This is a genomic window from Wenzhouxiangella indolica (assembly GCF_042310355.1).
In the GTDB taxonomy this organism is placed as follows: Bacteria; Pseudomonadota; Gammaproteobacteria; order Xanthomonadales; family Wenzhouxiangellaceae; genus Wenzhouxiangella.
Window position 1 is genome coordinate 1 of the sequence record NZ_JBHJMR010000017.1, and the last position, 56,952, is coordinate 56,952.

At 66.2% G+C, this 56,952-nt stretch carries 48 protein-coding genes (1 of these 48 only partly in view); 24 read left to right on the top strand and 24 right to left on the bottom strand.

Annotated elements, in window-relative coordinates; all coding sequences use genetic code 11:
- Window positions 1-594 precede the first annotated feature (594 nt).
- From ACDC67_RS13970 to ACDC67_RS13980, 3 genes are all read right to left on the bottom strand, one after another.
- Window positions 595-2,562 (bottom strand): type I restriction-modification system subunit M, encoded by a 1,968-nt coding sequence (locus ACDC67_RS13970; RefSeq protein WP_376694184.1) that lies wholly within the window; start codon window positions 2,560-2,562, stop codon window positions 595-597.
- A gap of 203 nt (window positions 2,563-2,765) precedes the next feature.
- The gene (locus ACDC67_RS13975) at window positions 2,766-4,076 is read right to left on the bottom strand and encodes a protein NO VEIN domain-containing protein (protein WP_376694108.1); all 1,311 of its coding nucleotides are present in this window, start codon (window positions 4,074-4,076) and stop codon (window positions 2,766-2,768) included.
- Between the two features lie 6 nt (window positions 4,077-4,082).
- The gene (locus ACDC67_RS13980; RefSeq protein WP_376694110.1) at window positions 4,083-4,469 is read right to left on the bottom strand and encodes an HIT family protein; all 387 of its coding nucleotides are present in this window, start codon (window positions 4,467-4,469) and stop codon (window positions 4,083-4,085) included.
- Window positions 4,470-4,600: 131 nt separating this feature from the next.
- Here ACDC67_RS13980 and ACDC67_RS13985 point away from each other — a divergent pair, with 131 nt between their 5' ends.
- A complete protein-coding gene (locus ACDC67_RS13985; RefSeq protein ID WP_376694112.1) occupies window positions 4,601-5,518 on the top strand; it encodes an alpha/beta hydrolase fold domain-containing protein in 918 nt (305 codons plus the stop codon).
- A gap of 326 nt (window positions 5,519-5,844) precedes the next feature.
- Here the strand turns inward: ACDC67_RS13985 and ACDC67_RS13990 are convergent, their stop codons facing one another.
- The 5 genes from ACDC67_RS13990 to ACDC67_RS14010 form a co-directional block, all read right to left on the bottom strand.
- Window positions 5,845-6,228, bottom strand: coding sequence for a nucleotide pyrophosphohydrolase (locus ACDC67_RS13990; RefSeq protein WP_376694114.1), 384 nt, complete (start codon window positions 6,226-6,228; stop codon window positions 5,845-5,847).
- A gap of 28 nt (window positions 6,229-6,256) precedes the next feature.
- The gene (locus tag ACDC67_RS13995; protein WP_376694116.1) at window positions 6,257-6,520 is read right to left on the bottom strand and encodes a hypothetical protein; all 264 of its coding nucleotides are present in this window, start codon (window positions 6,518-6,520) and stop codon (window positions 6,257-6,259) included.
- 2 nt (window positions 6,521-6,522) lie between these two features.
- Window positions 6,523-6,975, bottom strand: coding sequence for a helix-turn-helix domain-containing protein (locus ACDC67_RS14000; RefSeq protein WP_376694117.1), 453 nt, complete (start codon window positions 6,973-6,975; stop codon window positions 6,523-6,525).
- Between the two features lie 112 nt (window positions 6,976-7,087).
- Window positions 7,088-7,924, bottom strand: coding sequence for a nuclease-related domain-containing protein (locus ACDC67_RS14005; protein WP_376694119.1), 837 nt, complete (start codon window positions 7,922-7,924; stop codon window positions 7,088-7,090).
- A gap of 118 nt (window positions 7,925-8,042) precedes the next feature.
- Entirely contained in the window at window positions 8,043-9,389 is a 1,347-nt protein-coding gene (locus ACDC67_RS14010; RefSeq protein WP_376694120.1) for a Fic family protein, read from the bottom strand.
- Window positions 9,390-9,728: 339 nt separating this feature from the next.
- Here ACDC67_RS14010 and ACDC67_RS14015 point away from each other — a divergent pair, with 339 nt between their 5' ends.
- Together ACDC67_RS14015 and ACDC67_RS14020 are read left to right on the top strand one after the other, a co-directional pair.
- On the top strand, window positions 9,729-9,980 hold the full coding sequence (locus ACDC67_RS14015; RefSeq protein WP_376694122.1) for a helix-turn-helix domain-containing protein: 252 nt from the start codon (window positions 9,729-9,731) through the stop codon (window positions 9,978-9,980).
- Window positions 9,980-11,293, top strand: coding sequence for a type II toxin-antitoxin system HipA family toxin (locus ACDC67_RS14020; protein WP_376694123.1), 1,314 nt, complete (start codon window positions 9,980-9,982; stop codon window positions 11,291-11,293). Before ACDC67_RS14015 ends, ACDC67_RS14020 begins: the two co-directional genes overlap by 1 nt.
- Window positions 11,294-11,420: 127 nt before the next feature.
- Here ACDC67_RS14020 and ACDC67_RS14025 read toward each other — a convergent pair whose 3' ends face one another.
- Window positions 11,421-13,583: a S46 family peptidase gene (locus ACDC67_RS14025; protein ID WP_376694125.1), complete on the bottom strand. Its 2,163-nt coding sequence runs from the start codon at window positions 13,581-13,583 to the stop codon at window positions 11,421-11,423.
- 164 nt (window positions 13,584-13,747) lie between these two features.
- Between ACDC67_RS14025 and ACDC67_RS14030 the strand changes: the two genes are divergently transcribed.
- From ACDC67_RS14030 to ACDC67_RS14065, 8 genes are all read left to right on the top strand, one after another.
- The gene (locus ACDC67_RS14030; RefSeq protein WP_376694127.1) at window positions 13,748-14,452 is read left to right on the top strand and encodes an SDR family oxidoreductase; all 705 of its coding nucleotides are present in this window, start codon (window positions 13,748-13,750) and stop codon (window positions 14,450-14,452) included.
- 91 nt (window positions 14,453-14,543) lie between these two features.
- A complete protein-coding gene (locus ACDC67_RS14035) occupies window positions 14,544-15,560 on the top strand; it encodes a hypothetical protein (protein ID WP_376694129.1) in 1,017 nt (338 codons plus the stop codon).
- Window positions 15,561-15,705: 145 nt separating this feature from the next.
- Window positions 15,706-17,787 (top strand): S9 family peptidase, encoded by a 2,082-nt coding sequence (locus ACDC67_RS14040; protein WP_376694130.1) that lies wholly within the window; start codon window positions 15,706-15,708, stop codon window positions 17,785-17,787.
- A gap of 503 nt (window positions 17,788-18,290) precedes the next feature.
- Window positions 18,291-18,884 carry a hypothetical protein gene (locus ACDC67_RS14045; protein WP_376694132.1) on the top strand — a complete coding sequence of 198 codons (594 nt, stop codon included), beginning with the start codon at window positions 18,291-18,293 and terminating at the stop codon, window positions 18,882-18,884.
- 158 nt (window positions 18,885-19,042) lie between these two features.
- Window positions 19,043-19,624 carry a hypothetical protein gene (locus ACDC67_RS14050; protein WP_376694134.1) on the top strand — a complete coding sequence of 194 codons (582 nt, stop codon included), beginning with the start codon at window positions 19,043-19,045 and terminating at the stop codon, window positions 19,622-19,624.
- Between the two features lie 115 nt (window positions 19,625-19,739).
- Window positions 19,740-20,981, top strand: coding sequence for an FAD-binding domain-containing protein (locus tag ACDC67_RS14055; RefSeq protein WP_376694136.1), 1,242 nt, complete (start codon window positions 19,740-19,742; stop codon window positions 20,979-20,981).
- A complete protein-coding gene (locus ACDC67_RS14060; RefSeq protein ID WP_376694137.1) occupies window positions 20,978-21,367 on the top strand; it encodes a thiol-disulfide oxidoreductase DCC family protein in 390 nt (129 codons plus the stop codon). The genes ACDC67_RS14055 and ACDC67_RS14060 overlap by 4 nt, the downstream gene beginning before the upstream one ends.
- A 722-nt stretch (window positions 21,368-22,089) precedes the next feature.
- Window positions 22,090-24,561: a DUF305 domain-containing protein gene (locus tag ACDC67_RS14065; protein WP_376694139.1), complete on the top strand. Its 2,472-nt coding sequence runs from the start codon at window positions 22,090-22,092 to the stop codon at window positions 24,559-24,561.
- Window positions 24,562-24,685: 124 nt separating this feature from the next.
- Here the strand turns inward: ACDC67_RS14065 and ACDC67_RS14070 are convergent, their stop codons facing one another.
- The 4 genes from ACDC67_RS14070 to ACDC67_RS14085 form a co-directional block, all read right to left on the bottom strand.
- Window positions 24,686-25,120 (bottom strand): DUF2784 domain-containing protein, encoded by a 435-nt coding sequence (locus tag ACDC67_RS14070; RefSeq protein ID WP_376694140.1) that lies wholly within the window; start codon window positions 25,118-25,120, stop codon window positions 24,686-24,688.
- 25 nt (window positions 25,121-25,145) lie between these two features.
- On the bottom strand, window positions 25,146-25,406 hold the full coding sequence (locus ACDC67_RS14075; protein WP_376694141.1) for a type II toxin-antitoxin system RelE family toxin: 261 nt from the start codon (window positions 25,404-25,406) through the stop codon (window positions 25,146-25,148).
- Window positions 25,393-25,626, bottom strand: a complete 234-nt coding sequence (locus ACDC67_RS14080) for a CopG family transcriptional regulator (protein ID WP_376694143.1) — start codon at window positions 25,624-25,626, stop codon at window positions 25,393-25,395. Before ACDC67_RS14080 ends, ACDC67_RS14075 begins: the two co-directional genes overlap by 14 nt.
- 78 nt (window positions 25,627-25,704) lie before the next feature.
- Entirely contained in the window at window positions 25,705-28,959 is a 3,255-nt protein-coding gene (locus tag ACDC67_RS14085; RefSeq protein ID WP_376694145.1) for an SNF2-related protein, read from the bottom strand.
- Between the two features lie 309 nt (window positions 28,960-29,268).
- Here ACDC67_RS14085 and ACDC67_RS14090 point away from each other — a divergent pair, with 309 nt between their 5' ends.
- Window positions 29,269-29,478, top strand: a complete 210-nt coding sequence (locus tag ACDC67_RS14090) for a hypothetical protein (protein ID WP_376694146.1) — start codon at window positions 29,269-29,271, stop codon at window positions 29,476-29,478.
- On the opposite strand, the gene ACDC67_RS14095 is transcribed toward ACDC67_RS14090, so the two are convergent.
- From ACDC67_RS14095 to ACDC67_RS14105, 3 genes are read right to left on the bottom strand one after another with little or no spacing between them, the layout of a single operon-like run.
- Entirely contained in the window at window positions 29,459-31,024 is a 1,566-nt protein-coding gene (locus ACDC67_RS14095; RefSeq protein WP_376694148.1) for an FGGY-family carbohydrate kinase, read from the bottom strand. The two genes, ACDC67_RS14090 and ACDC67_RS14095, sit on opposite strands and share 20 nt — an antisense overlap.
- 2 nt (window positions 31,025-31,026) lie before the next feature.
- Window positions 31,027-32,655 carry a glycerol-3-phosphate dehydrogenase/oxidase gene (locus ACDC67_RS14100; RefSeq protein ID WP_376694150.1) on the bottom strand — a complete coding sequence of 543 codons (1,629 nt, stop codon included), beginning with the start codon at window positions 32,653-32,655 and terminating at the stop codon, window positions 31,027-31,029.
- The gene (locus ACDC67_RS14105; protein ID WP_376694152.1) at window positions 32,652-34,289 is read right to left on the bottom strand and encodes an FAD-binding oxidoreductase; all 1,638 of its coding nucleotides are present in this window, start codon (window positions 34,287-34,289) and stop codon (window positions 32,652-32,654) included. The genes ACDC67_RS14100 and ACDC67_RS14105 overlap by 4 nt, the downstream gene beginning before the upstream one ends.
- 1,031 nt (window positions 34,290-35,320) lie before the next feature.
- Between ACDC67_RS14105 and ACDC67_RS14110 the strand changes: the two genes are divergently transcribed.
- Window positions 35,321-36,211 (top strand): NAD-dependent protein deacetylase, encoded by an 891-nt coding sequence (locus ACDC67_RS14110; RefSeq protein WP_376694154.1) that lies wholly within the window; start codon window positions 35,321-35,323, stop codon window positions 36,209-36,211.
- Here the strand turns inward: ACDC67_RS14110 and ACDC67_RS14115 are convergent.
- Both ACDC67_RS14115 and dusB read right to left on the bottom strand, forming a co-directional pair.
- Window positions 36,183-37,511, bottom strand: a complete 1,329-nt coding sequence (locus ACDC67_RS14115; RefSeq protein ID WP_376694156.1) for an amidohydrolase family protein — start codon at window positions 37,509-37,511, stop codon at window positions 36,183-36,185. The genes ACDC67_RS14110 and ACDC67_RS14115 overlap by 29 nt on opposite strands.
- A 72-nt stretch (window positions 37,512-37,583) precedes the next feature.
- Window positions 37,584-38,621 (bottom strand): tRNA dihydrouridine synthase DusB, encoded by a 1,038-nt coding sequence (dusB, locus tag ACDC67_RS14120; protein WP_376694158.1) that lies wholly within the window; start codon window positions 38,619-38,621, stop codon window positions 37,584-37,586.
- A 65-nt stretch (window positions 38,622-38,686) separates the two neighbouring features.
- Between dusB and ACDC67_RS14125 the strand changes: the two genes are divergently transcribed.
- Window positions 38,687-39,100, top strand: a complete 414-nt coding sequence (locus tag ACDC67_RS14125) for a PilZ domain-containing protein (RefSeq protein WP_376694160.1) — start codon at window positions 38,687-38,689, stop codon at window positions 39,098-39,100.
- Here the strand turns inward: ACDC67_RS14125 and yihA are convergent.
- Window positions 39,061-39,702, bottom strand: a complete 642-nt coding sequence (gene yihA, locus ACDC67_RS14130) for a ribosome biogenesis GTP-binding protein YihA/YsxC (RefSeq protein ID WP_459117376.1) — start codon at window positions 39,700-39,702, stop codon at window positions 39,061-39,063. The two genes, ACDC67_RS14125 and yihA, sit on opposite strands and share 40 nt — an antisense overlap.
- 79 nt (window positions 39,703-39,781) lie before the next feature.
- Between yihA and ACDC67_RS14135 the strand changes: the two genes are divergently transcribed.
- From ACDC67_RS14135 to ACDC67_RS14145, 3 genes are all read left to right on the top strand, one after another.
- The gene (locus ACDC67_RS14135; RefSeq protein ID WP_376694161.1) at window positions 39,782-40,405 is read left to right on the top strand and encodes a c-type cytochrome; all 624 of its coding nucleotides are present in this window, start codon (window positions 39,782-39,784) and stop codon (window positions 40,403-40,405) included.
- 86 nt (window positions 40,406-40,491) lie between these two features.
- Window positions 40,492-41,190 (top strand): thiol:disulfide interchange protein DsbA/DsbL, encoded by a 699-nt coding sequence (locus ACDC67_RS14140; protein ID WP_376694162.1) that lies wholly within the window; start codon window positions 40,492-40,494, stop codon window positions 41,188-41,190.
- A gap of 5 nt (window positions 41,191-41,195) precedes the next feature.
- Window positions 41,196-42,011: an endonuclease/exonuclease/phosphatase family protein gene (locus ACDC67_RS14145; RefSeq protein WP_376694163.1), complete on the top strand. Its 816-nt coding sequence runs from the start codon at window positions 41,196-41,198 to the stop codon at window positions 42,009-42,011.
- Here the strand turns inward: ACDC67_RS14145 and ACDC67_RS14150 are convergent.
- Entirely contained in the window at window positions 41,955-42,743 is a 789-nt protein-coding gene (locus tag ACDC67_RS14150) for a sulfite exporter TauE/SafE family protein (protein ID WP_376694164.1), read from the bottom strand. The two genes, ACDC67_RS14145 and ACDC67_RS14150, sit on opposite strands and share 57 nt — an antisense overlap.
- Here ACDC67_RS14150 and ACDC67_RS14155 point away from each other — a divergent pair.
- The 5 genes from ACDC67_RS14155 (at window position 42,736) to ACDC67_RS14175 (ending at window position 51,193) form a co-directional block, all read left to right on the top strand.
- On the top strand, window positions 42,736-44,733 hold the full coding sequence (locus ACDC67_RS14155) for a transglycosylase SLT domain-containing protein (RefSeq protein WP_376694165.1): 1,998 nt from the start codon (window positions 42,736-42,738) through the stop codon (window positions 44,731-44,733). The genes ACDC67_RS14150 and ACDC67_RS14155 overlap by 8 nt on opposite strands.
- Before the next feature lie 39 nt (window positions 44,734-44,772).
- Complete coding sequence (locus tag ACDC67_RS14160) at window positions 44,773-45,729, top strand: complex I NDUFA9 subunit family protein (RefSeq protein ID WP_376694166.1); 957 nt, start codon at window positions 44,773-44,775, stop codon at window positions 45,727-45,729.
- Window positions 45,730-45,754: 25 nt separating this feature from the next.
- A complete protein-coding gene (locus ACDC67_RS14165) occupies window positions 45,755-46,969 on the top strand; it encodes a multifunctional CCA addition/repair protein (RefSeq protein WP_376694187.1) in 1,215 nt (404 codons plus the stop codon).
- A 109-nt stretch (window positions 46,970-47,078) separates the two neighbouring features.
- A complete protein-coding gene (locus ACDC67_RS14170) occupies window positions 47,079-50,147 on the top strand; it encodes an efflux RND transporter permease subunit (RefSeq protein ID WP_376694167.1) in 3,069 nt (1,022 codons plus the stop codon).
- Between the two features lie 14 nt (window positions 50,148-50,161).
- Window positions 50,162-51,193 (top strand): efflux RND transporter periplasmic adaptor subunit, encoded by a 1,032-nt coding sequence (locus ACDC67_RS14175; RefSeq protein WP_376694168.1) that lies wholly within the window; start codon window positions 50,162-50,164, stop codon window positions 51,191-51,193.
- 86 nt (window positions 51,194-51,279) lie between these two features.
- Here ACDC67_RS14175 and ACDC67_RS14180 read toward each other — a convergent pair whose 3' ends face one another.
- Window positions 51,280-52,089, bottom strand: a complete 810-nt coding sequence (locus ACDC67_RS14180; protein WP_376694169.1) for an ABC transporter ATP-binding protein — start codon at window positions 52,087-52,089, stop codon at window positions 51,280-51,282.
- 2 nt (window positions 52,090-52,091) lie between these two features.
- On the bottom strand, window positions 52,092-53,033 hold the full coding sequence (locus ACDC67_RS14185) for a FecCD family ABC transporter permease (protein ID WP_376694170.1): 942 nt from the start codon (window positions 53,031-53,033) through the stop codon (window positions 52,092-52,094).
- 103 nt (window positions 53,034-53,136) lie between these two features.
- Between ACDC67_RS14185 and ACDC67_RS14190 the strand changes: the two genes are divergently transcribed.
- Together ACDC67_RS14190 and ACDC67_RS14195 are read left to right on the top strand one after the other, a co-directional pair.
- The gene (locus tag ACDC67_RS14190; RefSeq protein ID WP_376694172.1) at window positions 53,137-53,649 is read left to right on the top strand and encodes an RNA pyrophosphohydrolase; all 513 of its coding nucleotides are present in this window, start codon (window positions 53,137-53,139) and stop codon (window positions 53,647-53,649) included.
- 125 nt (window positions 53,650-53,774) lie between these two features.
- Entirely contained in the window at window positions 53,775-55,190 is a 1,416-nt protein-coding gene (locus ACDC67_RS14195; protein ID WP_376694174.1) for a M20/M25/M40 family metallo-hydrolase, read from the top strand.
- Window positions 55,191-55,504: 314 nt separating this feature from the next.
- Here ACDC67_RS14195 and ACDC67_RS14200 read toward each other — a convergent pair whose 3' ends face one another.
- Both ACDC67_RS14200 and ACDC67_RS14205 read right to left on the bottom strand, forming a co-directional pair.
- Window positions 55,505-56,296, bottom strand: a complete 792-nt coding sequence (locus ACDC67_RS14200; protein WP_376694175.1) for an SAM-dependent methyltransferase — start codon at window positions 56,294-56,296, stop codon at window positions 55,505-55,507.
- Between the two features lie 19 nt (window positions 56,297-56,315).
- Window positions 56,316-56,952, bottom strand: partial view of a diguanylate cyclase gene (locus ACDC67_RS14205; protein WP_376694177.1) — the end only. Its footprint extends 1,118 nt past the window's final position; the window shows 637 of its 1,755 coding nt (coding positions 1,119-1,755); its start codon lies beyond the right edge, outside the window; it ends in the stop codon at window positions 56,316-56,318.

Consider the following 56,952-nt stretch of genomic DNA (forward strand, 5'->3'; position numbering starts at 1 on the left):
GCGTCAGGCCAAGGGCGGCTTCGAAAATCTGTGCGCTCATCACTCCGGCTCCAATCAGGGTCCCGAGGCGATGATACCCACTCAAAATTCAACAGAGGCTAATTTCTAGTTGTCGCAGATAATCTGGATCAAGGTCCCACTGATTTACTCTGATTCCTTTTGAGCGGCGAAGGTACTGGGTCGCATACTCCTTACACCGAAGCAGGTAGTGGACATAGCTGGGCTCCAAGTCTGTTTGGTAAAGGTGCGGCTTGGCCGTGTATACGAAGTAAGCCGGGCTTACGATGCCTCGAAGATCGGACACCGCAATTGAACCCTGCCAAGCCTTCATCTTGTTGAGGACCACATCCCCGTTGCAAACCAACTGGTAGGGAGAAAGGTCTTCAGAAGGCTTGTTGAAGTTGTCATCTCTGGATGATTTCGGGATAACTCCGTAGTCGCGATAGACAGACAGGAGCTCTTCTTGCGAGTGTCCTGTGCGCTTTACTCGCCTATACATGCGGCCGAAACGCTTCCAAGCCCAGTGTGAAGGCAAGGGAGGAAGCCAATCGGATCCTTCCGCTTCAGCGTAATTGGAATAGGAGCGCATGGCAGTCAAACGTGCACCTCCCGCAGCAGCGCCATGATTTCCGCACTCACTCGATCCAGATCCGCATCAATCTCGTCCAACGGCCTCGGCGGCTGGTACTCGTAGAAGTGCCGATTGAACGGAATCTCGTAGCCGACGATGCCGACTTTCCCGTCCTGTTCGTCGGTCTTGGACTCGTCGATCCAGGCATTGGGTACATGCGGCAGCACTTCGCGCTCGAAGTAGACCTGGATACTCTCGCTGAGCGGCACATTCTCGTAGTCGCGTAGGTCGCTATCGGGTTCCGGTTCGCCCTTCTTCACGCAGATCTCGGCGTCTTCGTTGTGCTCGCCAAGATTCCTTTCCAGTGGCTTGAACATGGCGGCGGACAACTTGATATCGCCCAGCGCGTTCTTGAGGGCTTTTTGGAAGGCGCTTCGGCTCAGGTACTTTTCTTGCGGCAGTGATCCCAGCGCGGCGAGCAGGGCCTGCTGGTCGTCGGCATCCAGCTTTTCCCAGGTCTTCTCGGCCTGCAGGGCGGCCAGGCGATCCTCATCCTTGGGGTAAAAGGCGAGTTGCAATGGGCGTTCGACGGTAATGCGGCGAAAGCCGAAGGCTTCAGTCGGGAATATCTTGCAGCGCTCGCCTTCCTCGAACTCGCCGTAGAGGCGGACGATGTCGTCGATGGTGTGTTCGTCAAGGTATTTGCGCTTAGAGCCCAGAGACTTGCGCATCTTCTCGCTCAGGTCGGTGGCGTTGATGAGCTGGACCTGCTTCTTGCGCTCGTCGGCCTTGGTGTTCGAGAGCACCCAGACGTAGGTGGCGATGCCCGTGTTGTAGAACATGTCAGTGGGCAGCGCGACGATAGCTTCTAGCAGGTCGTGCTCCAGGATATAGCGCCGGATCTCGGACTCGCCCGAGCCGGCGCCGCCGGTAAACAGCGGCGAGCCGTTAAGGATGATGCCGATGCGCGAGCCGCCCTCATCCTTGGGCCGCATTTTCGAGATCAGGTGCAGCAGGAACAGCAACGAGCCATCGGAGACGCGTGGCGTTCCGGGGCCAAAGCGCCCGGTGAAGCCTTTTTGCTTGTGCTCGTCCTCGACATCTTTCTTGACCTTCTTCCAGTCCACACCGAAGGGTGGATTGGCGAGCATGAAGTCGAACTTCTGGTCCGGCAGCTGATCGTCTGAGAGCGTGTTGCCGTGCTTGATATTGCTGATCTCGTGGCCTTTGACCAGCATGTCGGCCATGCAGATGGCGTAGGACTCGGGGTTGAGTTCCTGACCAAAAACGCGCACCCGCGCTCCTGAGGAGATGGAGGTGATGTACTCCTCCCCGGCCGACAGGAAGCCGCCGGTGCCGGCGGTGGGGTCGTAGACGGTGATGATCTTGCCGGGCGCGATCTTCTCCTGCTGGTCGGTGAAGATCAGCGCGGTGGTCAGGCGCACGATGTCGCGCGGCGTGAAGTGCTCCCCGGCGGTCTCGTTGGAGGACTCGGCGAAGCGCCGGATTAGCTCCTCGAAGATCAGCCCCATGGTGTAGTTGTCATGGGTTTCCGGGCTGAGGTCGGTGGTCGCGAAGCGCTGGACGACCTTGTAGAGCAGATTGGCGTCGTCCAGGCGCTCGAGAAATTCATGGAATTTGAACTTGTCGAAAATCTCGCGGGCTTCGGGACTAAAGCTCTGGATGTAGGTGTCCAGGTTGTCCAGGATCTGCGTCTCACCCAGCTTGCTCAGGTCCATCGGCGAGGTGTTGTAGAACGGCAGATCGGCGGCCTTGCGCAGGAAGGGGCCCTGCGGCAGATCTTCGCCCTCCAGGCGCTTGGCCTCGTCGAGGACGGCCTGCTTGGTCGGCGCCAGCACACACTCGAGCCGGCGAAGCAGCGTGAACGGCAGGATGATGCGGCCGTACTGGGACTGTTTGAAATCGCCACGAAGCAGGTCGGCGACGGACCAGAGGAAACTGGCGGTTTGGCTGAAGTTTTCGGTCATTATTCCGTGTTTTCTTCCGCTTAGGTTAGAGAGGCTAGCGGCCTCGGAGCATCAGCGGTGGCGCCGTTGTAAAATAGGGTCGGGCTCTGGAAAATCGTGAAATCAATCACTTACCGCCCCTTTCGCGCCCGCGAACCAACGCTGGGAGTATGACGATCTGAGGGGAATCTCGCAACGCCGTCGCCTGGACCAACCGTGAGCGGGGGCTAGTCACCGAATACTGCGCGGTATTGCTGGGGCAGCAGGTGCACATGGCCCTCGACGGCGCCGGGGAGCACGAAGAGCCTGGGTCGGCGACGGAACTCGTAGATCCGGTAGAGGCGGTAGCTCGAAGCCCGCTCGTTGGAGAATGCGCGCTCGTTTTCGCTGATCAGGAAGGGCTGGTATTTGCCGGAGTTGGTGGTTTTGACCTCGACGAACAGCTCCTTTTCGTAGTCCGGGTCGAATGAGCGGATGTCGAAGCCGAGTCCATCGCCTTCTTCCCGGCTGGACCACTTCACTTCTTCGGCAAGGTCCGGGCGGCCGCTCTGAGTGAGCCGATAACGCTCGAATTCCAGCGCAAACCGTTCGCCGCTTTCGCCCAGGGCGCGATTCAGGCGCTCGCGCGTGGCGAAATCGATCTTGCGGCCAAGATAACGACGATCCGGCCGCTTGTAGTCCGTCAGACGCTCGGGCGGGTCGGGATCAAACACGCTCGACCAGTCGACCTTCTCCGGATTGGGTGGCGCGGGTTCAGCTTCTGCGCCCTGGGTGAGTTCGTCGAATTCCGCGGGATCACGAGCGATGTGGGCGAGCACGGCCTGCTTGAGCTGCTGCTGGTAGTTGAATGCCGGCTTGTAGCCTGGAATGTAGGGCAGACCCAGCTCTAGAAGGACAGCGCTGATGTTCTGGTGCTTGTACTCTATCGAGCCTTCACTGCGATTGTTGAGCCTGGTCCGCAGCCGCTTTCGGTGCTCTGCCTTTTTGTACGGCTCGCCTCGAATATCCTGGTTGAGCATTGCCAGGTAGTCCTGGACGATGAGTTCGCACTCGAGCCAGTCCCAGCCCCTGGCCGAGCGCAGGATTTCCTCGCGCCCGGCGTCATCAAGATTGGTGAGCAGGGCTTGCCGGAGTAGTTCGGCGGCGAGGGAGTTGCCGAGCAGCTCGAACAGCTCGTCATCGAGGTGGGCGTACTGAATGCATCGTTCGATCACGCCGGGGCCGCTTGCATTGCTGAGTGTGGCGTACTCGGCGCGACCACCCGGCTTGATCTGGTGATGCCAGAAGCCCTCACTGCGGAGATGGAAGAAGGGGAGATGCGGGTTATTGCGATCCGATTCCTCGGCGAACTGGTCGAGATACCCCTTGAACCGGTCTCGCAGCGCCTTGCTGAAAAAGATGCGGTTGTCGGTGATCTCGCCGGACTGAATGCCGTTGATCACCGCCAGCAGCATGGCTACCTTATGCGGGCTCTTTCGCCCACCGGCCGCATTCATATTCAGCTTTGAGAAGCGACGCTCGTAGTCCAGCAGGCCCATAGCCGATCATTTCCCCCAGTAGTTGGCCTTCTTAGGAATCACGTGGCGCACCCCGCCCCTAGGATCGTCGTGATCGCCCTTGTAACGCGGGATCAGGTGGACGTGCAAATGGAAGATCGTTTGACCAGCGGCCTCGCCCGAGTTGATGCCGATGTTCCAGCCATCGGGCTGGTGCGCGCGCTCGATCTTCTCTCGCACCACGGGGAGCGCCGCAACCACGGCCAGCTGCTCGGTCGGCGATGCCTCGAACCAGCCAGCGACGTGTCGGCGGGGAACGATCAGTGCGTGGCCCGGGCTGACGGGATAGCGGTCCCAAAGGGCGAGCACGTGCTCGTCCTCGTGGAACACCTGGTCAGGATCGGGCTCGCAGAAGGGGCAGTCTCCGTTAGCCATGGGGTCAGTATCCATGGTTGAACGGTTGCCAACAAGCCGGCGGCCCACTTGCTGGTTGAGTTCGGATTCTGGGCATTCTTCGCCGGACCCCTTGATTGCGCCGTCACCAGGGTGTGGCCATGATGTCCCTCATGACCAACTCGATTGCTTTCACGATCGCGCTGCTGGCCTGTCTGGTGCTGGTCGGCTGTGCGCGGCATCTCACCGACCCCGGGCGTGACATTTCGTTGCCGAACAAGGGCCATGTGGTGCTGGCCGATCAGCGTTTCTCGCCGCCGGACTGGCCGCAGGCGCTGTATGCCGATGTCTATATTCCGGACGGCGATAGTCCCGATGGCAGTCCGGCGGCGTGGCCGGCGGTGTTGGTGGTCCACGGTGGGGGCTGGGAGCGGCGTAGTCGGGAGGATATGACGAGCATTTCCCGCCGGCTGGCGGATCATGGGTTCGTGGCGGTCAATATCGACTATCGATTTGCGCCCGAGTATCGCTTTCCGGCCCAGCTTCACGATGTGCAGGTCGCGCATCGGTGGATGCGGGAGGAGGCCTCGCGGCTGCGGATCGATCCTGACCGGATTGCCGGGTTGGGGTTTTCGTCCGGGGCGCACCTGGTGGCGCTGGCCGGGCTGGTCGCGGGTACGGACTCATCGCTGAATGCCGAGTACGGGCCGGAGGACGACGGGTATTTTGCGGTGGTGGTCGGCGGGATTCCGTCGGATTTCGACCTGTTCTCGGGCGGCAAGCTGCTGCGGCAGCTCATGGGTGCCACGCAGGACGAGGCGCCGGAAGCCTACCGGGCGGCCTCGCCGATCACGCACGTGCATGCCGATGCGCCGCCGTTTTTCCTCTTTCACGGGACGCTGGATCAAACGGTGCCCTACGAGCACGCCCGGGTGTTGTACGAGGCGCTGCTCGAACACGGCGTACACGCCGAGCTGTACCGGATGCGTCTGCGCGGGCATGTCACTTCTTTTCTCACCCGTGGTGGGGCGATGCGGAGCGCTGTTGCCTTTTTGCATGACATGGCGGGGCGACAGACGGACGGGGAGTGAGTGCTGGCTGTCCCACCTGCTAATATGGTTATTCAGTCTTAGCCGACCAAAGCCGATGGCCTCGCTTCCCCATCGAAAATCTCGCGTCAAGGCAACTCGCTCTGAGATTCGTCGAGCCGTGGCCAGCTCTACGGCCATAGAGACGGGTCAGAGCGTGAAGGCGCTCGAGTGCAAGCTCAAGAACGGCCAGCTCCGTGGGCGTCACGTGACGCTGGCTGCTGCCAAGACTCGGTAGATTCCAAGCACCTTCCCTTCCGATCCAGGCTGGAATTCGGACTGGCTGCCTGAAGCGTCGTAGCGGTTAGTCACAATCCGCCCCCAACTGCTTAGCCCTTCTTCAATCGACTGTACTTCAGGGCCGTTCCCCGCGCCAGGTCGGCCGGGTACTTCTCGGCATTGAGCTTCATCTTCTCGGCCACCGCCGGGCCGATGTCGATGCCTAAGCGGTCGGAGATGGCGGCCAGGTAAATCTGGATGTCGGCGATTTCATGGGCGACGGCCTGTTTGGCGTCGTCGGGCAGGTTGCGGCTTTCTTCCTGGGTCAGCCACTGGAACAGTTCGAGGAGTTCGCCGGCTTCTCCGGCCAGCGCCATGGCCAGGTTCTTGGGCGAGTGGAACTGGGCCCAGTCGCGGTCGGCGACGAATTGGCGGAACTGGTGTTTGAATTCGGCCAGGTCGGGCCATTCGGGGGATCTTTTGGGGGGCTTCACTCTGGTGATCCTGTGGCTTCTGTGTTCGTCAGATGAGCCGCTCGAATTCTCGGAGCCTATCGGCGGTTGCCGGTAGGCAATCCGGTATTGCCATATCCATCAGCGCCCGCGTTCGCTGCAACTGCTCCTCTGACAGGTCAGTACGCTCGGCCAGCAAATTGCGCATCCACTCTTCATGGATTTGTCGGGTCCAGCGGGCGGCAAAGAGTCCGGTGGTCGCCAACCGAATGAGGAAGTCACGCAATGGCGCAGGATAGAGAACGCAGACGTCGTAGACGACGACAAAGCGCACTCTCAGTATCCCATATCCAGATCCTGAGCCTGGTCAGCGAGTTTCTGTAGCGCATCTTCCGAACTCCGCTCGCGCTGTTGCTTGTAATCGAGCAGATCCTTCAAGCGCACCCGCCGATGGGTACCCACCCTGCTGTACGGTATTTCTTCATTTTCGAGTAGCTTCACCAGGAAGGGACGCGAAACATTCAGCATGTCTGCCGCTTGCTGGGTGGTCAGTTCGGCATGCACGGGAATAGTGGTGACAGCATGGCCCTGAGCCATCTCGGCCAGCAGGTCTCGCAGTAGCGCCATGGCGCTGCGGGGCAGGATCAACTCTTCCCCGTCCAGCTGAACTCTGGCGCGATCGCTCTCCGGGCGTTCTCGCAGCAGCCGACTGAGAGCCGCTGCGCTCTGCCGCGCCAGGCTGACGGTTTCCGGGCTCGGGAGATCATTGTTGTGCTCGGCGTGACTCATCTCATCCTTCCCCTGCGGGTTCCTACCCTTTCTGACCCTCAATTTATTCGAAATATCCGAAACAAGCAAGGTCGATTAGCGTCGACAACAAGGACCTGAAGCTCCACAGCGCTCAAGCATGGGTGCCCCGCTCGGCCTCGCGGACTCTCACGATGCGCGAAAGGTGGTAGCTGTACAGCTTGATATCCGACTGAGACAGGGTTTTCTCAGAAGCGTCGAGAAACTTGGGCAGGGCCTTGGGGTTGAGCACCCAAATACCTCGGGAGGCGCCCTGCTCGGATTCGATGTACCAGCCGGGAAAGACAATCACCGGCCGGACGTCGATGCGCTTGCCGGTGGTTTCTTCAAGAAGGGTTGATAGCCAGGACGACTGGGCGCGCGCCTGAATGACGGGATTGCGCTCGGGCTCGAAGCCAGCCTTTGTGATTTTCTGTCCGTCGAAACGGAGTTTGGCTTCGCCTTTCGCGGGTTTGCTCCAGGTCTTGGTTTCGACGGTAAAGACGCCGGCCGGGCCGATCAGGACGTGGTCGACGTTGAAGCCCTCTCCCACCACGTCATGGAAGACCTGGTAGCCCTGTTCGCGCAGGCGCTCCAGGTACTGGCCCACAGCGCGTTCGCCGGCTTCGGCCTGTCTCAGGCGCTTGACCAGGGGGACGTACTTCGCCAGGCGATAGACCAGGAAGATCAAGGCGGCCCCGGCAATAATCGTCCAGGCCCAGGGGCTTGGCTCTGAGATGCCGAGTTCGTAGAACCAGGCTTGAGCCGCGAGCGCCGCGAACAGAAAGGTCCACATCAATGGAACCGACACTTTGTCCAGCGCAATCGTAATGCGCTGCTCGCGCAGCGACTGCCCGGCGTCGCGCACCGGGCGATCCTTGAGCGGAGACTTGGTGGGCTGGCGCTTCGGCATGGGTCTGCCTTTTGGTATCGAGAACACGCAGGGGATCATAGCGTTTTACGTCGGGGATGCGGCTCCGGGTCAAGTTCAGTTCTATACGCGCGTGGATGGGTGTGATCTGAGCTGGGACGTCGTCCTGATGCGTTCCGGCCTTTGGCCTCCACGCATCCTACGTTTGGGCCGCATCGGCTTCGATTCTGCGAGTCAGGTCGTCGGGGGCAAAGAAGCGGATTGGTTTGCGGCCGGGGGCGGATTGATCCAGGAACCCCAGTTCGGCGAGCTCGAGGAGGTCGCTTCTTGCCGTCGCGTAGGCGACATCGTGGCTGCGCTGGTGCGAGCCGAAGGTGTACTCCGCGCGCGGGTTGCGCAGGGCGTGGCTGAGCAACGCGAGCTGGCGGTGGTTCAGGGGCACGCGCGTCTTCAGTTTGCGCTCAACGGCCTGTACTTCTTCGGTTTTGCGCCGCAGGTAGGCATCGAGCGCTTCCATGGCCCGGCTGACGACTTCGAGCTGGTGGAGCAGGAAGTAGGTCAGGTCGTTGTCGTCGGTTTCGGTTCGCAGGAAGGCGCGTTTGTACCTGGCCGGGGCCTGCCGGAGGATGGTCGAGATCGAGATGAACTCGAACAGCCAGTAGTCGGACTGCAGCATCTTCCAGTAGAACAGCGCCCGGGCGGTGCGACCGTTGCCGTCGACGAAGGGATGATCCCAGGCCAGCCAGAAATGGAGAACCATGGCGTGGATGACCGGGTGCAGGAATTCCTGGCCGGTCAGGGTCCGGTTGGCGAACTCGCACAGTTCCTCCAGGCGCTCGGGCAGTACGTTTGCCGGCGGCGGTCGGTGCAGGAGTTCCCGGGTGCGGTTGTCCCGCACTTCCACGCGCTCTTCGTCTTCGGTCTGCAGCCGTCCCGCGCTGTCCGGATCGTCGAGCGTTTCCTCGGTCACCTGGCGGTGCAGCTGCAGGACGAGTTCGGGGCTGAACGGGCGATCGCGCCACTCGCGAATGGTCGCCATAGCCTGGTAGTTGTTGAAGATCATGCGCTCGTCGTGGTCGCGTGGTCGCCGACCGCTGCGCAGCATGTCGACGGCCACCCTGCGGGTCGTGGCCGCGCCTTCGAGCTGGCTGGAGGTGATGGCTTCTTCGATCAGCGACGACACCAGGTAGCGATCGCGCTGGGCGCCGGTGGCAATCAAATCGAATGTGCCGATTCGGCCGGCCAGGCTGCTGTCGATGCGGTGGAGTTGTTCCTGGATCGGCTCGACCGGGCAGTAGTGAAAAGCCGTTCCCCGAAGGTCGTGCAGCGGCACCGATTTACGCAACGGCCAGCGCGCCGCCTTGACGGCAGCCCACCAGTCTTCCGGCGACAGGCCGCCTGGAGGCGTGCGGTGGCGCAGCTTGTCCCAGTGGAAATACTGCCCGTCCGGCAGCGGCCCGACGCTGCCCTCGGCAAGAAGCTCGAGCAGCCGGTCCCTGTGTGCCGTAAACCGCCGTCGCCAGTTGGGAGGGGGAGGGAAGGCCATGATTATCAATTTCTTGAAAAGTGATAATCATTGTAAAGCCAATACCCAAAGATTATCAACATCGCTGGAATTGATAATGTTTGTGAGATGACTGTACGGTTGTCCGTCGGGGATGCGACCCCGATCGACGCTCCAGCGGACAATTGCGGGCGTGTTCGGGCGCGGGTATGTTGGCTTAACCATTCGTCCGTCTCGGGGAGTCACGGCCTATCTGAACGCCGACGCCTGACGCATAAACAATTTCTATACGCTGTAGCGCATATTGACAGTCTATGCGCTGTGGCGTATATTCCTGCTTTATGCGCTCCAGCGTATCAGCGGGATATCAGGAGGCGGGCCATGGTGGAAATCGTTCGATCACCAAAGTCCCTGGGCGTGGCATTGCGGCGCCGCAGGCGTGAGCTCGGACTCACGCAAAGAGACCTCGCCGCACGGGCGGGTCTTCGCCAGGGCACCATTTCGCAAGTAGAAAACGGGCTCGAGACGATGAAGCTCCGAACCGTGATGGACCTGCTTCGGGCCCTGGAGCTGGAGATCGCGATTCAGCCGCGCAGCAAGGGCTCACACGACGAGATTGCGGACCTGTTCTGATGCCTCGGCGACGAAAAGGCAGCAGACTCCAGGTGGCCCTGAACGGGCGGCGCGTCGGGGTATTGGATCGGGCCGCCACCGGCGCGATTACCTTCGCCTACGATTCCGATTGGCTCGCCGATGACCGGCGCTCGATTCCTGTCTCCCTGTCACTGCCGCTGCGGGAAGAACGCTACAGCGGTAGCGTGGTTTCGGCGTACTTCGACAACCTGCTGCCCGACAACGACGAAATCCGCAGGATCGTTGCCGAACGCGTCGGGGCGGATGGAACCGACGCATTCAGTCTTCTGGACAAGATCGGGCGTGATTGCGTGGGCGCGCTTCAGTTTTTACCCGAAAGCGACGAAATGGTCGCGCCGGGGGCGCCTCGCTGCGCTTCGCTCAGCGACGCCGATGTGGCCGAGACGATCCGCGACCTGCCCACCGCACCCCTGGGAATACGAGCGGACGGCGAGCGCGAGGTCCGCATTTCCATTGCCGGCGCACAAGAGAAAACGGCCCTGCTCTGGCATCGGGGCTGGTGCCGCCCCGAAGGTTCGACGCCAACCACTCATATCCTGAAGCCACAGCTCGGTGAGCTGGGGAATGGTCTCGACATGCGCAGGAGCGTCGAAAACGAGCACTTCTGTTTGACGCTGTGCAGAGAGTTGGGACTGGAGTCAGCCACGACTGAAGTGCTGGACTTCGAGGATGTCCGCGTTCTCTCCGTTGAACGATTCGACCGATTGAAGACCAGAGACGAGCGGCTCCTTCGAGTGCCACAGGAAGACTTCTGCCAGGCGCTTTCCGTACCGCCGACTCGAAAGTACAACCGCGACGGCGGACCAGGTCTCCGGGAGTGCCTGGATCTGCTCGGCGGCAGCGACGATCCGCAACGGGATCGCCAGCGATTCCTCAAAGCCCAGATCGTCTTCTGGTTGCTGGGCGCACCCGACGGCCATGCCAAGAACTTCAGTATCTTCCTGACGGCGGGTGGGCGGTACCGGATGACGCCCTTGTATGACGTCATGTCCGTTCAGCCAGCCTACGCGGCCGGAAAGCTTCGTCGGAATGACTTCAAGATGGCCATGGCGGTCGGGGACAACCGGCATTACGTCATGGACGAGATCCTGCCGCGGCATTTCCGTCAGAGCGCCCGAGCCACCAGCGTGCCGGAAAGTGATCTGGAAGAAGTCTTCGAATCCCTCGGCTCGGGATTCGACCCGGCTTTCGAGCGCGCCCTCGGCGCCATGCCGGCCGACTTTCCCGGAGACCTTGCCGACGCGATCGTGCAGGGTGCCCGCCAGAGGCTGCAGCGGATGGAGGGCGGCTGACAGGCAATGATGCGTTCCGGCCTTTGGCCTCCACGCATCCTACGAAGCTGCGGCCCAGGACGATCCGGGCAGGCCGACCGTAGGATGCGTGGAGCGCCAGCGCAACGCATCTTGATCCTTTTTCGCTTTACTCGACCAGCTCCATTTCCTCGATCAGGGCATCGGCACCGTCGACCTTGTCCATCACCCACAGCATGTAGCGGGTGTCGACGTGGATGGTGCGGGTGGTGGCCGGGTCGAAGTCCCAGTCGGAATTGACCGACTCGATGGTGCCGTCGAACAGCAGGCCGACGAGCTCGCCCCTGGCATTGAGGGTGGCCGAGCCGGAGTTGCCGCCGGTCGAATCCAGGTCGGAGAGGAAGTTGACCGGGACCGAGCCGATGGACTCCAGTTCGTAGGGCCCGTAGTCGCCTTCGCGGATCAGCTCGAGCTGGCGTTCGGGGGCGTTGAAGGGTTCTTCGCCGGTGTTCTTGGCCAGGATGCCTTCCAGGGTGGTGAAGGGCTCGTAGATCAGGCCGTCCTTGGGCGAGCCGCCCAGCACCGTGCCGTAGGTGATGCGCAGGGTGGAGTTGGCATCGGGGTAGGCGGCGTAACCCTGGTCTTCCTGCCAGGCGATGATCGCTTCCATGTAGTCCGGGCGCAGGATCTGCATGCGACCGGCGCGGTCCTCGGAATCGCGCTCGAGCTTCATCTGCTGGTCGTAGAGTGCCGCGGCGAGCTGGATGAAGGGGTCTTCGCTGTTGTCGAGGGTTTCCGGGTCGGCGTCCATCAGTTCCAGGCGCCGCTCGACATCGCCCAGCTCGGTTTCGGCGTAGAGGCGGTCGAGGGTCTTGCCGACCTGTTCGGCGTCCCAGTCCTCGGGCAGGTCGAGGGCCTCGTCCAGGGCGTCCACCCGGGCCGTCTCGGGCGCGCTCATGTACTGCTCGAGAAAATGCATCCACACGGCCTTGTCGACGGCCGGGTCGTAGCGGCGCTCGATCGCCTGCATGCTTTGCTTGAAAAAGGCCATGTCGCGTTCCTGGTAGCCGGACTCGCGTTCGGCGTCGGGCTTCTGGCGCTCCCTCGACAGGCGATACAGGCGCTGCGCGGCCGAGAGCAGGCTCGAGCGCGTGGCGTTGTCGTAGTACCAGTCGTCGCGCGCGGCCTGGGCCGATTCTTCGCTCAGGGCGTCGAGTTTTTCCAGCGTCTCGTCATAGCCCTCGTCGGGGGCTTCGGCCTCGATCCAGTCACTGAGCGCTTCCTCGCGCTGGCGGCGGCGCTCGACCAGGCCGACGCGGCGCGCGCCCTCGATCTGGCCGCCGTAGTTCTTGTGGTAGTTGTTGAGACCGGCAAGCAGGCTCTCGTACTTGATGCGCGCGTCCGATCCTTCCGGGGCGGCTTCCTCGATGGTCGAGATCCAGCCTTCGAACATCTCGATGGTCTTGGGGTAGCGCCATTCGAAGGTGTTGGTCACTTCCGGCAGGCGCGTGTAGCGCTGGGTGGAGCCGGGGTAGCCGGCGGCCATCACGAAATCGCCCTCGTCGAGGCCGGCGCTGGATACTTTCAGGTAGTGCTCGGGCTCGAAGGGCACGTTGTCTTCGGAATGCTCGGCGGGCTCGCCGTCGGGGCCGACGTAGGCGCGGTAGAAGGCGAAGTCGCCGGTATGGCGCGGCCACATCCAGTTGTCGACATCACCGCCGTACTTGCCGATGCTGTCGGCCGGGCCGTAGACCAGGCGCACGTCCTGGATTTCCAGGCGGTCGATCAGCTTGTACTCGAGTCCGCCGTGGAAGCTGGCGACCTGGCAGCGATGGCCGGGCTGCTGTTCGCACTCGGCGATGAGTTCCTTCTCGCGCGCGTCGATGGTCTCGTATATGGACCGGCCGCTCATGTCGGCGTTGATGCCCTGGCGGATGCGGTCGGTGACGTTCTTGACCGCCACGGTGACGTACACGCGCGTGCCCGGGGCGGCCGGCAGTTCGGCGTCCAGGCTCTCGGCCAGGAAGCCCTCTTCCAGGTAGTTCTTCTCGGACGTGGCGTTGTACTGGATGGAGCCGCGCGCGCAGTGGTGATTGGTCACGACCAGGCCATCGGGCGAGACGAAGCTGGCGGTGCAGCCGCCGAGCGAGATCACCGCGCCCATGGGAAAGTCGGTCAGCCGGGTGAGGCTGTTCGGGTCCAGTTCCAGCCCGGTCTCGCGCAGGTCCTCGGCGATCAGCGGCAGCTGGTCGGGGGTCCACATGCCTTCCTTGGCCCAGGCGGTATTGGCCAGCAACAGCGCGGCGGCGAGGGTGATCGATGCGTGTTTCATCGGTTTACTCCGGTTCGGGGGCGTTTCAAACGGGCAATGCTACCTGAAATCGCGAAAGCGCCGGACGCGCGGGTTCCGGGTTCCGGGTTCCGGGTTCCGGGTTCATGGCCGCCAGCCCGGGTGGGTGCTAGTGTTCCGGGACATTTCAAGCAAGGAGCTTTGCCATGAGCGAACGACACGACCGGGTTCTGCTGATCACCGGCGCCTCCAGCGGCATCGGCGCCGAGACCGCACGGCACGCGGCGAAGGCCGGCTATCGGCTGGCCCTGTGCGCGCGCTCCAAGGACAAGCTCGACGCCCTGGTCGACGAGCTGGGCGCCGATCGCGCCTTCGCCACGACCTGCGATGTCACCGATTTCGAGGACCAGAAACGCATGGTTGAGGCGGTGATGGACCACTACGGCCGCATCGACGCGGTCTTCGCCAACGCCGGTGTCGGCGGTCGGCCGGCCGGCTTTGCCAGCGGCTCGGTCGACGACTGGAAGCTGATGGTCGACGTCAACATCCTGGGCGCGGCCTACACGCTGCGCGCCACGCTCGAGGAGGTGAAAAAGAACAAGGGCCACGTGCTGCTGACCGGCTCGGTGGCCGGACGCCGCACGCTGGCCGGCTCGATGTACTCGGCCACCAAGTGGGCGGTATCGGCCATCGGCTACGGCCTGCGCGCCGAGCTCGAAGGAACGGGCTGCCGGGTCACGCTGATCGAACCGGGCATGGTGGACACGCCGTTCTTCGACGAACCCAAGCCGGATGTCCTCAAGGCCGAAGACGTGGCCCGCACGGTGATGTTTGCGCTCGGCCAGCCGAAACACGTGGATGTCCACGAACTGATGGTGTTGCCCACCCCGCCGGAAGACGAGCCGGGCTGAGGGCCGGGGTTGTGTCTCTCCCGGATGGCATGATTGTGAAAGGTTTCACGTTTATATGACCTCTACAGACGCTCTTCGGGAGGGATTTGCAATGGAACAACGGATTTCAACGGCTTCGATGGCACGCTGGGCCCTGGTCATGTTCGCCGTTTGCCTGCTCGGCAGCGGCAGCGCCCTGGCGCAGGGCAAGGGCGAGCCCCGAGAAAGCCGCGGTGGCGGCGGCATATTGATCGACAACGGTGTCAGCGGCGATGGCGCCTGGGCCGTGGAGGTCCTGGCCGGCGGCGACACGGAATTCGGCGAACTCGACGCGGTGGATTTTGCGCCGGAGGACCTGATCTACGAGTTCAACACCTACGTCGATGACGGCGACGACGGCAGCTTCGTGCCCTTGAGCGCAACGACCGTGACTTCGCCGCCCACGCTCACCGACACCGCCGAAGTGACCTCGTCGGGCAGCTTCACCGGCCCCAACGGTCAGATCGACTGGACGGCGGTGGCCGCGATTCCGGCCGGCGAGGCCACTTACCAGGTCACGCTGACCTTCGAGTCGGCCTCCGCCTTCGGCGACGTGCGGGTCATCAACTACTTTGACCAGGACATCCTCGGCGCGAGCGACGATGTGATGATCGTGCTGGGAACGCCTGGCGCCAGCAATTTCCAGATACTGACCCTCGACGATACCGATGACCTCGGCATCGGGCACTTCGCGGACTATGCCCCCGATTCGGCAACTTACGCGGGCTTCGCGGCGGATGAGTTCAGCGAACTGCGGTCCGCGATCTCGGGCGGCACGGCCACCTTCAGTGTTGGCGGCGACATCAACACCACGTTACTGCCGCCGCTCAACGACCCGCGCTACCCCGGCGAGGAAGCCTACGGCCCGGCCGATATCACCGACGCCTACGCCTTCGACCTCGACCCCGGCAGCACGCAGGCCACGCTTGCCTTCTCGCTGGGCGGTTCGATCTCGGGTGAGCCCATCGGCCCCGAACCCGGGGGCGAGAGCCTGTCGGTGAACACCCTGTCTCCCGTCGGCCTGGCCCTGCTGATGCTGGTCATGGCCGTCGCCGCGTTCACCACGCTGGTCGGCCGCCGCTGCTTCTGAGCGAGTGAGCCGCTGAACCCCGCCGGGCGCCGTGTCGACTGACGGCGCCCGGCCTTTCTTTCCTTGCCCGGGCCCACCCGCGTGGCCCTGCAGCGCGACTGCAATCCTGCCTACAATGGGCGGATCACCCGATCCGGAGCCCATGATGTTCAAGTCCCTTCTCGCAGGCGCCCTGACCCTGCTGCTGGCCACGCCGCTCGCGGCGCAGGACACCGACCTTCAAGCGATCACCCACGAGGACGTCTGGCTGATGAAGCGGCTGGGCGCGCCGGTGGTCAGCCCCGACGGGCGGCACGCGGTGGTGTCGGTGACCGAACCTTCCTACGAGGACGACGAAGAAGTCTCCGACCTGTGGCTGATCACCGTCGACGGTTCGGAGCCGCCGCGCCGGCTCACCACCACGCCCTCGGCCGAATCCGGCGTGGACTGGCGGCCCGACGGCGGTGCGATCGCCTTCTCGGCCAAGCGAAGCGATGAGGAAGACGCCCAGGCGCAGATCTTCGTGATGGACATGACCGGGCCCGGAGAGGCGCGGCGCATCACCGAGTTTTCCACCGGCGCGGCGAACCCGAAATGGAGCCCGGACGGCGAGCGTATCGCCTTCGAGAGCTCGGTCTGGCCGGATGCCGAGGGCAGCGAGGCCAACGCCGAGCGCAAGAAGGCCGAGGACGAAGACGGCATCAACGTCTCGCGCTACGAGCACTTCCCGGTGCGCGACTGGGACAAGTGGCGCGACAACAAACAAAAGCGCCTGTTCGTGCAGCAAGCCGAGCGCGGCGCCGAGCCGGCCGACCCGATGTTCGACACGGGGCTGGTCTCCGGCCCCGGCTACGAGGGCGGGCTCGATGCGGCCTGGACACCCGGCGGCGACGCCCTGGTCATCACCGCCACGGCCAACCTGCACCAGGCCGCGCATTCGATCGTGCGCCGCCACCTGTATCGCGTTCCCCTCGACGGTGGCGAGCCCGCGCGCATCACCGACGGCGACGACTTCAGCTGCACCGGCGCGCAGTTCTCGCCCGACGGCGAGTTCGTCTACTGCAACTACGAGCCGATCAACGACTGGGTCTACAACCACAACGAGATTGCCCGGGGCGAGTGGAACGGCGAGCGAATCGCCGGCGAGCTCGAGGTGCTGACCTCCGGCTTCGATCGCTCGGTGGGCGGCTTCGATATTGCCGCCGACGGTGAAACGATCTACTTCAATGCCGCCGACCAGGGCCGCGTGCGCCTGTTCGCCATGGCCGCCGACGGCAGCGAAATCACCGTACTCGACGCTGAAAGCCGCGGCGTCTACGGTGGCGTGCAGGCCGCGGACGATGCCATCGTCGCCAACTGGGAAAGCTCGGCCGTGCCGGTCGAGGTCGTTCGCGTGGCGCCGACGAGCGGGTCGAGAACGGCGCTGAGCGAGTTCAACGCCGATCGGCTCGAAGGCCTGGACCGCCCGGCCTTCCGCGAGTTCTGGTTCACCTCCTCGAAGGGCCGGGAGATCCACAACTGGCTGGCGCTGCCGCCCGACTTCGACGAGAGCAAACAGTACCCGCTGGTGCTGTTCATCCACGGCGGGCCGTTCAGTTCCTCGCTCGACGCCGACCACGTGCGCTGGAGCCCGCACCTGCTGGCTTCGGAAGGCTACGTGGTGCTGCTCACCGACTACACCGGCTCGGTCGGCTACGGTGCGGAGTTCTCGCGCAACATCGAGGGCGACCCGCTGGCCACCCCGGGCGAGGAGCTGGTCGAAGCCGCCGACGTCGCCACCGAGCGCTTCGACTTCATCGACCCCGACCGCCAGGCCGCCAGCGGCGCGAGCTACGGCGGCCACCTGGTCAACTGGCTGCTGGCCACCACCGAGCGCTTCGACGCGCTGGTCGGCCACGCCGGCCTGGTGGACCTGGAGGGCCAGTGGTCGACCAGCGACGTGATCTTCCATCGCGAACGCATGAACGACGGCCCGCCCTGGAGCGAGAGCACGGTTTGGGACGAGCAGAGCCCGTCGAGCTACGTCGAGAACTTCAACACCCCGACCATGCTCACCATCGGCGAGAAGGACTACCGCGTGCCGCTCAACCAGACGCTCGCGGCCTGGACCTACCTGCAGCGCATGCAGGTGCCCTCGCGACTGCTGGTCTTCCACGACGCCAATCACTGGATCATGAAAGGCAAGGAAGCGCGACACTTCTGGGACGAGGTGCACGACTGGCTGGCGGAGTACCTGAAAGCGGAATGACCTGGTCGCAGGATGCGTGGAGGCCGCAGGCCGCAGCGCCTCGGTTCCGGCGCCGTGCAACGATGCGTTGCGCTGCCGCTCCACGCATCCTACGAAAGCACCCCGGCACCCCGGCACCCCGGCACCCCGGCACCCCGGCACCCCGGCACCCCGGCACCCCGGCACCCCGGCACCCCGGCACCCCGGCACCCCGGCAACCCGGCAACCCGGCAACCCGGCAACCCGGCACCCGGAACCCGGAAACCGGAACCCGGAACCCGGAACCCGGAACCCGGCATTGTAGGATGCGTGGAGGCCGCAGGCCGTAACGCATCTGTGCCAGCGGCAGACACGAACGCCTCGCACCGGCACGCATTTCAAATTCCCCCGCGCTTGGGGTAGGCTTGCCGGCGGCGGATTGCGCAAGGGGCGGAAAGGGGTTTCTCCCGGTTGTATTCCCTGGATCGACGATCGGCTCTTTGCGGGCGGGCTGCCCCGTCCTGGCTTTCAACCTGGAGAAACGAATGAAGACGGGCAATATGATCTGGGGCGTCGCGGCGGCGGCGTTCATGGCGGGTTCGACGGCGGCGACCGCCGAAGAACCCACGTACAGCTACATCGAGGGCGGTGCCGGCTACGCGCAGGTGGACACGCCCGGCGGCAAGGGCGACGGCGGGTACTGGGCCGGCTTTTCGGCCCGCCTGGCCGACAAGCTCTACATCAACGGCCGGTACGGGCGCTACGACCTGGCGCGCTACTCGATCCACGCCGCGGGCGAGTTCGAGCTGGGGCAGCTCAACTTCGGCTACCGCCTGCCGATCGGCGAACACAGCGACTTCAACGCCGAGATCGGCTTCGACCAGTTCGACATCAGCGACTCGGCCGGCGCACGCGACGACGACGGCAGCGGCGCGCGCGCATCGGTCGGCGTGCGGCTGCGTTCAGGCTCGCGCGTGGACAGCCGCATCTACCTCGGGTACACCCAGGCGCAGCAGGACGTTTTCCTGGGCGTGGAAGGCAGCTTCCCGTTGACCCAACGGCTTGGTTTCACGCTGCAGTTCGAAAGCTACGAAGGAGATCGCAACCTCCTGCGCGGCGGCCTGCGCCTGGGATTCTGATCGCGGTACGTGCATGAACCCCATCGCTTGGGGTACGCTATTTCAAGCGGGTTGGCGCCCCGGGACGCAGAGGGGGAGATTCTTCCGGTGGTTTCCTATGGTCGGCAATCGGCTCCGAACGGGCGACTTCGCCCGCATTCATACACCTGGAGAAACAAATGAAGGCAACCAACATCCTGCGGGGCGTCGCGGCGGCGGCGTTCATTTCCGGTTCCATGCTGGCCGTGGCCGAGCAGCCGAACTACAACTACCTCGAGATCGGCTACGGGGTTATCGATATCGACGATTTCTCCCTTTCGGGAGACGACGGCTACTGGGGGGGCTTTTCGGCGCAAATCGCCGAACCGTTCTATCTCAACGGCAGCCATCAGCGCTACGACGTCGGCGGCTACTGGTCTTCCGTCGACCTGGACATCAGCAAACTGAATTTCGGCTACCGCACGGCGATCAGCAATGGCTCGGACTTCAACTTCGAGTTGGGTTATGACCGGATCGACGCCGGGTCGCTCGACTCCGACGGCTTCCGCGCTTCGGCGGGCATCCGCAGCATGTGGGCCAACTCGGCCCAGAGTCGCTTCTACGCCGGCTACACCACCGACTCGAGCGGCAACGACGGGGACTACTTCCTGGGGCTGGAAGGCACTTATGCGTTTTCCGAGCAGTTCGGCTTTACGCTGCAGGTCGAGACCTACGAATTCGACCTCAACATCGTTCGCGGCGGTATTCGCCTGATGTTCTGAGGGGCCTCGTTCGGGCAAGACGGTGGGGGTCCGCCGCTGATCCAGCCCCGATCTACACGTGGTGTTGGCAGACGGGGCGGTAGCGTACAGCCCTTGTTCGCGATACCGCACCGTCATGCCCGCTCTCGAGTTTCCCGCACCATTCGACCTGTTTCCGCCCGGCCGCGAGGCCGGGCTGGAACGGCTGCGTGATTTTGTCCCGCACGCCGGCCGGGAATACGCGGCCGGTCGCAACGCGGACTCGGGCCCGGGCCGCAAGAGAGGCGTGTCCATGCTCTCGCCCTGGATCCGCCACCGGCTGCTAAGCGAACACGAAGTGGTTCGGGCCGTGCTCGAACGCTGGGCGCCATCCACGGCCGAGAAATTCATCCAGGAAGTATTCTGGCGCAGCTACTGGAAGGGCTGGCTGCAGATGCGCCCGCAGGTCTGGGACGCGTTCGTCGAAGAAAGCCGGCGGGAGCTGGAAAGGGTTCGCGCCAATGCCGGCATGTCCCGGGCACTGACCGATGCCGAGCAAGGGCGTACCGGCATCGAGTGTTTCGACGACTGGGCGCGAGAGCTCGTCGCCACCGGCTACCTGCACAACCACGTGCGCATGTGGTTCGCCTCGATCTGGATATTCACGCTGAAGCTGCCCTGGGCGCTGGGCGCGGATTTCTTCCTGCGCCACCTGCTCGACGCCGACCCGGCCTCGAACACGCTGGGCTGGCGCTGGGTGGCGGGCATCCAGACGCCGGGAAAGACCTACCTGGCGCGTGCGGACAACATCGAGAAGTTCACGCACGGGCGCTACCGGCCGACCGGGCTGGCAAGGGAAGCCCCGGCCATCCGGGACGAGCGCCCACCGAGCGCCGGCGAGCTGGAAGCGCTGCCCGACCTGCCCGACGGCGGGAAAGCCTTGTTGCTGCTCCATGGCGACGACCTGGTCGGCCTCGACGCGCTGCCGAACGGTGTCGACACCACCGGTGCCGTTGTCTGCGCTGCCGGTCATCCGGACCACCCCTGGCCCTTTGGCGACAAGGCGGTAGCGTTCGTGGGCAAGGCCGCGGCGGATGCCGCAGTGCGGGCGCAATTATCCCTTTCGGCGAACGCCACCTCGATCGAATCCCTCGGCGCCGACGCGCTCATCGAACGGGCGCAGCAGGCCGGGGCCGACTGGGTGCTGGCGCCGGAAGCGCCGGTCGGCCCGCTGCGCGACGCGCTCTTTGCCGTGTCGGCCGAACTCGACGCGGCCGGCTTGCCGCTCTACCGCTTCCGCCGCGACTGGGACACCGCCGCCTGGCCCTTGGCGACGAAGGGGTTCTTTCCCTTCAAGAAGCACATTCCCCGACTCCTCGAACGCGCGGGCCTGACATGAGCGCGCGGGTGACGGTCTACTACGATTCGGTCTGCCCGCTGTGCCTGCACGAGATCGCGCTCATGCGCCGGCTCGACAAGCGCGGGCGGATCGAGTTCGTCGACGTCTTCGACGAGTCCAGCCAGTGCCCGCTCGACCGCGACGCGCTGCTGGCCCGTTTTCATGCCAGGGACGAGGGCGGAAAGCTGGTCTCGGGCGCCGAGGCCTTCGCCGCGATGTGGCGCCAGATTCCCGGGCTGCGGCCGCTGGGCCTGCTCGCCCGCTATCGCCCGGCATCGTGGCTGCTCGAGCGCCTCTACCGGCTGTTCCTGAAGCTCCGACCCATGCTCCAGCGACTCGTCGGCGGCAAGACGCCGGAAACCAGGGGAGATGATGCGTTGCGCTGACGCTCCACGCATCCTACGAATGAGCCGCCGTTGTGCCACCGGCGGGACACGGAATCGTAGGATGCGTGGAGGCCGAAGGCCGTAACGCATCATCCCACCGCCGGGCCATGATGCGTTGCGCTGACGCTCCACGCATCCTACGAATAAGCCGCCGTTGTACCACCGGCGGGGCACGGAAACGTAGGATGCGTGGAGGCCGAAGGCCGTAACGCATCATCCCACCGCCGGGCCATGATGCGTTGCGCTGACGCTCCACGCATCCTACGAATAAGCCGCCGTTGTACCACCGGCGGGGCACGGAAACGTAGGATGCGTGGAGGCCGAAGGCCGTAACGCATCATGCCGACGTCGGGCTGAAGCTCCGACCCATGCTCCAGCGACTCGTCGGCGGCATGACGCCGAAAACCAGGGGAGATGATGCGTTGCGCTAACGCTCCACGCATCCTACGAATGAGCCGCCGTTGTGCCTCCGACGGGGCACGGAATCGTAGGATGCGTGAAGGCCGAAGGCCGTAACGCATCATCCCACCGTCAGACCACGATGCGTTGCGCTGACGCTCCACGCATCCTACGAATGAGCCGCCGTTGTGCCACCGGCGGGGTACGGAATCGTAGGATGCGTGAAGGCCGAAGGCCGTAACGCATCATTCCGGCGTCTGCCCACACTCCGTCGCGTCGAATCTGCTAGATTCCCGGGTTCTGTCACGTACGGGAACATCCAGATGTCCGCAGTTTCAAGGTTTGTCCACGCCCTCGTCGCACTGACTTGCGCCGTCGGCCTGGCCCAGGTCGCCCTCGCCCAGGCGCCCATCGTCCAGCCCGGAAAACCCGGCGAGGCCAGTCGCACGATTTCCGCCGAGGACGCCATCGACCTGGCCAGCATCGGCTACTCGGAGGCGGACGTGACCTTCATGACGGACATGATTCCGCACCACCACCAGGCGCTGGTGATGTCGGCGCTGGTGGCCGATCGCACCGGGCGCAATCAAATGACCGACCTGGCCGAGCGCATCGCCGCCTCGCAGGAGGACGAGATCGCCTTCATGCAGGACTGGCTGCGCGAGCGCGGCGAGGACGTGCCCGACCCGACCAGGCACCACGCCATGCACACCCACCACGACATGGCCGGCATGGCCAGCCCCGAGGAAATCGCGCAGCTGGAGAACGCCAGCGGCCCGGACTTCGACCGCCTGTTCCTCGAGCTGATGATCGACCACCACCAGGGCGCGATCACGATGGTCGACGAGCTGCTCGATTCCGACGGTTCGGCCCAGGACCCGGTGCTGTACGAGTTCACGACCGACGTCGTCAACGACCAGGAAGCCGAGATCGAACGCATGACCGCCATGCTGGCCGGCTTCTCGCCGGACCCGCGCGTCGGCCTGGCCGCCGGCTTCCGCGATGCCGGCGAAGCGATTTCCAACCTCGAGCTGGTTGCCGCCCTGCCCAAGCCCGACGGCTTCTTCGACCCCGAGCATCCGGCGGGCCGACCGATCCCGAACGACGACGAGGACGAAGACGAACAGGAAGACGACGATCAGGCGGGCGATGATGAAGCGGCTGACGAGGACGGCGAAGCCGCAGGCGAAGAAGACGGCGGCCGCGAGAACGACGGCAAACCGCGCCCGTCGCTGCTGAGTTTCTCCAACACCGACATGGCCTTCACCGACGAGGTGCTGGTGGCCGGCAACTACCACGGCTTCAACGTCTACGACATCGGCGGCGCGGTGCCGGAACTGGTCAGCTCGGTGGTCTGCCCCGGCGGCCAGGGTGATGTCTCGATCGCCGGCGATTTGCTGATCATGTCGGTCGAGCAGACCCGCGGCCGGCTCGACTGCGGCCTGATGGGCACCGCCGGCAAGGTCAGCGAGGATCGCTTCCGCGGGCTTCGCATCTTCGACATCTCCGACCTGACCAACCCGGTGCAGGTCGGCGCGGTGCAGACCTGCCGCGGCTCGCACACCCACACCATCGTCTCCGGCGACGGCGAGTCGGGCTCGCTGATCGTCTACAACTCCGGCACCGCCCCGGTGCGCGACGAAGACGAGATGGCAGGCTGCCTCGACACCCGCCGCTACGGCGACGAGGGCACCGCGCTGTTTCGCATCGACATCATCGAGATCCCGGTCAAGCGCCCGCAGGACGCGCGCATCGTCGACAGCCCGGCGGTGTTCGCCGACCCCGAATCCGGCACCTTGGCCGGGCTGTGGGCCGGCGGCGACCACGGCGATGAAACGCAGGAAACCAACCAGACCGACCACTGCCACGACATCACCGTCTTCCCGGAGAAGAACCTGGCCGCCGGCGCCTGCTCGGGCAACGGCATCCTGTTCGACATCTCCGACCCGATGAACCCCGAGCGCATCGACGAAGTGGTCGACCCCGGCTTCGCCTACTGGCACTCGGCCACGTTCAACAACGACGGTACCAAGGTGCTGTTCACCGACGAGTGGGGCGGCGGCAGCCGGCCGCGCTGCCGGGCCTCGGATCCGCTCGACTGGGGCGCGGACGCCTTCTACGACATCGTCGACGGCGAGCTGGTGCGCGGCGGCTACTTCAAGATGCCCGCCCCGCAGTCGCCGGAAGAGAACTGCGTGGCCCACAACGGCTCGATCATTCCGGTGCCCGGGCGCGATATCTTCGCGCAGGCCTGGTACCAGGGTGGCTTGTCGGTGATCGATTTCACCGACTCGTCCAATCCGTATGAAATCGCCTTCTTCGACCGCGGGCCGGTCGACGGCGAGGACCTGACCATGGGCGGCTACTGGTCGACCTACTGGTACGACGGGCGCATCTACGGCACCGAGATCGCCCGCGGCCTGGACGTGTTCGAGCTGCTGCCGAGCGAACACCTCAGCGACAACGAGATCGCCGCCGCCAGGGCCGCGCTGGACGGCGACCTGTTCAATCCGCAGACGCAGACGCGCCTGAGCTGGCCGGCCACACCGGTGGTCGCGCGCGCCTACGCCGACCAGCTCGCAAGAAGCTCGACGCTCGGCGCCGCACACGGCGATGCGCTGAATGCCGCCCTCGACCGCGCCGAATCGGGCGATACCGACAGCGAACTGGTCGACACGCTCGATTCACTGGCCGGCGTCTTTGCCGAGCAGTCCAGACAGCACGAGGGCGCCACGCGCAAGCGGCTGAGCGCCCTGGCGGATACGCTCATGGGCATCGCTGACGGAATGGAGTAGGCCGCGATGCGAAAAAGACGGCGGTCCCGGCGCCGACGCAACCTGCTGGTGGTCATAGTCGTCGTCGCCGTGCTGTTCGCGGTCGGCCGGGCCATCCGGCCGCTGGTCGGTTGAACCGAGGTGTTTACCGGGTGGAACGCCCCGCCCGGCGCCTTCGCGGCGGGAAGTGAACCCAGCTCACGACTACCAGCGTCCCGAAGGCCGTGTAGATCACGAGGAACGTCGTCCAGGACAGGTCGAGAAACAACAGCTCGCCCAGCCAGTAGCCGATGAAACTCTGGTCGTGGTACGCCTGCCCGGCCGCCCGGCGCAGTTCCGCCTCCCAGACGGTCAGCGGGCACAGGCGACCGAGCCAGGTCTGGACGACGATGTAGGCGATGACCACCAGGTGGATTCCGCGAAACCAGGGATTGCGAACCCATTCCCAGCCGCGGATCCAGCCGGCCATCACGGCCAGTTGCCCGCCGATGACGAAGGCCACGAACAGGGCATGAACCACCAGCACCGCGTCGGCCAGCAGGCCGGGTTGGGGAAGTCTGTGGAGGAATTCCTGGCTCATGGCCTCATGGTAGCCGCCCCGGCGCTCAGCGGCGATAGACGCTCTTGCGGTGCGCGACCTTGACGACGGTGACGATCAGCCTGCCGCCAAGTACCTCGTAGAGAATCCGGGACGGCCCCTGGCGAATCCGGTAGCGTTCCTGCCCGGAGAGCTTCTCGCATCCACGCGGTCGCGGGTCTTCGCGCAGCGCTTCGATTTGCTCGAGTATCCGGGCAACGTCCGGATTGGGAATCCGTCTCAAGTCTTTCGCGACGGACCGTTTGACGACCAGCTCATATCTTGCCATGGGCCTTGAGGTCGTCCAGCAGGGCCTCGTAGTTCATGGACGGCTCGGCCACTCGATCGCTGAAGGCCGACAGGTCTTCCCGATCCTCTGCCAGTGCGGCGCGAACCGCGTCGTTGACGATCTCGGAAATCGAGCGGTCGCTGTTGGCGGCCTTCAGACGCAGGGCCGCGTGGATCTGCGGGTCGAAATAGATGGTCGAGCGCTTGGTGGCTTCGGACATGGGTGGCTCCCGCGCTGAGTATGGATCCAGATTCCAGACTGACACCAGGACGTTTTAACGTCAAGACGTTACAAAGCACTAGGCAGGCACTCCGACGATACCGGCAATGATGCGCTCGTCGATCGGCCGCTGGGCCGGAAACTCGCGGCTGAACTCCTCGAGCATGTGGTCGAGGAGCTGGTCCTCGGCCTCGATCACGGCCCGGCGAATGTCTTTCAGAAGCAGCGGTTTGTTGCGCCCACCCTCGGTGAGCTTTTCGTACCAGACCGGCCGTATCAGGTCGAGCCAGCGCGCGGCGACTTCTTCCCAGTCGGGCTGGTGGCTGGCGCGCGGCTCGTCGAGCATGGTCACCAGGGCGTGGAGAATATCGACCGCCGCCTGGTCCTGGCGGGTGCCGGCATTCTCCAGCCACACGCCGATCACGGCGCGCATTTCCTCCAGGGCACGCCGCTTGCGGCGCGAAAGCAGGCTGCGCTCACCAGCGGCAAGGCGGTCGAGAAAATGACCCAGCATGCGCTCGGCCGCGGGCGTGATCGTCTCCAGGTCGACGGTTTCCGGCCCCAGGCGTCGGCGCAGCAGCGCAGCGACCGATTCGAGGTCGCTGACCGGATCGCTGTCTTCGCCGTCGAAGGCGATCCAGCGCGGAATGCCGGTCGAGTCGGAGGTGCAGAAAAATGCCCAGGGTGTATCGGCCACGACCGCGCCGATGACCGAACGGGCTGATTCACTCATGTCTCGCCAGGCGTTGAGCCAATCGGCCTCGATCAGCGGCCGCTCGCCCTCGACCAGGGTGCGCACCGGTCCAAAGGCATCTTCGAGGCCGTCCCATTCGCCGGCCAGGGTCTCGAAGTCGGCAATGGCCTGCTCGGCACTGAGCGCGGGCGAACTGGCGCGCACTTCCTCGGGCAACGGCATGTTGGAACCGAGCAGGTTGTCGACGGTCTCGTAACGCTCGATGAAGCGCTCGTCGCTTTGCAGTGCGAACGCCGGGTCATCGGCCGGCCACCATGCCTCGATCCAGCGGTGCGGACTGTCGAGGCGGTCGACGCGCCCGACGCGCTGCTCGGCGATACGCACCACGCTGGGCATGTCGAGGTGGACGACGACCTGCGAGCGCTGCAGGTTCACCCCCTCGGAGACGCTGTCCGAGCACAGGCCGACCGCCCGGCCCGGCTCGTCGCTGGCCGGCGCGAAACGCTTGAGCAGGCCGCTGCGCTGGGACTGCGCATCGCCGGTGGCCACCATCACGTCCAGATCCGCATCGATCTCGTGCAGGTAGTGGCGGATCACCGCCAGCGTGATCGGCCGGGTGTCGAAGGCCAGTACGTGCTCGAAACGTCGACTGAGCTCGGCCAGGTGCGCGGCCTTGGTCCGCTCGCGCGCGTCCGAGATCTGCCCGGCCAGCTCGGCGATGCGCTCGAGCAAGGCCCGGTCTTGCTCGCAAGCCTGTCGGTGGGCGTCGGCATCGGCCAGCCACTCGGGGAGTTCGATCGACAGGCCGCTGTTCGGTGGCTGGCCGCCGATGCGGCCGACGCCGGCGATCAGATTGCCGCCGCCGGAGCGGCCCAGATTCTCGATATCGCAGACCTCGCCAGCCGCTTCACTGCCCTGCAGATGTTCGATCAGGGCCGCGCGCGAAGAGCGCAGCGACTGCATGATCATGTACTGCGACAGCTTGGTGGCCGCGCGCAGCCGCCCGGCCAGGAAACGCTCCTCGCTCACGCCGCGGCGGGCGAGGCTGTGCGGCAGCACGATCTTCTTGCGAAAGTGCAGCACCCCCTTGAGTTGCCCGGACAGCTCGCGAATCTCCTCGGCGACACGGCAATCGGACTTCGGCTCGTGCAAACGATAGATGCGGGCACGATGCTCGGGAAAGCGGCACGGGCGGCCGGCGGCGTCGCGATAGGCCTCGGGCTCGCGCTCGATCAGCTCGTTGAGCATGCGCTTGGTGCGCCGGACGGTGAACTTGGCGATCTCGCGCCTGAGCTGCGCGATTTCCTCGGCGGTCAGCGAGCGGGTGATCGAGCGCACACCGAGCATGCGTTCGAAAGCCGCCACGGTGGAGGCGTCGAGGTTGTCGGCACCGAGCATGTCGGCGATGCGCAGCAGGTCCTGGGCGCTGCGATTGATCGGCGTGGCCGTGAACAGCATCACGTGGTCGGCCATGTTGCGCAGAAGCTGCTGGGTGCGGTTGGAGGCGACGTTGAGAAAATTGTGCCCCTCGTCGACGCCGAGCAGCTGGGCCCGGCGCAGGTTGGCCAGCACGTTGTCACGGTTGCCCGAGCGGGCGTGGCTGAGCGCGCCGTGCGAGTAGACGTCGACCTGGACCTGCGCCTTCGCGCTTTCGTCGCGCCAGTTGTCGACGACCGAGGGCGGGCAGATCAGCAGCGCCTTGCCCTGCCGCAGGCGGCTGGCGGCCAGGATCTCCTGCATCTTCGCGCCCATCAGGTGCATGCCCGCCCGGGTCTTGCCCGAGCCAGTGGCGTCGGCAACCAGCACGCTGCCGCGTTCTTTCAGGATGTAGAGCGCCTGGGCGATGCCCTGGCGCTGCGAGGGCCACAACCTCGCGTCCTCGGCCAGGTAGCGTTCGCGCAGGTAGCGCCCGGCCCAGTCGCCTTCGAGCAGCTCGAGCGCGGCCCGGGCCAGGGCGTCACGCCAGCCCACCACCTGCAGCAGGGCCTCGAGCAGCTCGATCAGACGCTGGTTGAAGTCGCGGCCCAGCTCCCAGATCTGCTCGGCGATCTGCACCGTCTCGTCGAAGCGACGGCGCTCTTCACCCCGCCGCCCGGCCTCGAAGCGGGTATTGGCCTCGAGCTGGTGATGGAAGCCGGAACGGGTAAAGTTGCTCGATCCCAGCGAGGCGGCGGCATCGGCGACAAAGATCTTGGCGTGCAGTCGCCAGGCCGAGCGGGCGACGTAGCGGGCGCGCAAGCGCCCGGATCGAAGGCGATCCAGGCAGGTGAGCACGCGCGAGGACAGCAGAACTGAAAATCCGCGATCGAGCCAGTATTCCTTCATCGCCCTGGGCAGATCGTAATCGCCCACCGCCCAGGTCGTTCCGCCCGTGTCGTAGGGCTCCGAGCCGAAAACCACGCGAACGTCGCTTTCGGCTTCGGCCTCGGCAACGAACTCCACCAGGCGGTCGAGCCCGGCATATCCGGTAACGATCAGGGGCCGCTTCGAGGCCTTCAGGTCGGCCAGCACGACATCGGCCACCGCCGCGTCGTCGCGGTTGAGCGGAAAGCGCCCGGCCGCCGGCCAGTCGCCCGACAGCGGCGCGGCGCCGCGTGCGGCGGTGAACAGATCGAGCGTATCGCGGTCTCGTTTGGTCATCGGCCCGGCGGCATCCGTGCTCAGCGGCGACAGGAGAGGCAAGTGCTGTCAATTCTACGCAGTGGTCACGATGCCATGTGTTCGGCTCGAACCATCAGCTGGCCCGAGGTGCGCATCGGACCCGTCGCTCGGGCGGATTTGAATCCTCGAAGAGCGATTGGATAGACTTCATCTCTCACCGGGGCGAATGCGGAGAAGGACAGTATGTTGCGTAATAGAACAAAGGCGCTGGCAACGCGATGGGCACGACATGCAAGCAGGGACTCGCGCCCCTTGCTGTGGTCCGGAATCCTCGCCGCAAACGGCCTTGTGTTCCTGGCGCTGTCCGCCCTTCCGGCCGTATCGAGTCCGGTGCTGGCCATGCTCGCCTTCTTGGTGTTGGGCCTGGCAGCGTGCCAGTTCGAACGGGCCGGTTTCATCGAACTGCTGAGGGATACCGGGACCGGAGAGAAGGAAGGCAACGAACCGGGCGGATCATCGGATCGGTGGGGCTCGACGATCAGTCCGGATAGCCGGTGATATCGCGAATATCGCGGTAGAGCGGTTTCAAACGCTTGTAGAGCCGACGATAGACTCGGCGGTAGAGTTTTTCGTAGATGACGTGGTTGATCTCGTCGGGCTCGACGCGGTGGCCCACGCGCGTCATTTCCCGGGTGGCCACGCGCACGCTCGGGTACCAGCCCAGGGCGTAGGCGGCCAGCACGGCCGCGCCCAGTCCGGACGTCTCGACCGTGTGCGGGCGTTCGACCGGGCAGTTGAAGATATCGGCGGTGAGCTGCATGACCGTCTCCGAGCGCGCGCCGCCGCCGCAGACCCGTAGCACCTGCAGTCGTCGGCTGGAACGGCGCTCGATGCGCTCGGCGCCCTCGCGCAGGGCATAGGAGATGCCTTCGAGTAACGCCCGGTAGAGATGGGCGCGGGTGTGCACGTCGCCGAAGCCGATGATCGCGCCTTTCGCCTCGGGCCCGGAATCGACGTCGTGGCCCCAGTAGGGCTGCAGCATCAGGCCCAGCGAGCCCGGAGCGACCTCGTCGACCAGTTCGTCGAGCAGGGACTCGGCGGTCACACCCGTCGCCTCGGCGCGCTGACGCTCTTCGAGCCCGAACTGCTCCTTGAACCAGCGCACCATCCAGAACCCCCGGGGCACGGCGGACTCGACCATGAAGTATCCGTGTCGTGCCGCCGGGAAGGCGGGCATCGGTGGCCGCGCTTCGAAGTAGCGCGCGCTGTGGACGCTGATGGTCGAGCGCGTGCCGAAACTGATGCAGCCGTAATTGCGATCGCTGATGCCCGCCCCGACCAGGTCGCAGGCCTTGTCCGCGCCGGCGGCGATCACGGGTAGGCCGGCGTTCAGGCCCAGGTGCCCGGCGGCCGATTGCGTGAGTTCGCCGAGCGGGTCGCCCGGGTTGACCAGCTCCGGAAGCTGCTCGCGGCGAAGCGACAGCGCGGGCCAGCGCCAGTTGCCGGGGCCGGCCCAGCAGCGGCCGCGGTAGTTGAAGGGCAGGTAGCCGACCTGGCTGCCCACCGAATCGACGAGCTTGCCGGTCAGCCTGAGATTGAGAAAGCCCGAAACACCGACGAACGCGGCCGTCTTCTTCCAGGTTTCGGGCTCATTAGCCGCCAGCCAGTTGCATTCGGCATTCTCGCGCAGGTGCTTGAGGGCCCGGGCGCGACCGCCCAGGGCGCTCAGAACGCGCCAGCGCAGGGGCATCTTCGGGAGACGATCGATGTCGACGCGGCGGCGGTCGGTCCAGAGGATGGCCGGGCGCAGCGGGCGCCCGTCGGCGTCGAGGCAGATCTGCGTGCCGCGCTGGGTGGTGACCGCCACGGCCGCGACCCGGGCCGGATCGTGGCCGTCTTCCCAAAGCGCGCGGCAGGCGCGGCCAACCTCGTTCCAGTACAGTTCGGGGTCCTGTTCGGCCCGGCCCGGCGCATCGGAAAACCAGGGCTCGATCTCGATCTTGTGCCGGCCGGCGAGTTCACCGCGGGCGTCGAACAGCAGCGCACGAATGCTTTGCGTGCCGTTGTCGACGGCGAGAATCAATGGCTGGTCATCGTCGCTCATGTTCACTCTCCTGGGTGGTGCGCTCCGGGCAGCGCGTAGTGGCGGGCGTGAATGGCCTGGTAGCGCTGCCACTCGGCCTGCCAGCGTAACGCGTCCCAGCCGAGATCGCGTCGACACAGTGTTTCGACGGCCTCGGCCAGATCCGCGCCGCCGCGCGCCAGCAACAGCCCCACGCGGCTGCGACGCAGCAGCAAGTCGTCGAGATGGACCACGGCCTCGCGCCGGGCGGAAAACGCCAGTTCGGCCCAGAGCGTGTCGGTACCGGGAACCGGTTCGAGCTCATCCGGCACGGCCTCGGCCAGCAGGCGCGCGGCCGCGGCCCCGAAGCAGCCGACCAGGCGTCGCGGCTGCTCGTTGTCGAAGCGCAGGCCGGTCAGATGCAACGGCGGGTGCGAAAGCACGGGCTGGTCGTGCGCCGGGGAAAATTCGCGGCCGATCATGCGAGCAGCGCGCCGGAGCACGTCGATGGCCATCAGCCGGAAAGTGGTCAGTTTGCCGCCGGTGACCGTGACCAGGCCGTTCTCGACCAGGACGAGGTGGTCGCGGCTGGCCTTCGACGGGGCGACGCGGGCGGGGTCGTCACCGGCGCCGGCGACGATCGGGCGAATACCGGACCAACTGGATATGACGTCGGCTTCAACGATGCCGCCGGCCGGAAACTGCGCATCCACCGCCTCGAGCAGGTAGTTCAGCTCCTCGCGCGCAATGCCGGGTTCGTCGTCGAGATCGCCGTCGTAATCGATGTCGGTGGTGCCGACCACGGTGCGCCCGGCCCATGGATAGAGGTAGACAAAGCGCCCGTCGCGCGGGTGTCGGCAAGCCAGGGCCTGGAACACCGGCAGGCGCCAGGCCGGCACGACCAGGTGCGAACCCTTGAGCGGGCGAAGGCGCGGCGCGCCGCCGACAGACTGTCGCAGTCGATCGGCCCAGGCGCCGGTGGCGTTGACCACGCAGCGGGCCTTGAGGCTGAAACGGCGGCCTTCGACCTCGTCGACCAGCTCGACGCCGTCGACCGTGTCACCCGATTGCTCGAGGGCTTCGACGCGCAGGTAGTTGACGGCCTGTGCCCCGTCGCGGCGGGCCTCACTGAGCAGGCGCATGACCAGGCGGGCGTCGTCGGTAACCGCGTCGACGTAGCCGACCGCGCCCTGCAGGCCGGTCTCGTCGAGCCCCGGCAGCAGCCAGGCGGTCTCATTGGCCGAATGAAAACGGTGCCGGCTCCTGCCGGCGAAGCGGTCGTAGCACCAAAGCAGCGCGCTGAACACGCGCCGGCCCGGAAACTGTCCCTTGCGAACCGGGTAGAGGAAGGGCAGTTCCTCGACCAGGCCCGGTGCCTCGCGCAGCAGGCGCTCGCGCTCGGCCACCGCCTCACGGGTCAGGCGAAAGTCACCCTGGGTGAGATAGCGCAGGCCTCCGTGGATCATGCGCGCCGAGCGGCTGGACGTGCCCCAGGCGAAGTCGCGCTGCTCGACCAGCAAGACCCGCCAGCCCTGCCGCGCGGCCTCGCGCAGCACGCCCGCGCCGGTGATGCCGCCGCCGATGACGACCAGGTCCCAGGGCTCGTCGTCGCCGGCGAGGCGATCGAGCACGGCCGCGCGCGATCCGGGCTGCCAGCCGTCGGGGCGCTTCATGGTTCGTCCTGCGGCAGCAATACGCCGGGGTTCATCCGGCCGTCCGGGTCGAATCGACCGAACACGGTGGCCAGCGCCGACAGGCCCAGCTCACCCTTTTCGGCCTTCAGGTACGGTGCATGGTCGCGCCCCACGCCGTGCTGGTGGCTGATGGTGCCGCCCCAGTCCACAACGGCCTGGCTGGCAACGGCCTTGATCCTGCGCCAGCGTTCGAGGGTGGTGTCGTAGTCCTCGCCGACGCGGAAGAGATAGCTGGTGTAGGCGCTCGAGCCCTGGCGGTAGACGTGCGACAGGTGGGTGAAGACATGCACCGGCTCGTCGCGATTGGCACCGCCATTATCATCGCAAGCGGCGAGCGCCTTGCCGACGCGCGCTTCGACGTCGCGGATGTAGCCGTCGACGCGCGACCAGTCCAGCGCGGTCTCGAAGGTATCGACCGCGTAGCCGAGTTTCCACAAGGCCTCGCGCAGGTAGGGATAGCGGAAGCGCCCGTGCGCCCACTTGCGGCCGAGTTTGCCCGCCATGGGCGCGGCCGCGCCGTAGCGCTTGAGGATGGCGCGCGACTGGCGCCGGGCCTCGCCGACGGCAACGTGATCACCGGTGTAGCCGAGCGTGAGCATGCACTTGTCCGCGCCGATGCCGCGCAGGCGCAGCCAGCGTTCGAACCAGCCGAGCTGGCCCTCGTCGACGGCAAGCCGCAGGCCGGTGAAGGTCTCGGCCGGGTTGGCCAGGCGCAGCATCGACAAGTCGATGCGCCGGCGGGCCAGCTCGCGGGCGCATTCGAAGGCGCGCGTCCAGTCCGGCAGGAAGAGCGTCTCGAAGATTTCGTCGTCGGGCAGCGGACTGACGCGCACCCGCACCTCGGTGATCACGCCCAGGCGACCCTCGGAGCCGAGCACCAGTTCGCGAAGATCCGGGCCGGCGGCCGAGGCCGGAAAGGTCGGCAGGTCGAGCGGCCCGGCCGGCGTCTCCACGCGCCCGCCGGCAAACAACTGCTCGATGCGCCCGTAGCGAATCGACTGCTGGCCGCTGGAACGACTGGCCACCCAGCCGCCGAGGGTCGACAGCTCCCAGGACTGCGGGAAGTGACCCAGGGTGTAGCCGCGGGCGCGCAGCTGGGCCTCGACTTCCGGCCCGCGTGCACCGGCACCGAAGCTGGCCACGCCGCTGACCTCGTCGAGATCGAGCAGGCGGTTCATCTTCGTCAGGGCCAGGGTGACGATCGGCCGCTTCGACCGCGCCGGCGTGATGTGCCCGGCCACCGAAGTACCGCCGCCGTAGGGAATGACGATGAAATCATGCTCGACTGCCAGCCGCAGCAGCTCGCGAACCTGCTCGCCGCTTTCGGGCCGCGCCACCGCATCGGGAAAGACGCCGATCTCCCCGGAGCGCAGGGCCAGCCAGTCCGGCAGGCTCTGGCCGCGGGCGTGGCGCACACGCGTCTCCGCGTCGAACTCCAGCAGGGCGTGGTCGATGCCAGCCAGGCGCGATCGAGGAACACGCGCGACCACGTCGGCGAGCTTTGCGTCGACCAGGGGCGCCGAAGGACCCAGCAGTTCGACCAGCAACGACTTCGCCGAGGTCGGCAGGGCCATCTCGACCGACGCCTCACCCCAGCCGTTCCAGCGGCGCATGTGGTTCTCCCTGGTTCGCAGGGTTTTACGTTAGCAGATTCGGGTTGATGGGCTTCTTGGTGTTTTGGTGCGGCAGCCGAGAGGTTGGCGGGGCGGCTGCGCCGCGTGCGTCGCGGTCGTATCTGTGGCGGACGACATATTGGGTGCCGGTCTTGTTCGGGGGGCGCGCTTCGGGCTGCTGGTCTTGGAGGGGCTTGCGACACCGGGCGGTGTGGGGCCTCGACACGTCAAAATCTGTTTCGCCCGGGCCCGCTTCGCGGGGTCTTGCGGCGACTCACTTTTGTCATTCGCGACAAAAGTAAGCAAAAGCGCTTTTCAAAGTCAAAGTCCAACGCTCGGTTACCTCAGGAGCATTGCGACTGTGGGGGCTGTCCCCTTCGGTGAGCGGGCTTCGCGACAGCCCGGCTGGTCGCGTGGTGCCCTGGATCGTTTCCGAAAGTGGCCCGGGGAGGAATCCTGGGCTTGCGCTCCGGATTGACCCCCGCGCGCTGAGCGCGCGCCATCTGCGCGGCTGCGGAGAATCGTAGGATGCGTGGAGCGAAGCGCAACGCATCGGCCGATGCGTTACGGCCCTACGGGCCTCCACGCATCCTACGCGCCTGGATCAAGCCCCCGCGCGCGTAGCGCGCCACCTTCGAAGCCGAACCGTTCTCGTGCGGGCTTCGCCCCATTCACGCTAGCGCCACCGGATCCTCCGACCGAGTCTTCGCGAAGCCCGCCCACCGAAGGGGCCAGCCCCCTCCCGGTTCCAGTCCTGAAACCCCGGATCGTGGGACTTTGACTTTGAAAAGCGCTTTTTCGTGCCTTTTTTCGCTTTGGAAAAAAGGTACTCGCCGAAAGCGCCTGCGAAGCAGGCCGGGCGAAACGCCTTTGACTTGTCGAGGCCCGCACCGCGACCGGCGGGCGCCAACCCACCCCCCGGCGTGCCCCAACCCACCCAAGGCCCGCGGGGCGTGAAGCGCCCGGATTGGGATCCGGAAGCGGGGTTTCCTTCGCGCGACCACCATCTCCGGGATGGTAATCTCAAACCCATGCCAGCCTCCATCCGCATCCCCGAAATGCGCCCCGGCAAACCCGTCGCCGTGCCCGCCGGCGATGTCGAGCGGCTGGCCGATTTCATCGCCGCGCACAAGCGCCTGCTGGTCCTGACCGGAGCGGGCGTTTCCACACGTTCGGGCATCCCGGCCTACCGCGACGGCAGCGGGCGCTGGTTGCAGCGCCGGCCCATCCTCTACCAGGATTTCCTGCGCTGCGAACAGACCCGGCGTCGCTACTGGGCACGCAGCTTCTTCGGCTGGCCCGTCATGGCCGGCGCCAGCGTCAACCCTGCTCACCAGGCCCTGGTCGAACTCGAGCGGCGCGGCGGCCTGGCGACGCTGGTCACGCAGAACGTGGACGGCCTGCACCGTCGCGCCGGGCAGCGGCACCTGGTCGAACTGCATGGCCGGCTCGATCGGGTCCATTGTCTCGACTGCGGCAACGTTGGCGCACGTGCAGCGCTGCAGGATCGCCTGAGCGATCTCAATCGCGACTGGCGCGCCGAGGTTTACGGCATCAATGCCGACGGTGACGCGCGACTCGACGATGACGACTGGCCCGGCTTCCGGGTGGCCGATTGCCCATCCTGCGGCGGAGTGCTCAAGCCGCAGGTGGTCTTTTTCGGCGAAACCGTGCCGCCGGAAACCCGCGCCGCCGTCGATAACGCGATTGCAGCCGCCACCGGCCTGCTGATCATTGGCAGCTCGCTGGTCGTGGGCTCGGCCTACCGGCTGGTGCGCGACGCCGCGGCGCGGGGTTTGCCGGTCGCGGCGGTCAACCGGGGGCGTACGCGCGCCGACGACCTGTTGCGCTTCAAGGTCGAGCTGGGCTGCGAGACGGCCCTGGCGGCCGCGGTCAGCGGTATTGCTGCCCGTGCCGGATGACGATGTCGACGTCGCGCAGCAGGCTGATGTAGCGCAGCACATCGCCTCTGACGGCGATGATGTCGGCGAACTTGCCGGCTTCGATCGTGCCCACCTCGTCGAGCACGCCCATCATGCGCGCCGGCCAGTAGGTCGCCGCACGAATGGTGTCCATGGCATCGACGTCCATGTGGTTGACCCAGACGTCGAGTTCACTCCAGGTCGACTGGCTGTGAAACTTCATCGGGATGCCCGAATCGGTGCCGATCAGCAGGGTCACGCCTGATTCCCGCAACTGCTGGAACTTGCGACCCAGCGTGGGCTTGCGCTGCGGCGTGAGCTGGAAGTAGGGCAGTCTTTCCGGGTGACGGATGGACTGCTCGATGTCGGAGACAATGTCGTCGGGCAGGCCGCGCTTCCACGACGGGTCGTCGAGGTGTTCGTCGAACTCGCGTACGTAGGTGTAGTTGAACAGGCCTTCGACCGTCGGCGTCCAGTACAGCGGGCCGAGGTTCATTTGCGCGGTGCGCTCGCGCAGCGCGGCGATCACTTCCGGTGGATACTCCGGGGCGGTGGACAGCCCGGTGTGCTCGAAGTTGTCCACGCCGGCCTCGAGCCCGCGCAGGATCTCCTCGGGACGGTGGGCGTGGGCGACCACCGGCAGTTGGTGCTTGTGCGCCTCGTCGACGACCGCCCTGTACTCGGCCTCGGTCATCTGGTCCTGGTCAATGAGCTTGATTACGTCGACGCCGGCCTCGGCCAGGCGGCGTACCTTGGCCCGGGCGTCGCGCTCGCCGTCCACGCCCCAGCGGTAGTGGTCGGTGCCGGGATAGGGCGCCTTCTGGATGAAGGGGCCGGAAACATACATCGTCGGCCCCGGGATTTCGCCTTCTTCGATGGCCGCGCGGATGGCCAGGCTGTCTTCCAGGGGGGCGCCCAGGTCGCGGGCGGAGGTCACGCCTGCCATCAGCAACTGCAGCGCGGAAGCGGGCATCACGTCTTCGCGCAGCCGGTCGGTGTAGGTCGCGCGCCAGTGTTCGTAGTCGGCGTGACCGTTGAGCATCAGGTGGACGTGCATGTCCCACAGGCCCGGCAGGACGCTCATGCCCTCGGTCGATATCACGCGGTAGTCGTCGGGAACGGCCAGTTCGCCGACGGTTCCGACGGCCTCGATGCGCTCGCCGTCGATCAGGATGACGCTGTCGAAGGACGGCGGCGCGCCGTTGCCGTCGATCAGCGTACCGCCGACGAGGGCGAGCTTCTCGGCATGAACGGAGCCGGCTGCAAGCAGTGCGGCGAGGACAAGCAGTAGAAAGCGCATGATCGGGGATCCCTCGAGGCAGAGGACCCGAGCATAGGATACCGGGCCGGGCTTGTCACACGCAGCCAGACTTCAGGCTGCAGTCGACAGCACCGCGTTCGAGTCCTCGGCCAGCGCGTCGAAGTAGGCGCGCGTGAGCGCGACCTGCTCGCTGGCGCTTTCCGCCCGGTTGACCACGCGTCGGAACCCGGCGTTTTCGGGGCGATCCTTTGCGTACCAGCCCAGGTGCTTGCGCGCGATGCGAACGCCCCGATGCTCCCCGTAGAAATCGTGCAGGGCCGCGAGATGGCCGAGAAGGATGTCGCGCACTTCCCCGATCGGCTTTTCCGGCAGTTTCTCGCCGGTGGTTAGAAAGTGGTCGATCTCACCGAAGATCCAGGGACGGCCCTGGGCGGCGCGGCCGATCAGGAGTCCGGCGGCCCCGGTGTAATCAAGCACGTCGCGCGCCTTTTCCGGCGAGTCGATGTCGCCGTTGGCCCAGACCGGCAGGGCGCAGCGGGAGACGATTTCGGCGATCGTGTCGTATTCGGCCCGGCCCTGGTACTTCTGATCGCGCGTTCGACCGTGCACTGCCAGGGCGACGATGCCGGATTCCTCCGCGATGCGGGCAACGGTGGGGCCGTTGCGATGCGCGCTGTCCCAGCCCGTGCGAATCTTGAGGGTGACGGGGACGTCCACGGCCGCCACCACGGCCTCGAGGATGCGCCCGACCAGCGCTTCATCGCGCATCAGGGCCGAGCCGGCCCAGGCCTTGCAGACCTTCTTGGCCGGGCAGCCCATGTTGATGTCGATGATCTCGGCGCCGTGCTCGACGTTGTGGCGGGCCGCTTCGGCCATGCGTTCCGGTACCGTGCCGGCGATCTGCACGCTCACCGGGCCCGGCTCGCCGCCGTGATCCATTCGCTCGCGCGACTTGAGGGTGTGCCACAGCGACGGATCGGAGCTGGTCATCTCGGAAGTGGCCAGGCCGGCGCCGAGACGACGGCAAAGCAGCCGGAACGGCTTGTCGGTCACGCCGGCCATGGGCGCGAGGCCGAGTGCCGGCGTGATGCGGTGACCGCCGATCGGCAGACCGTCGCCGGTCGTCGCTGTTGGATCAGTGGAAGTCATGGTTCATTGTAGGATGCATGATTGATTCATTTCATCTACCGTCTCAGCCCGGGTGCGCCGCAAGCATGAGTCCTGAACAAGAACGACGCCGCTTCCATCGCTTTCCCTTTCACGCCGATTGCGAGCTGTTGACCGACGAAGGCGACGCCCGCGACTGCGAGCTGCTCGACCTTTCCATCAACGGTGCGCTGGTGGCGCTGGCCCGCCCTGCGGGCTTCGACTCGGCGCGCCATGGCGACCTGACGCTGAAGCTGCGCGGCCTGGTCAACGGCGACCGAACCGAGATCTCCGCCCGTGTGCAGGCCGTGCGTGTCGAGGAAGGGCGAATCGCCTGCCGCTTCGTCGAGGTCGATGCCGGCAGCTTCGAGAACCTCAAGGAACTGGTGGCCGAGAACCTCGGCGACCTGTCGATGCTCGATCGAGAGTTGACTCAGCTCGACTACTGGCCCGGGCTTGCGGTTTCCCCGGTCTCGGATTGACCGGCCCCGTCCAGCAGCCAGTCGGCCATTACCGCCTCCAGCTCCTCCAGTCCCTGCCCCGTAACGGCGGAGAAGAGTTGCACGCCGACGGTCTCGTCGACCGCTTTTCGCACGCTCATGAGCGCTTCGTTCTGCTTGCCCCGGCCCAGCTTGTCCGCCTTGGTCAGCACCAGGTGCATTGGCAGGCCCTGCGCGGCGGCCCAGTTGGCCAGGTCCACGTCGCCGGGCTTGAGCGGGTGCCGCAGGTCCATGACGATCACCAGCCCGGACAGGGCCTGGCGACTCTCGAGGTAGCCCTGGATCAGCCCTTTCCAGTGCTTCTTGAGGTCGCCGCCGACGCGTGCGAAGCCGTAGCCGGGCAGGTCGACGAGATGACGGGTTTCGTCGAGCTGAAAGAACACGAGCTGGCGGGTTCGGCCGGGTGTGCGGCTGGTTCGCGCCAGCGACTTCTGGCGGCACAGGCGGTTGAGCAGGCTGGACTTGCCGGCGTTGGATCGACCGGCGATGGCGACTTCGGCGCCTTCATCGGGCGGCAGCTGCGAGCGATTATGCACGCTGATGAGGTATTCGGCCCGGTGGAGCAGGGTCTGGATGGGTTTCATGAGAGCAACACGGCTGGCACAGCGAGGGCTGAAAGGCCATAATATCAGGTTCAGACTTCCAATCAGGAGAAGGATCCAAATGGCTCGATTCTTGGTGATGCTGTTGGCATCGGCGCCGCTGCTGGCCCAGGCGCAGCTCGTGGGCGACCCCGAGGCCGGCGAGGAGAAGGCGGCCGTGTGTTCGTCCTGCCACGGCATGGACGGCAATTCACAGGTCACGACCTGGCCCAAGCTGGCCGCGCAGCATGCCGGTTACGCGACGCGCCAGTCGATCCTCATTCGTGAGCAGGAGCGCAACGTACCGGAGATGTACCCGATCGTCGCCGATATGAGCGACCAGGATCTGGCCGACATCTCCGCCTATTACGAGGAACAGTCGCTTGAACCGGGCGTGGCCGACGAAGAACTCGTCGAGCAGGGTCAAGCCCTCTATCAGGCGGGTAACGCCGAATCGGGCGTACCGGCCTGCGGGGCCTGTCACGGTCCGTCGGGCAGCGGCATCCCCGGGGCCCACTACCCGCGCCTGGGTGGCCAGCACGCCGACTACACCGTCAAGCGGCTCAACGACTACAGAAACGGCGTCACCAACGGCGAGGACGATCCCTACAGCAAGATCATGGCGGCGGTCGCCGAGAACATGACGGACGAGGAAATCGAGGCCGTCAGTTCCTATATCGAAGGGTTGCACACGGCGCGCTGGTAAGCTCATGGATTGGCAGTAGTTGGAACTCGCCGGTTCCCGGCGGGTCTGACAGGGCCATACAACCAAGACAATTCGCGGAGTACGCAATGCGCAAGATTCTGATGTTGACGGCAGGCGCCAGCCTGCTGCTCGCCGGGGCCCTGCAGGCCCAGACCTTCGAAGAGGGCCGGCACTACCAGGAAGTCGGCAGCCCGATTACCGCGCCCGATGACCGCGTTGTGGTCACAGACGGCTTCGGCTACCCCTGCCCGGCCTGCCGCCGCTTTCTGCCCCACCTGAGCAATTGGGAAGAAGGGCTGCCCGACTATGTCGAGGTCGATCATCTGCCCGTGGCGCTGCAGCCCGGATGGGATCTGTTCGCTCGCGCTTACTACACCGCGGAAGTCATGGGTATTGCCGACGAGACCCACGATGCCATGTTCGAGGCCCTGCACGACGAGCGGCGCCAGTTCAGGAGTTTCGAGGACATCGCCGATTTCTACGCCGACCACGGGGTCGAGGCGGAGACCTTCATCAATACCTCGCAGTCCTTCGCGGTTGATGCGCGCATGCGCCAGAACCGCAACGATGTCCGCACTTTCGGTATTCGCGGTACTCCCTCGGTCATCGTCCAGGGAAAGTGGCGCGTGAGCCCCAACGGTTTCAGCGGCTACGACGAGATGCTCGAGGTCGTCGACTACCTCGTCGAGCGTGAGGCCGAGGCGCTGGGTCTGGGTTCCGAAAGCGAAGCGGGCGGCGACGACGAGGAAGCGGCGGCCGAGACGGCTGACAGCGCCACCAGCTGATCGACGTGGGCGGGCCCCGTCGCCAGCTCAAGCTGCTGAGCTACAACATCCAGGCCGGCACCTCGACCGGCCGCTACCGCGAGTACGTCACGCGCAGCTGGCGCCAGGTTCTGCCCAACAATCAGCGCGTCGCCAATCTCGACGCCATTGCCGAACTGGTGCGCGAGTACGACATCGTCGCGCTGCAGGAAGTCGACTGCGGCAGTTTGCGCTCAGGCTTTCTCAACCAGGCCAAGTACCTGGCCACGCACGCCCAGTTTCCCTGGTGGAGCCACCAGGGAAACCGCAAGGTCGGCATCGTCGCTCACGCCGGCAACGGCCTGCTCAGCCGGATCGAACCCAGCGACATCGAGGAACACCGCCTGCCGGGAGCCATTCCGGGTCGCGGCGCCATGGTGATCCGCTTCGGCGAGGGTGAGCGCGCGCTGTGGCTGGTCGTGCTGCACCTCGCGCTCGGCCGGCGGGCGCGAGCGCAGCAACTCGACTACGTCGCATCGCTGGTTCGCGCCTATCCCCACGTGGTGGTCATGGGTGACTTCAACAGTGGGCCGGGCTCGCGTGAAGTGCGCAGCTTCTGCGACCAGGCCGGCCTGGTTCGCCCCGGTGAGCCGGTGCTGACCTTTCCCGCCTGGCAGCCGCAGCGCGCCATCGATCACATCCTGGTGTCGCCGAACATGCGGGTGAGCGAACTGCGCGCCCTGCCGGTGACGTTTTCCGATCACCAGCCGCTGTCGATGGCCGTCGATCTGGGCGACGACGTGCAGCTACCAGGCCATACGCACGGCGACCGCTATCAGCACACCACCGAATACTCGTCGTAATCCAGCCGCCGGCAAGCGATGTGCCAGCGCCACCCCCAGCGGTGCGGCGATCATGCCGCCGAGGCCGATGACCAGCATGCCGGGTAGCCAGACATGGCCCAGCAAGTGATCGGGGCCCGGCCCGCTCGGAATTCGCAGGACAAACACCGCCGACCCGGCCAGGGCGATGGGCCAGCCGCAAGCCGAGGCGTTGGCCACCGCCTGAACCATGCGGTAGCCGTTGCGGGCGAGGTAGGGCACGTTGAAGCTGCCGCCGCCGATGCCGACCAGCGCGGAGGCCGCTCCGATCAGCGGGCCGGCCAGCCACCAAAGTCGCGGAAAGGCCGGACGGGATGCGGCTTGCGCCGCCGGGCCGGCGAAGATCATGCGCAGGCCGAGGAAAACGGCGATGAGCGCGAACACGCGGGCCAGGGTGTGGCCGGGGACGAGCGTCGCCATCAGGGCACCGGCGGCCGCGCCCGCGGCCACGCCGCTGCCCAGACGGGCGATCGTCGGCCAGTGCATCGCGCCCCTGCGGCCGTGGAACCAGATCGAGCTTGCAGCGGTCATCAACATGGTAGCCAGCGACGTGGCGATGGCCACGGGCACGGCCACGCTCTCGTCGACCTGGTCGAGGATCAGAATGGCCGTCAGTCCGGGCACGATCACCAGCCCGCCGCCGATCCCCAGCAGCCCGGCCAGAACGCCGGCCACCAGGCCGATCAGGAGCAGCAGGGCGACGGATATGAGCATTTGTCAGAATGCCGGGGTGGATGCAGGATGGCTGGAATACTGGAGCGTTGAGGCGATGAAAGCAAGACTGATTCTTGTGATTCTGGCGGTGCTGGGGTGCTCGGCCGCGGCTGGGGCGGATCGTGATCGTGAACGCGAGCTGTTCCGGGAGGGCTGGCAGGCGGCCCAGCGTGGCGACCAGGCCGGCATCGTTCAGGCCGTCGCCGCTTTGCCGGACTACCCGCTCACGCCTTACCTTCAGTTCGAACTGTTCCGGCAGCGCATTGACCAGGTGCCGCCGGAGGTGATGACGCAGTTTCTGGCGCGCTATCGCGACTGGTCCTTCCATCCGCAACTGAAGCGAACCTGGTTGCGCAGCCTGGGGGACCAGGGGGACTTCGATCGATTGCTGACCCACGCCGGCGACCATTCGGACGTGGTGGTGCGCTGTCACGTCGCGCGCGCAAGAATCCGCCGCGGTGAGACCGACGGCCTCCAGGACTGGGTCCGCGATCTCTGGCTGGCCGGACGCTCGCAGCCCGATGCCTGCAACGAGGCCTTCGGCTGGTGGCGCCGGCAGGGCAACCCGGACGCCGACACCGCCTGGCGCCGCTTCCGCCTGGCGCTGGATGCCGGTGAATCGGGTCTCGCCCGCTATCTCAAGCGCTACCTTCCGCCCGACGAGAGACCGTGGGCCGACCGCTGGCTGGCCATGGCGCAGCGTTCGCACGCGACCCTGCGCCAGGCGCGCCAGTGGCGCGACATCGACTACGCTCGACTGATCGTTTCCTGGGGGCTCGAACGCCTGGCGCGCAGCGACTGGGAAGCCGCCGACGGCTACTGGCGGAGCCTGTCACGAAACTTCTCCTGGCCCGAATCCGAGGCTGCCGCCATCGCGCGCGAGATCGCCCTGTTCCGCGCCGTCGCGCTCGAGCCGGACGCGGTGGCGGCCATCGATGCGCTGCCGGCGTCGGCGCGGGACGGGCAGCTGCTGGCCTGGCGCGCCAGGGCGGCCATGGCGAGGGGGGACTGGGCCGAGGTCCTGGCGAGCATCGAATCGATGCCCCTGCGCGCCCAGGCCGAGTCGCGCTGGCGCTACTGGCGCGGTCGGGCGCTGGGCGAACTCAATCGTCCCGAAGCCATGCTCGCGTTCACGACGCTCAGCGCCGAAGCCGATTACTACGGCTTTCTGGCCGCCGGTCATCTCGACCAGCCGCTGAGCCTTTGCGAGACCCCGCTGCAAGCCGACGACGCCATCCAGCGCCGCCTCCTGCGCGACGCCGAGTTCGAGCGCGTCCTCGAGCTGTTCGAGGTCGGTCTGCCCTGGCATGCGCGCAGCACCTGGCGCCATCTTTCCGCGCGACTGATCGACCGGGAAATCGAGCAGGCCGCCCTGGTCGCCGCCGGCCGCGGCTGGCACCACCTGTCGATCACGGCGCTCAACCAGGCCGGGCGCCGCCAGGCCTACCCCTGGCGCTTTCCCATGGCGGCGAAGGGTACGGTGCTGGCCGAAGCGCGTCGCTACGGCGTCGACCCGGCCCTGGCCTACGGCCTGATGCGGGCCGAATCGGCGATGCAGCCCGACGCCCGGTCGCCGGCCGGCGCACTCGGTCTGCTGCAGCTCATGCCCGGCACCGCCGGTGCCGTGGCGCGGCGCAACAGCCTGCGCTATGACGGCGCGTCGTCGCTGACCGACCCGGCGATCAACGTGCCCCTGGGCATCGCCCACCTGGCCGAACTCCATCGCGATTTCGGCGGCAACTGGGTGCGCGTGGCGGCCGCCTACAACGCCGGGGCCAATGCCGTCAAACGCTGGCTCGACGAGCGGCCCGACACGCCGCCGGATGTCTGGATCGAGACCATGCCCTTCTACGAGACCCGAGACTACGTGCCGCGGGTCCTGGCCTTCGCCACCATCTACGAGTGGCAACTGGAACGCCAGCCGCAGTTGCTGACCGGGCAGATCATCCCGGGTGCCGGTCCGGCCGCGGGATTCGCCTGCCCGCCGTGACCGGTAGAATGGACGCTGGTTCCTGAGTCTGGAGAAAACATGAGGGTTTTGATACTCGGTGGTTCGGGTTTCGTCGGCTCCCACCTGACGCGGCGCCTGGCGCGCGAGGGGCACCGGGTCACCGTCGCCACCCGCTACGCGCCCGGCTGCAAGCACCTGTGGGTGATTCCGCAGGCCACCATTCGTCAGTTCGACCCCTTCGACGCGGATCGACTGGTCGAGGAACTGCGCGGACACGATGTCGCGATCAATCTCGTCGGCATCCTCAACGAGCGCGTTTTCGGCGGCAAGGGGTTTGCCCGCGTGCACGTCGAGCTGGTCGAGCGGGTCATCGACGCCTGCGTCGAGGCCGGCGTGCCGCGCCTGGTCCAGATGAGCTCGATCAATGCCGGGCGGGGTGAAAGCCACTACCTGCGAACCCGCGGCGAGGGTGAAGCGCGAGTTCGCGCCGCCGATCGCGACGGGCGCGTGGCCGGCACGATCCTGCGTCCTTCGACGATCTTCGGGCGCGAAGACAGTTTCCTCAATCGCTTTGCCACGCTGCTTCGGCTCTCGCCCGTTCTGCCGCTGGCCCGGCCCGGCGCGAAGTTCGCGCCGGTGTTCATCGACGACGTGGTCGAAGCATTCATGCGCGTGCTCGAGGACGAGGAAACCGCCGGGCAGACCTACGAGCTGTGCGGCTCGGAAGCCTGGCGTCTCATCGACTTGGTGCGCTGGCTGCGCGACCAGCTCGAGCTCCGGCGCCTGGTCGTCGGCCTGCCCGACGTGCTGGGTCGCTTGCAGGGCCTGGCCTTCGATTTCGTTCCCGGCAAGCCCTTCTCCAGCGATAACTTCAAGTCGCTCAAGCTCGACAGCGTGTGCCAGAACAATGGTTTCGAGGCGCTTGGTATTCGCCCCTGGGGCCTGGACGAACGCGCCGTGGCCTGGCTGACGCCGATCGACAAGCAGGCGCGCTACCAGCAGTTCCGTCGCCAGGCCCGGCGTGAGCGAACCTGATGCCGGCAAGGATCCGACCCGCGGCCTGAAGGTCTACCGGGTCGGCGGCGTGGTACGCGACCGCCTGCTCGGGCGTGTGGCTTCGGATGCCGACCACGTGGTGGTCGGTGCAACACCGGAAGGCATGCGCGAGCGCGGTTTCCGCCCGGTCGGCCGCGATTTTCCGGTCTTTCTCCATCCCGACACCAACGAGGAGTACGCGCTGGCGCGGACCGAGCGCAAGGCCGGCCGCGGCTACCACGGCTTTATCTTTCATACCGGGCCGGAGGTGACCCTGGAGGACGACCTCGAGCGGCGCGACCTGACCGTCAACGCCATGGCCGAGGACGCTGAGGGTCGGATCGTCGATCCATTCGGCGGACGGTGCGACCTCGAGCGACGCATGCTCCGGCATGTTTCGCCGGCCTTCCGCGAAGACCCGGTGCGCATTCTCCGCCTGGCGCGCTTTTATGCGCGTTTCCCGCAGTTCCGGGTGGCCGAAGAGACCTTCGAGCTCTGCCGCGAGATGGTCGTCGACGGCGAGGTCGACCACCTGGTGGCCGAGCGCGTCTGGCAGGAACTGTCTTCGGCGCTGATGGAGGCGCGCCCGTCGCGTTGTTTCGAGCTGCTGCATGCCACCGGTGCGCTGGGCGTGATCCTGCCGGAGCTGGAGCGGCTGTTCGGTGTGGAGCAAGTGGCCGAGCACCACCCCGAGATCGATGCCGGCGTTCACACCCTGATGGTCGTCGACCAGGCGGCGCGCCTGGGCGGAACGCTGCCGGCGCGATTCGCGGCGCTGGTCCACGACCTGGGCAAGGGCCTTACGCCGCCGGAGGAACTGCCGCGGCACGTCGGCCACGAGAAGGCCGGGCTGGCGCCGATTCGCGACGTGTGCGAGCGCCTTCGTGTGAGCGTCGACTGTCGCGACCTGGCCCTGCTCGTGGGTGAGCACCACCTGGTCGCCCACCGCGCGCTCGAACTGAAACCCGCGACGATCGTGCGCTTGTTCGAGCGCCTCGACGCGTTCCGGCGACCGGCGCGACTCGAGCCGTTCCTGCTGGCCTGCGAGGCCGACCGCAGGGGACGCGCGGGGCGAGAGGACGAGCCCTACCCCCAGGCCGACTTCCTGCGGCGGGCCCATGCCGAAGCCTCGGCCGTCGAGGCGCGCCCGTTCGTCGAGCGCGGCCTGCGAGGTCCGGCGATTGCCGACGCCGTGCACGCCGAGCGCGTGCGATGCGTGGCGCGCCTGTCACGAAAGTGAAGTTTTCGTCAATCCGGTGGCACGATTCGCCGTCGACGTTGTCAATTCACTGATCGCGAGTGCGGGATGATGCCCGCCCCCGAACAAGAACGATAGCGGAGAATCCAACTTGCCCCTGACCCGACTCGGACTGAGCAACCCGGTGGCCGTTGCCGTGGGCTGCATCCTGCTGGTGATCTTCGGCCTGCTGAGCCTGTCGCGCTTGCCGGTGCAGATGACGCCCAATATCGACCGGCCGACGATTTCGATATCCACCGGCTGGCGCGCCGCCGCGCCGTCGGAGGTTGAGTCGGAGATCATCGAGCCGCAGGAGAACCAGCTGCGCGACGTGCCTGGCCTGCAGCGCATGACGGCCACCGCCAGCCAGGGCCGCGGGTCGATCAACCTGGAATTCGACGTCGGCGCGGATCTCAATCGCGCGCTGATCGAGGTCATCAACCGGCTCAACCAGGTGCCGCGCTATCCCACCGACGTCACCGAACCGACCGTGCGCGTGGGCTCCGACCAGTTCGGTGACACCGTCGCCTGGTTCGCCATTCGGCCGATGCCCGACAACAACCGCCCGATCATCGAGTACCAGGACTTCATCGACGAGGTGGTCAAGGAACGCCTCGAGCGCATTTCCGGTGTCTCCTCGGCCAACCCCCGGGGTGGCCGTCCCTTCGAGGTCCGCATTACCTTCGATCCCTACCAGGCAGCCGCCATCGGCGTCGACCTGACCCGCATCGGCCAGGCCCTGGGCCAGAACAACGACGTTTCCGGCGGTTTCCAGGAAGTCGGGCGGCGACAGTACACGCTGCGCTTCGCCGGCCAGTACGAGATCGCCGATCTCGAGAACCTGGTGCTCGACTGGCGCGAGGGGCGGCCGGTTTACCTGCGCGACGTCGCCAGCGTCGAGCGCATCATGCGTGATTCCTCGGGCGTGATGACCCAGAACGGCGGGCCGTCGATCGCCATGAACGTGATCGCCGAACCGGGCGTGAACGTGCTCGACGTGATGGGCGAGATCCAGGCGACGGTCGAGGAACTGCGCGAAAGCCACCTGACGCCGGCCGGGCTGGATATCGAGCAGGTCAGCGACGATACCGTCTACATCCGCGAGTCGGTCAGCATGGTGGCGACCAACCTGATCGTCGGCATGAGCCTGGCCGTACTGGTGCTGTGGTGGTTTTTCCGCAAGCTGCGCGCCACGCTGATGGTCGCTGTCGCCATTCCGCTGTGTCTTTGCTTCGCTTTTCTTGTCCTGGATACGGTCGGACGCACCCTCAACGTGATCTCGCTCGCCGGCCTGGCGTTCGCTACCGGCATGGTGCTCGACGCGGCCATCGTCGTGCTCGAGAACATCGTGCGCCAGCGCGAACAGGGGCGCGCGCCGCTGGAGGCCGCCGATCGCGGCACCGGCCAGGTCTGGGGCGCGCTGCTGGCTTCGACTGCCACGACCGTGGCCATCTTCCTGCCGGTGATGTTTCTGCAGGACGAGGCCGGGCAGCTGTTCGCCGACCTGGCGGTGGTGATCTCGGCGGCCATCGTCTGTTCCCTGCTGGTCGCCATCGTCGTCCTGCCCACGGCCAGCTACCGACTGCTGGGGGACGCGGCGCTGGAGGATCGGCACGCGTCCTGGTGGCAGAACGGATCGGATTTCATCATGGGGCTGACCGACACCCCGCGCCGCCGCTGGGGCTGGATCGCCGGGTTGACGCTGGTGCCGCTGGTGATCGGCGCGCTCTTGCTACCGCCGGCCGACTACCTCCCCGAAGGCAAGCGCAACTTCATTTTCGGCTTCCTGCAGACTCCCTCGGGGATGGGCCCGGATACGGCCGAGGCGGAGCTGATCGATCCGATCAACCAGCGCCTGATCCCGTACATCCGCGGCGAAAAGGAGCCGGCCATCGCCAATACCTTCCTCGGGTTCTTCGGCAGCGGTGCCTTCCTGGGCATGCGCGCGGCCGACGAGGACCAGGTCGAAGAGTTGCTGGCGGTGGTCAACAACGAAATCCTGACCGGTTTCCCGGACACTTTCGGGCGCGCCAATCGTTCGCCCATCTTCGGCGGGCGCGGCAGCCGGCAGATCGAGATCGATCTCCAGGCTGCCGATGTCGAGCAGCTGCTCGGCGCCGGCCAGACCGCGTTCGGGCTGATCCAGTCGAAGATGCCCGAAGCGACCATTCGCCCCCAACCGGGGCTGGAGCTGGCCGAACCGGAACTGCGGCTCAAGCCCGACGACCGGCGCATCGCCGAGATGGGCTGGTCCCGCGGCGACGTGGCCACCCTGGTGCGCGCCTTCGGCAACGGTGCCTACCTGGGTGACTATTTCGACGGCGACCGCCGGCTCGACGTGATCCTGCGCGGGCAGGAATGGCAAACGCCCGAGGACTTGATGGGCATGCCGCTGGCCACGCCCTCCGGCCGGATCGCCACTTTGGGGGAACTGGCCGACCTGGAGCGCACCGCCGGTCCCAACCAGATCCGGCGCGTCGACCGGCGACGGACCCTGTCGCTGCAGGTAACACCGCCGTCGGGCATGCCGATGGAAACCGCCCTGGCCTTCCTGCAGGACGAAGTCGAGCCGGCAATCCGGGAGGCACTCCCGCCCGACGGCGTGATCACCTACCGTGGTACCGCCGAGGCCCTGGGCGAGACGCTTTCGAACCTCGCCGGCAGCTTCCTGCTGGCGATCGTGATTCTTTACCTGCTGATCTCGGCCCTGTTTCGCTCCTTCCGGGACTCCATTCTGGTGTTGATGACCATTCCGATGGCCACCGTCGGCGGGATCGTCGCGCTGCGCATTACCGGCTGGCTGACCGGCCAGGCGATGGACATGCTCACGATGATCGGTTTCGTCATCCTGCTCGGCCTGGTCGTCAACAACGCCATCCTGCTGGTCTATCGTGCCCGCGACGGTGAGCGTGAGGAGGGCCTGAGCCGGCGCGATGCGGTCGAGACGGCCGTGCGGCTTCGCCTGCGTCCGATCCTGATGAGTACCACCACCAGCGTGTTCGGCATGCTGCCGCTGCTGGTCCTGCCCGGAGCGGGCACCGAACTCTATCGCGGCCTGGCCGCGGTCATCGTCGGCGGCATGGCGGTCAGCACCCTGTTCACCCTGGTGCTGTTGCCCAGCCTGCTGAGAGTCAATGAAGACCGCCAGGCGGCCACCGAAGGCAAGGTGGTGCCGGCATGAACCAAGGAAGATGGATGAACTGGAAGTTTGCTGTAGCCCTCGGCGGCCTGTTGGCCGCGCCCGCCTGGGCCCAGTTCGGCGGTGAGCCGACCGTCGAAGTGGCCGAAGCCGAGTCGCGCGAGATGGCGCCCACCATGCAGGTGGCCGGGACCGTGCTGTCGCGTTCGGATGCCAGCCTTTCGGCCGAAGTCGAGGGCAGGCTGGTCGAAGTGGCCGATGTGGGAACGCGGGTGGCCGAGGGCGACGTGGTCGCGCGGATCGAGGACACGGTGCTGCAGTTGCGCGTGTCCGAGCTGGAGGCCGAGATCGACAGCACGCAGGCGCGACTGGCTTTTCTGAACGCCGAGCTGGCGCGCGTGCAGCGCCTTGCCGAAACCAACCTGGCCGCCGCCAGCCAGATCGACCAGACGCGCTCGGAGCGCGACATGGCGCAAAGCGACCTGGCCGTGACGCGCTCGCGCCTGGCCCAGCTCCAGGACCAGATCGATCGGACCCGCGTTCGCGCACCGTTTCCGGGGGTCGTCGTCGAGCGCGTGGCGCGAGCCGGCGAACGCGTCGGCGTCGGTGCGCGCATCCTGCGGCTGGTCGATTCCAACAGCCTGGAGGTGGTGGCCCGCGCACCGCTGCGCTACTACCGCTACGTCGAGGCGGGGGATGAGCTGGCCGTGGATGCCGACGGCGAGGTCTTCCCGGCGCCGCTTCGCACGGTCGTCAGCGTGGGCAACGAGGATCTGCACGTGTTCGAACTGCGCCTGGACATCGAGCGGCCGCTTCCCGTGGGCCAGACCGTGCGCGTGACCATTCCCACGGCCGAGTCGCGTGAAGTCCTCGCCGTGCCGCGCGACGCCCTGGTACTGCGCGGTTCCGGCACGGCGGTGTTCATCATCGATGACGAGGGCACGGCGCGGCGGGCGACCGTGTCGACCGGCATCGGCCAGGGCGACTGGATCGAGGTCGCCGGGCCGGTCCAGGCCGGCGACCGGGTGGTCATCCGCGGCAACGAACGGCTCAGGGACGGTCAGACCGTCGAAATCCGGGAGAGCTGACGGGCCGGGGCCGGCCTGCTCTTCGGTGGCAATCTCGTGGTCGCGGCGGCCGAGACGCGCCAGCGCCTGCCGCATGCGGGGCTCACCTATCCGTCAAAGCGTTCTCCCGCGCCACCGGCAACGGCGAAGACGCGCTGCTGGCCGTCGTCGACCAGGCGTACCCGGCAGCGATACAGGCGCGAGAGGTTGTCGGCGGTGAGCAACTCGCGGCTCGGCCCGGCATCCCATTCGCCGTTGCCGTAGAGCAAAAGCACGTGCGAGCAGTAGCAGGTGGCCAGGTTGACCTCGTGCAGGGCCATGATGGCCGACTTGCGTGCCTCGCGTACCTGGCGGTGGAGCACGTTGAGGATGGTCACCTGGTTGGCCGGGTCCAGATGATTCGTCGGCTCATCGAGCAGCATCACGGCCGGGTCCTGGACCAGCAGGGTGGCCAGGGCAAGACGGCGCGACTCGCCACCGGACAGATCCATGCAGCTGCGCTCGGCCAGATCGAGCATTTCCAGGTCGACCAGCGCGTCGCGGGCGCGATCGTGGTCGGCCCGGGATTCGCGCGCCCAGGGCTTGAGGTGTGGGTGGCGTCCGACCAGCGCGGTTTCCAGGCAGGTGGCGTCGAAGGCGTAGTGGGTGTGCTGCGGCAGCATGCCTAGGCGTCGAGCGATCTCGCGGCGACGGATCTCATCCAGGCGCCGACCGTCGAGCCGGATGCCGCCGCGTTCGGGCTCGAACACGCCGGCGAAGGTCTTCAGCAGGGTGGTTTTCCCTACACCGTTGGGCCCCAGCAGGCCCCAGAACTCGCCCTGGCCGACGGCCAGGTTGAGGTCGCGCACGACTTCGACCGCTCCGATGCGCACGCCCAGGTCCTCGACGATGAGTGGACTGTTGGCCGCGGGGGTCATGACTACTTGATCCTGGCGGCGCGGTAGAGCAGCAGCAGAAACAGCGGCACGCCGATCAGCGCCGTCAGCACCCCCACCGGCAGCTGACGCGGACCGAGCAGGCTGCGCGCGGCGGTGTCGGCCAGCACCAGGAAGCCGCCCCCGAACAAGGCCGAAGCCGGCAACAGCACGCGATGGTCGGCGCCCACCAGCAGGCGCATCAGGTGGGGCACGATCAGGCCGACAAAGCCGATCGCGCCGGCCAGGGAGACCGCGAGCGCGGTCAGCAAGGAGGCGGCGACGTAGATCTCCCAGAACCGCATGCGCGCGGCCTCGCCCAGCAGAGCGGCCTGGAGTTCGCCGCCGCTGAGCACGTTGAGGCTGCGCGCGCGAAGCCAGAGCAGCCCGACGCCGGCGGCCAGCGGTAGCAGCCACCAGGCGGGCAGCGCGGCATGACTGAGGTCGCCCATCAACCAGTAGAGCATCGAACGCAGGCTGCCGTCCGGGCCGGTGGCCAGGATCAGCGAAATGATCGCGCCCCAGCCGGCGGCGATCACCACGCCGGTGAGAAGCACCCGGGTCGTGCTCCAGGGCCCGCGCCCGCGTGCGAGCACGAACACCAGGACCATGGTCAGCATGGCCCCGGCGAAAGCTAGTGCGGGTGTTGGCAGGAAGCCCAGACCCAGGCTCATGCCCATCAGGGCGAAGGCAGCCGCGCCGCCTGACAGTCCCAGGATGTAGGGGTCGGCGAGGGGATTGCGCAGCAGGACCTGCATCAGGCAGCCGGCCTGGGCGAGCAGGGCGCCGGTGACGAAGGCGGCAATCGCCCGGGGGATGCGCAGCTCGCCGACGACGCGTTCCATCACCCCATCGGCGGAGAAGGGCCAGACCCAGCCGCTGCTGCCCCAGCTTGCGGCCAGTAGCAGGGCCGCCGGAGGCAGGGCCAGCAGGCCGATCCAGACCATCGATCTTCTTATGGCTGGTGCATGCGCCATGAATTGATTACCATTCGAGGTAGTTGACTCTTTCCGCGGCCCGGTATGATAGCCGGCCGCGACGACCATCACCATGATTGATCCGGACGGTTTCAGGCCGAATGTCGGGATCGTGCTGGCTCGGGAAGACGGGCGCGTTTTCTGGGCGCGCCGCGCCGGCAAGGATGGCTGGCAATTCCCGCAGGGCGGCATGAACACCGACGAGACGCCCATAGAAGCAATGTATCGCGAGCTCGGCGAAGAGACCGGGCTCGCCCCTGAACACGTTGAAGTGCTGGGCCAGACGCCCGGCTGGCTGCGCTATCGCCTGCCGCGCCGCTACCGGCGCCGGCACCAGAAACCCGTCTGCGTGGGGCAAAAGCAGGTCTGGTTCCTGCTGCAGTTCCTCGCCGACGATGGTGCCTTCGACCTGGAGGCGGCCGACAAGCCCGAGTTTGACCGCTACCGCTGGGTGGATTTCTGGTACCCGGTCAGACATGTCATTCCGTTCAAACGGCGCGTTTATGTTCGGGCGCTTCGGCACCTGGAGCCGATGTTGTCGGAAATCCCAAATCCGAAGCACAAGATTCCAAACAAATTCGAATGACTGAAATTCGAATGCTCTAAACGGCCGGCATTTCGGCCTCGGGGGCCGGCCGGGCATTGATTCCGGCTGACGGGCTCCGTCCGCCAGGTCCCGACTACCGACTGACTGCAAGGAGATTCGTCGACATGAAATGCATGCTTTGGCTGGCCGCTGGCCTGTTCGTGGCCGGGCCGCTGCCCGCCCAGACGTTTACCGACGAGGATCTCGCTGTTGCGCGGGAGTTGCGCGAGGCGGCGCTGGGCGGTGACGGCGGCTACGAGATCGTCGCCGACCTGACCACCCGGATCGGCCCGCGACTGGCCGGCAGCGAAGCCGACGCGCAGGCGGTCGACTGGGCGGTCGCGATGCTCGAGGACATGGGCTTCGACCGCGTCTGGACCGAGCCGGCCACCTTCCCGACCTGGCACCGCGGCCTCGAGCGCACCGAGATTGTCTCACCGGCCCGCCACGACCTGGTCACCCTGGCGCTGGGCTTTTCACCGGCCACGCCCGAAGGCGGCATCGAGGCCGAGGTGGTGATGTTCGACGACCTGGCCGCGCTCGAGGCGGCCGACGAGGCCGAGGTGGCCGATCGCATCGTGTTCATCCGCAACCGCATGGAGCGTACGCGCACCGGCGCCGGTTACGGCCGGGCGGTGGGCGCGCGATCGGTCGGCAGCCGCGTGGCGGAGGAAAAGGGCGCGCTGGCGCTGGTCATCCGCTCGATCGGCACCTCCAATAACCGCTTCGCCCATACCGGCATGCAGCGCTTCGATTCCGACGTGCGGCTCCTGCCGGCGGTCGCCATCTCCAATCCGGATGCCGACCTGCTCGAGCGCCTGGTGGACGGCGACGAGCCGGTGCGGATCCGGGTCGAGGTCGACGCCGAGACGACCGAGGCCTACACCTCGCAGAACGTCTTCGCCGAGATCACCGGCGCCGAAAGGCCCGATGAGATCGTCGCCCTGGGCGCGCACCTGGATTCCTGGGACGTGGGTACCGGCGCGATCGACGACGGCGCCGGCGTGGCGATCGTCACCGAGGCGGCGCGTTTGATCAACAACCTTGAGCGACGTCCGGATCGTTCGATTCGCGTCATCCTGTTCGCCGCCGAGGAAATCGGGCTCTGGGGCGGCCGGGCCTGGGCCGAGGCCCGGGAGGAACAGATCGACAACTACCAGCTGGTGGCCGAATCCGACTTCGGCGCCGGCAAGATCTATGCGATCAGTGCGCGGGTACGCGATGCGGCCTGGCCGGTGATCGAGGCCATCCAGGCCGAACTCGAGCCGCTGGGAATCGAGCTGGGCGAACGCGAGGCCAACGGCGGCCCCGACTTCTACCCGGCGGCCGCCCTGGGCGTGGCCGCCGTTGATCTCGAGCAGGACGGCACCGAGTATTTCGATTATCACCACACCGTCAACGACACGCTCGACAAGATCGAGCCCGCAAACCTGGCGCAGAACGCTGCGGCTTATGCCGTGCTGGCCTGGCTGGGCGCGCAGGCGCCGGCTTCCTTCGGATCGGGCGAGACCATTCTGGCTGAAGAAGAGGACTCGGACTGACCAGACGGTCTCTCTTGAAAATTCCCAAGTACCAAGCACCAATTGCCAAACAATTCTCGAAGGACCGAATCTTCAATGACCGAAACGGGCGTGTCGCCGAACTTCAGGCACGTTCGCTGGTCCTTTTGCAGGGTCGGAAAGGGCCGAGCCCGTCCGGGATTGCGGCAAGTCGCTTGATCAGGCCGCCGTCACCGTTTGGGTCATTGAAATTTCGTTCATTGGGATTTGTTTGAAAATTGGTGCTTGTTGAATTGGTGCTTGTAAACGGGTGCTTGTGAATTGGTCCTTGGACCGACCGGTCATATGCGGCTTTGCTAGCTGGTGCTCGTTGACTCCAGCGCCTCGAGCGCCTCGATCCAGTGCTCGTCTCGCTCGGCCTCGTGTGCCGGCGGGATGACCAGCGTGGTGTATTCCTTGTAGCGTGCTGTGGGCAGGTCGGCCAGGGCCATTTGCTCGGCACGAAAATCCTCGATCGGAAGCTGCGCCGCCTCGTAAAGGATCACCGGCGTGTAGAGGGCGTACCAGCCAGAGAGCTTGTCGACCAGCAGCTGCAGCCGCTTGGGGTCGGGCTCGAAACCGACGCAGGCGAGGTTGCCGGCCAGCGCGACCTGCCACAGCAGAACCAGCGCGGTCGGGTCGAGGTCGTGACGGTAGGCCAGAAAGCGCGTCGCCTCGATGCTCTGGACGCCGCGCTCGCCCGGGTCGAGCCCCAGGTCGGCATAGAGACAGGCTTCCGCCGAGATACCCGGTTCCATGCGGGCAGGCAGGCCGGCCGAGCGGACCTGCTCGATGGCGGCGTGCGGCACCTGGGCGAATACCCCGGGGTGTCCGTAGAAGACCGCGCAGACGCGCCTGCCGGCCAGGACGGGTGTCACGATCCGCTCGACCATCCGGCGGTAGGTCACCCGCCTGTCGATCCGGTCATCGTAGTCCTCGGTGAGGTTGATCGCGTCGGGTCGGCGCTCGGCGATCCAGTCGAAGGCAAAGGGATCGGCCAGGACCAGCACCGTATCCGCCCGGTCGATTTCGCTGACGCCACGTTCGCTGATATGTCGGCCGAGCTGGATGCCGCAGCCGATCACGATAAGCTGTCCCTTGCCGGCCATCAGTCAGTCTCTAGTCGGTTCAGCCAAGATCCCGCTCTCGCGGCTCGGCGACGACGACGACGTTGCGCCCACCGTGCTTGGCTTGATAGAGCGCTTCGTCAGCGCGCTCGCGCAGCTTTTCCAGCGGCTCGTCCGGCTGCAGCTCGGCCACGCCGAAGCTCATCGACAGGGGTTTGCCGTTGCCGCCGTAGTCGATCCGGCCCATTGCCGCGCGGACTTCGTCGAGCTTTGGCATGATCTGGGTGACGGTCTCGCCGGGCAGACATATCGCGAACTCCTCGCCACCGATTCGACCGATATGTGCCGGTACCGGGAAGTTTTCGCTCAGCACTCGGGCCACTTCGATCAGCGCGTGGTCGCCGGCGATATGGCCAAACTCGTCGTTGACGCGCTTGAAGTGGTCGATGTCTCCGACGGCGAGTACCAGGGGCTGATGATCGTGATGGGATCTGTCGACCATCATGCGGGCAGTGTCGAACAAGCGCGTGTGGTTACTCAGGCCGGTCAGACTGTCGAGCCCGGCCAGGCGGCGGAAGTGACGCCGCTCTCGCAACACGTGGACAAGCAGCAAGACCATTACCAGGAACAGGAAGACGGCGAATGCATACACCATCCAGCGCAGGCGGTCGCGATGGCGCCGGGATTCGGATTCGAGC

What these genes read in the sequence shown, in the direction of transcription:
- ACDC67_RS13975 (WP_376694108.1), bottom strand. Translation starts at nt 4,076, where the DNA reads ATGGGCCTGCTGGACTACGAGCGTCGCTTCTCAAAGCTGAATATGAAT.
- ACDC67_RS13980 (WP_376694110.1), bottom strand. Translation starts at nt 4,469, where the DNA reads ATGGCTAACGGAGACTGCCCCTTCTGCGAGCCCGATCCTGACCAGGTG.
- ACDC67_RS13985 (WP_376694112.1), top strand. Translation starts at nt 4,601, where the DNA reads ATGACCAACTCGATTGCTTTCACGATCGCGCTGCTGGCCTGTCTGGTG.
- ACDC67_RS14000 (WP_376694117.1), bottom strand. Translation starts at nt 6,975, where the DNA reads ATGAGTCACGCCGAGCACAACAATGATCTCCCGAGCCCGGAAACCGTC.
- ACDC67_RS14005 (WP_376694119.1), bottom strand. Translation starts at nt 7,924, where the DNA reads ATGATCCCCTGCGTGTTCTCGATACCAAAAGGCAGACCCATGCCGAAG.
- ACDC67_RS14010 (WP_376694120.1), bottom strand. Translation starts at nt 9,389, where the DNA reads ATGGCCTTCCCTCCCCCTCCCAACTGGCGACGGCGGTTTACGGCACAC.
- ACDC67_RS14015 (WP_376694122.1), top strand. Translation starts at nt 9,729, where the DNA reads ATGGTGGAAATCGTTCGATCACCAAAGTCCCTGGGCGTGGCATTGCGG.
- ACDC67_RS14020 (WP_376694123.1), top strand. Translation starts at nt 9,980, where the DNA reads ATGCCTCGGCGACGAAAAGGCAGCAGACTCCAGGTGGCCCTGAACGGG.
- ACDC67_RS14025 (WP_376694125.1), bottom strand. Translation starts at nt 13,583, where the DNA reads ATGAAACACGCATCGATCACCCTCGCCGCCGCGCTGTTGCTGGCCAAT.
- ACDC67_RS14030 (WP_376694127.1), top strand. Translation starts at nt 13,748, where the DNA reads ATGAGCGAACGACACGACCGGGTTCTGCTGATCACCGGCGCCTCCAGC.
- ACDC67_RS14035 (WP_376694129.1), top strand. Translation starts at nt 14,544, where the DNA reads ATGGAACAACGGATTTCAACGGCTTCGATGGCACGCTGGGCCCTGGTC.
- ACDC67_RS14040 (WP_376694130.1), top strand. Translation starts at nt 15,706, where the DNA reads ATGTTCAAGTCCCTTCTCGCAGGCGCCCTGACCCTGCTGCTGGCCACG.
- ACDC67_RS14045 (WP_376694132.1), top strand. Translation starts at nt 18,291, where the DNA reads ATGAAGACGGGCAATATGATCTGGGGCGTCGCGGCGGCGGCGTTCATG.
- ACDC67_RS14050 (WP_376694134.1), top strand. Translation starts at nt 19,043, where the DNA reads ATGAAGGCAACCAACATCCTGCGGGGCGTCGCGGCGGCGGCGTTCATT.
- ACDC67_RS14055 (WP_376694136.1), top strand. Translation starts at nt 19,740, where the DNA reads ATGCCCGCTCTCGAGTTTCCCGCACCATTCGACCTGTTTCCGCCCGGC.
- ACDC67_RS14060 (WP_376694137.1), top strand. Translation starts at nt 20,978, where the DNA reads ATGAGCGCGCGGGTGACGGTCTACTACGATTCGGTCTGCCCGCTGTGC.
- ACDC67_RS14065 (WP_376694139.1), top strand. Translation starts at nt 22,090, where the DNA reads ATGTCCGCAGTTTCAAGGTTTGTCCACGCCCTCGTCGCACTGACTTGC.
- ACDC67_RS14070 (WP_376694140.1), bottom strand. Translation starts at nt 25,120, where the DNA reads ATGAGCCAGGAATTCCTCCACAGACTTCCCCAACCCGGCCTGCTGGCC.
- ACDC67_RS14075 (WP_376694141.1), bottom strand. Translation starts at nt 25,406, where the DNA reads ATGGCAAGATATGAGCTGGTCGTCAAACGGTCCGTCGCGAAAGACTTG.
- ACDC67_RS14080 (WP_376694143.1), bottom strand. Translation starts at nt 25,626, where the DNA reads ATGTCCGAAGCCACCAAGCGCTCGACCATCTATTTCGACCCGCAGATC.
- ACDC67_RS14085 (WP_376694145.1), bottom strand. Translation starts at nt 28,959, where the DNA reads ATGACCAAACGAGACCGCGATACGCTCGATCTGTTCACCGCCGCACGC.
- ACDC67_RS14095 (WP_376694148.1), bottom strand. Translation starts at nt 31,024, where the DNA reads ATGAGCGACGATGACCAGCCATTGATTCTCGCCGTCGACAACGGCACG.
- ACDC67_RS14100 (WP_376694150.1), bottom strand. Translation starts at nt 32,655, where the DNA reads ATGAAGCGCCCCGACGGCTGGCAGCCCGGATCGCGCGCGGCCGTGCTC.
- ACDC67_RS14105 (WP_376694152.1), bottom strand. Translation starts at nt 34,289, where the DNA reads ATGCGCCGCTGGAACGGCTGGGGTGAGGCGTCGGTCGAGATGGCCCTG.
- ACDC67_RS14110 (WP_376694154.1), top strand. Translation starts at nt 35,321, where the DNA reads ATGCCAGCCTCCATCCGCATCCCCGAAATGCGCCCCGGCAAACCCGTC.
- ACDC67_RS14115 (WP_376694156.1), bottom strand. Translation starts at nt 37,511, where the DNA reads ATGCGCTTTCTACTGCTTGTCCTCGCCGCACTGCTTGCAGCCGGCTCC.
- dusB (WP_376694158.1), bottom strand. Translation starts at nt 38,621, where the DNA reads ATGACTTCCACTGATCCAACAGCGACGACCGGCGACGGTCTGCCGATC.
- ACDC67_RS14125 (WP_376694160.1), top strand. Translation starts at nt 38,687, where the DNA reads ATGAGTCCTGAACAAGAACGACGCCGCTTCCATCGCTTTCCCTTTCAC.
- yihA (WP_459117376.1), bottom strand. Translation starts at nt 39,702, where the DNA reads ATGAAACCCATCCAGACCCTGCTCCACCGGGCCGAATACCTCATCAGC.
- ACDC67_RS14135 (WP_376694161.1), top strand. Translation starts at nt 39,782, where the DNA reads ATGGCTCGATTCTTGGTGATGCTGTTGGCATCGGCGCCGCTGCTGGCC.
- ACDC67_RS14140 (WP_376694162.1), top strand. Translation starts at nt 40,492, where the DNA reads ATGCGCAAGATTCTGATGTTGACGGCAGGCGCCAGCCTGCTGCTCGCC.
- ACDC67_RS14155 (WP_376694165.1), top strand. Translation starts at nt 42,736, where the DNA reads ATGAGCATTTGTCAGAATGCCGGGGTGGATGCAGGATGGCTGGAATAC.
- ACDC67_RS14150 (WP_376694164.1), bottom strand. Translation starts at nt 42,743, where the DNA reads ATGCTCATATCCGTCGCCCTGCTGCTCCTGATCGGCCTGGTGGCCGGC.
- ACDC67_RS14160 (WP_376694166.1), top strand. Translation starts at nt 44,773, where the DNA reads ATGAGGGTTTTGATACTCGGTGGTTCGGGTTTCGTCGGCTCCCACCTG.
- ACDC67_RS14175 (WP_376694168.1), top strand. Translation starts at nt 50,162, where the DNA reads ATGAACTGGAAGTTTGCTGTAGCCCTCGGCGGCCTGTTGGCCGCGCCC.
- ACDC67_RS14180 (WP_376694169.1), bottom strand. Translation starts at nt 52,089, where the DNA reads ATGACCCCCGCGGCCAACAGTCCACTCATCGTCGAGGACCTGGGCGTG.
- ACDC67_RS14185 (WP_376694170.1), bottom strand. Translation starts at nt 53,033, where the DNA reads ATGGTCTGGATCGGCCTGCTGGCCCTGCCTCCGGCGGCCCTGCTACTG.
- ACDC67_RS14190 (WP_376694172.1), top strand. Translation starts at nt 53,137, where the DNA reads ATGATTGATCCGGACGGTTTCAGGCCGAATGTCGGGATCGTGCTGGCT.
- ACDC67_RS14195 (WP_376694174.1), top strand. Translation starts at nt 53,775, where the DNA reads ATGAAATGCATGCTTTGGCTGGCCGCTGGCCTGTTCGTGGCCGGGCCG.
- ACDC67_RS14200 (WP_376694175.1), bottom strand. Translation starts at nt 56,296, where the DNA reads ATGGCCGGCAAGGGACAGCTTATCGTGATCGGCTGCGGCATCCAGCTC.